Genomic DNA, 57,671 nt, shown 5'->3' on the forward strand with positions numbered 1-57,671 from the left:
TTTGTGTGAGACACATTATTATTTAGGCCCTTTAACATTCTGTCGCCGTTGGGATTTAGATTTGAGTTAGAGGTGGCAAACCCCGTATTCACTGAGAACTCACCACTAACTCGACTTGAGTCGAAAGCTTGTGCTGCAAGGGGTAGTGTCGATAGTAGCGAAATAAAAGGTAGGCTTATCTTTTTCATAACATAGCTCTCCGCATGATTAATTAAATGTGTGATTCGTTGGTTGAATTATTTGATGGAGTGGATAGTAAGTTTGTGTATGCGAGGAGGCGACGGTTTAGAGAAATTCATATATGAATTGAAACGATATGCAAAATTGAATTTCTTTAATTCCTCCTTGATTTAGTCCAGATATGGATAATGGACAGTACGTAAACAGTTATGAGAGAAGGAATATGGATCAACATTTGATTCTAAATAACCGGCGTTATCGAATCTGCGATTTGGGCGAAGGGGAGTGTACGTTAATGATCACTGCGGTTAGCTATTTAGACTCATTAACGGATTTCTATTTGCCACGCTGCAATAAGCGATTGATTGTGTTGGATATGTCGGAGTCATGGCCTTTGAATACAGATGTTGTTAATCAAATTGAAGCGGTGCAACTTATTGATGACATTTGTTTACTACTGGATATTTATTGGCTAGAAGACGTAGAAATTGTATTAGAATCGCCGATACAAGATATGGTTCCATCTATTATTAAGTCTTTGGAAGGGCGCATAACTAGGGGAATATACCAAGCCAAGTAAGTTAGTGTCGGGCGTTATGTTTGAACTGTGTTGAAGAGGCTAGATTGCTGACTGGTCATGATAAATATATTGTACTAATCATTAAGTAGCGAGCCAGCAACTCATCGTTAATGCGCTGCTGGCTATTATAGTTAGCCTTTAGATAACGACTTCTCAAATGATCTTTGAATTATTGAGCATTGAGCATTGAGCATTGAGCATTGAGCATTGAGCATTCAAAGTTTCACCCGTTGCGCCTTTTCCCTGAAATCCGAGATGAACCTTTTTTCCATAATCTAGCGTGTAAAAGTATTTGCCAGATCGATGTTGCATTGCCTCACATCACATATATTAATAAAACCCATAATGCTTACATTTATAAATGTGATTTATATCTCCATTCATTTTTTGATTACTTTCTAAGCTTAGTTGGTTTTTATCCAATTAAACAGAAGGTTATATGATAAATAGAATAATAACACTAAGTGGCGTTGCATTACTTTGTTCAGCGAGTGCACACGCGCAAATGCAAAATGGAAGTTTCGAAAACTGGGAAGGAAACGTACCATCTGGATGGAGTGTGATTGACTCCGGCATTGCAGTTTCACCCTCTAGCGTTCCTGTAAATAACGGCAGTTTCTCAGCACAAGTAACAGTGAATACAAGTACTCAAAGTAATACCGATTTTCTGCAAACGATACGTGTTGAACAAGGGAAAACTTATGATTTCTCTGTCGATGTTTACCACACGGAAGGTAACGTGAAAGCTCGCCTTTTTGTTGATGGCTATTTAGGCTACTCGAATAATGGTTTAACGAATCAGTGGCAAGCATTGACTCACTCGTACAGCGCTACTAGCACTAAAGATATCGTTGTGGGCATACGATTTTATGATGATGCAGGTTTTGATGGTTCGGAAGTGGTGTATTTAGATAACTTTCAGCCGACGGAGACTCCACCAACACAAAGCTGCAATGATACAAGTGCCGCACTCACGCTAGTGACGGATAACTATGGTTCTGAAACCAGTTGGTCTCTCAAAAACTCAGTTTCTCAAACTCTTTATTCTGGTTCAGACTATAAAAATAACACCATCAATGAAGTGGAAATGTGTTTAGCGGATGGTAGCTACATCCTAGAAGTCTCAGACTCTTATGGAGATGGAATGTGCTGCAGTGGGGGAAATGGTTCATACAGTTTGTCGGTAAACGGAACCGTTGTGGCATCTGGTGGTGATTTCCAAGCAAGTCAGAGTACAGAATTTACGATTGGTGGTTCAACTACACCACCAACTGAACCACCAGTGTTAGGTGAGTATTACAAAGACGCTGAAGGCAAAGTGGGCTTTGCGTTAAAAACGGCCTTATATCAAATTATTGATAATCATAGTAGTCAGGGTTACACCGCTATTTGGACGTTGGTGTCTGAGGCTGACCTAGACGCATACTATGACACTGATGGGTCGATTCTCGATATGTATTCGGAGAAACCTTCAGGCTCAGATTCAATCCAATTTACTAAGGTGGCCGATCAATGTGGTCAATACAGAAAAGAAGGTGATTGCTACAACCGTGAGCACTCATTCCCGAAAAGCTGGTTTGGTGGAAAAGTCGAGCCAATGAACTCTGACGGTCACCATCTATTTGCCACTGACGGCTACGTTAACTCGAAACGTAGTAATTGGCCATTTGGTGAGGTGAGTAGCGCGACATACACATCAAGCAATGGTTCTAAGTTAGGCAGTGCAGCGAACTCTCTTGGTTATGTAGGTACGGTGTTTGAGCCAATTGATGAGTTTAAAGGTGATTTCGCAAGAGCATATTTCTACATGGCAACACGCTATGAAAATGAAATCGCTAATTGGGAAGGGAACTCTACAAGCTCTGATGCCGTTCTGGATGGAACCAATACAACCGTTTTTGAACCTTGGCTACTTACTATGCTAAAGCGTTGGCATTCTGAAGATCCAGTAAGCCAAAAAGAAATTGACCGAAATAAGGCGGTATATGATTTTCAAGGGAATCGTAATCCGTTTATTGACCATCCAGAGTTTGTAAGTCAAATCTGGGGGAATTAATCGGAATATAACCACCATGACAATGGCTTCATGATTATTGAATTGAGCCCAATCCTTTGTTTGGGCTTTTTTATTGAGAGGCATTAGAGAGCATGATTTTAAATATTTGAAAAAGCATATTGTCTGAAGACCCGTATACTTGTCAGTGATCTACACCATCAAACTGGACGCTATGTTAAGCGACTTTCCATACCTTTAGTTATCTCTGAATTGTTAATTTAGGGGAAGCTGTAGCTCATTTATGCCCCAAACTGTTTAGGGTAAATAACCCTCATCTGTTGGAAGCAGTATGTTTTCCATACTTAAAGTTATCAATTAAAGTCAAATTGGCTAATTTGACCATCATGTCTGCGAATCGAACTAGGAGAATAAAAGTATTGAGCCAGTTGCACTAAATTGGATCTGACCACGTTATATTCACTTAGTAGAGAGCTTCGATCTCTGCTTGAATAACGTCGATGAGCCACTGTGAGAATGGTGTGTCCTGAAACTTCTGATTCACAAAGCAGCCAATTTTGTTGTGAACTACCCCTTCCCAATGGTTAATGTTGAGAAGAGTTAACTCTTCAAAAAGCCCTTGTCTCGTGATCTCACACACCGCCATGACAGAGTGTATTTTTCTGACGGTATCTAAACAGATATCTAACTTATCGCTCCTCAGTAAAATACGAGGCTCAAAGCCACGTTCTTGATAGTAGGAAACGATTCGGTTGTCCTTTCGCACATAGTCGGGCATACGCACGACAACGAGGGGATATTGCGCGACATCTTCGAGCGACACTTTATCTTTTTTAGCGAGTGGACTGTCTTTGTGACAACACAATCGCACCTCGGGTGCGTTGGTTTCAATTTGCGCGATATTGTGGGACACGTCGATAGGGGTGTAGTTGATGCCAATGTGAATATCACCTGCTAAGATTTGCCTCTCAGTTGTCGTCGACCAACTCTCAAGCGTGATAATGGCTTTTGGCGCTAGCTGATGCAACCTCATGAAAAGGGTTCTAATTAAGGGTCGAGCGAGTGTTCCATTCAGGTGAATTTTTATCTGTCCCCGATAGGTTTCAGGCACAAACTCATCTTTGTGGCTATACAGCTCTTGCAAGTTACGCATGACAGAGGGGAGCTTCGATAACAAGCGGGTGCACTTTTCTGTTGGCACCATACCGTGATGCGTTCGGATGAACAGCTCGTCATCGAATTGCACTCTAAGTCGCTTTAATGCTTTGCTCACAGCAGATTGACTTAAGAACAAACGATCAGCTGCCGTTTGTGTATTGAGCTCTTCGCCGAGTACTTTGAGCACCTTGATAGAATTAAAATCAAGGTTATGCATTTGATTGTCTTTCATCGGCTCGCCTCATTGATTTGTTCAACGGTCAGAGTCGGGTAAACATATTGATCATTTGGGTTGTCACAAAGAGCCATGATCTCATTGATGCTTTCTTGGGTGATTTCGATCAGCCATTGAGAATAGGCACTTTCTCTAACTCGGTTTGCCACCGTATAAGCAATAGGGTAGTGATCTACATCATCAAGATGCGCAACATCAAGCAGAGCCAGGTTTTCTTCCTGCATCAGAGGGCTAACTATCTCGCTGACCGGCATGATTCCATCGGTTGACTGCAAGATCTCTGAACACATATCCATCCTATCCGTTCGCAGCATGACATTGGCGATGTAGCCCCTTCGTCTGAGATAAGTTTCTATGTAGTTTTCATTGTTAGCGATGCCAGGCATGGTCGAGAGCACTAGGTAAGCAGCCGCAATATCTTCTAAAGTGATTGGGTGCTTATTGATAAGTGGATGTCCCTTTCGACAACACAGCTTGAAATGAGGAGAACACAGGACCTCCTGGAAGAGACCATCAGACTGGCTGATCGGGAAAAAGCTGACGCCAATATCGACCTGGTTTTGACGTAGTAGCTCTTGGGTTGATGCGGCCCAATCTTCGACAATCAAGGTCGCGTTGGGTGCGAGTACACTCAGTTTCTCAATTAAAATACTGGACAGTGGGTGATTCAGTACGGGGTTGATGTGAATACGGATGTCACCAGAATAGGCTAATGGGTTAAAGCTCAGCTCATCTTTAAAAAGCTCTTCTAGCTCTCGGAGCACACTGGGTAGTTGCCCCAATATCGCTTCACATTTAGGTGTAGGCTCTAAACGGTTTTGTTTCAGTGTGAAAAGCGGGTCGTCAAACTGCTGGCGAAGTTTTTTCAGCGTTTTGCTGATAGCTGGTTGGCCAATGTCTAGACGCTCTGCGGTTCTCTTGGTGTTTTTCTCTTCTCCGAGGACTTTGAGCGCTTTCAAACTATTGAAGTCCAACCGGAACATTAGGTCATCTTCCATTGATTTCCCCTCAGTGCTGCTTGTGTCCTTAGTATTATGAATTTGAGGAATAGTTAATTCAACTCCAATTCGATTTTTTCTGATTTAGTATTTGTATATATTTCTCCCCGTCAACTGATGTGACGAATGAACGCGAAGGAGGCGCAATAATAAAACTTTTAAAATCAGAGAATTAAACATGAACAAGCTAACTCTATCACCAATCACTTTAGCAACAACACTGGCACTTTCTTTAGGCGCAAATGTTGCAATCGCAAACGACGCAGCACCGATTAATGTCACCGTTGAGAACTTTGTCGAAGTTGAAATGGACGCTCGAATTCAGCGTTTTTTCGACGCAGGTGGCATGAACCAAGGCATTATCTTTTCTGAACCAACGCCAGTTGACGTGCAGCCTGTACCACGAATGAATCGCGACACACTATACGGTGGTATTCCAGTAGATACATCGGAGGGCTTCACGATTTCAATTCCGGAGCACCCTGAAAATCGTTACGTATCGGTTTACCTGCTGGATAACGAACACAAGACCATCGATATCCTGAAAGGCTCAAACACCGTTCATGAGTTTGAAGGACAAGCAGACACGCGCTACATCGTTGCGATTCCACGTATTCAGCTGTTCGACTCAAACGATGAGCAAGACATCCAAATTGCACGTGACATTCTAAACGGAGTAGAAGTGACTTCGGGCAGTGAAGAGCCGAAGCCTCTAGCAAACTGGGATTGGCCGGGAATGATAGAGCTGCGTGCTGAATACGAAAAAGAGATGAGAGATACCATCACTCAATACCCAAATGACTGGCAAGGTAAGCGTGGAGAAGTCGACCGATACGAAGGCCATAACATGGCGGTAGCGACTTCATGGGGACTATTCCCGAGTTCAGAAACTGTTTATATCGCACAAGCGCCACACTTAAGTACGCAGGAATGCTACACCGCGACTTATGAAGTGCCTGAGAACGATGCTTTTTGGTCTATCACTGTCTATGACAACCAAGGTTACATGTTCTCTGACCATAACAACATCAACGGTGAAGTCGCAGCGATGAATGAAGACGGCACGTTCACGATGCATTACGGCAATACAGAAGTGTGTGGTGATATTGAAAACCGTTTGGATACAACAGAAGGCTGGAACTTGTTATTACGAGTGTATGAGCCTGCACAAAACATCATTGCTGGTGACTACACAATGCCAGAGATTTCTCTGAAGCAACTTTAATGTTCATTACTGCACAAGGATGTGCCTTCTAGATTTAAATACGAATTTCTATAGGCATGACAATGATTAACAATAAATCACTCTCTTCAATCGCCCTATCAGTGGCAGTGGCTCTATCAGGTTCAGCATTGGCTGACACTCAAGACGTGCAGGACATGTCTGACCCGCTATCGGTTTATACCCAAGCAGGCTTAGGGTACACAGATAAAGGTCTAAACCTAAAAATCGGTCAGGCATACGACACCGGTGATGCAAACACCATGGCGATGAACGTCCTTGAAGTAAAAGGCTTCGCTGGCGATGCAATCGGCTGGAATGGTCGCGGCGCGGACGACAGCATCGACTCTTTAAGATACCGAAACTTCAGTGTGGATTTGACCAATGGTCGCGGCGCTCAGGTGGATGTCAATGTCGCATTTGATAGCGACCTGGGTACTCAAGGCACAGCTTCTTATAGCCTAATTCAAGCTCTGCCCAAAATGGGCCCATTAAACCTTTACCCTCTTGCTGGAGCAGGCTTAGCATTTGGTGAGAGCTTTGACCAAAACAACAAAGGCGCACTGGAAGCTCAAGACCGTTGGGACTTACATGGCTCATTCTATGTAGTGGGAATGTACGGAAAGCTAGAGTTAACCGACAACATTTGGGTCAACTACAACCCAATGTACATGGGCACAATCTCAGGCTCAGATCCGTTCCAAAATGGCAGTATGGAAGGCAGCGATAGCGTGTTTACCCATGAAGCGGCCGTCAGTTACCAGATCAATGACCGAACCAATGTTCGATATTTTGCGAATTGGACTGAAAACACCAATTACGCCAACGGTGACCACCGTATCGAAGTGAACTATCAATTCTAACTCATTCAAATTAACTCGTCGCATGTGACCAATATAAGCGACACCAGCACACGGATGTGTCTTTGATGATTACATATTTAAAGGCATACAAATGAAAAACGTAAAAACTCTTCTTTCTCTAGCGATTGCTTCAGCACTAACACTTTCAGCACCCGTTATGGCAGACGATGTCCATGATGCAGACCCTCGTAATACCGCTTGGCGTGGTGGTATCGCGACAGATAACAGCGGCGAGATTAAACTGGTTGCAGGTGGTGGATTCAACAACCTTTATGGTGGGGGCGAATACGCAACCCAAACAATCATGATTGGTGAGTATTTCACTCAATCAGAAGACGCACGCTTTCGACTAGCGAACTTTGACCAACGTTTTGGCGGCGTTTACCTTGATACTAACTTTACTGAGGCGATGGACTTATACACCGTAGGTTACATGCTGCCCCTTACCGCGACGAATGGCACCACTCAGTTTTTCCCATCGGTGAACTATTCGTATATCGATATCGACACAAATAAGATTGCGAATGGCCTAAATTCAGTGTCATTTATGAATGGTTACTCTACAGGCTCTGGTCAGTTTGCCGGTTTTACTGGTGATATGGTTAAGCAAGCACTAGGTGGCGATGATGCGCATATGGCGTCCGTGAACCTCTATGGCTTACACCCATGGAACGACACACACTATACCGTATTCCAAGCATTTGGTGGCTCAAGCTATGGTGGTGTTGACCTACAAATGGTGGATTTAGTGCTGTTACAAGGCGTGAGAACAACCGTTGGGGAAGGGGTGTTCAATATTTACCTTGAAGGTAAGTACACTCATATGGAAGTCAATGATGTTCAGGGCTTGGATAAAGACTACATCCGAGGCGATGAAGCGAAGGTTTCAGTGGGTTTTGACTGGCGTTTTTAGAGGCAATGCATGAATAATTGATTAGCAATCACGTACTGTAGTGACATCGTTAGTTTTGCTACCTTTGTGTTTGCTTAGCTCATGGTTGCGATGCCTGAGGTACTCTGAAAAGTCAGAGTGTATTTTGATTTGCAACTCGGTTTGTAGTGGCTGAGTGAATTGGTCACTACAATAGATTTTTTCTATACTTCAAGTAATCCATTGAATGCTAATTTAGCAGTGTCACTGACTCACTTTTGTCCAATTCCGTACTAGCAGGTACCAGGATATTCCGTGATTTTTAAGTTCGATGAAGGGATAAAGCCTTCAAATCAACCTAAGTATGTTTTGAAAATGTGATTAAAAAGGCTGAGTCAGTAATCTGCTCAGCCTTTAATTCATTCGCTGTTCTATACAGCCTATTCCATTAAAGGTAACGGCTTCTTAAATGGTCTTTGAAGAATTGAGCATTCAAGGTTTCACCCGTCGCGCCTTTCACCAAATCATCGGTACTCAGCAGGCTCCCTTTGCTCCAAATGTTTGACTCTAACCAAGTGAAGATCGGTGATAGATCACCGCTTTCAATTACTGAGTTCACATCAACCGTTTTCTTCATTGAAGCCATGAACTGAGCCGCGTACATCGCACCTAATGTGTAAGATGGGAAGTAGCCGAATGCGCCGTCTGTCCAGTGGATGTCTTGCATACAGCCGTTAGTGAAGTTGCCTTGAGTGCTTAAACCAAGGTAAGACTGCATCTTAGTGTTCCAAAGTTCAGGAACATCAGTGTGTTTGATTTTGCCGTTAATCAGGTCACGCTCAATCTCGTAACGTAAGATAACGTGCGCTGGGTAGGTCAGCTCATCGGCATCAACACGGATGAAGTCTTTCTTTACGCGTGTGTAGATCTTCTGGAAGTTCTCTTTCTCAAACTCTGAGCCTGAGAATTGCTGACCAGCCAAGTTTGCTAAGTGCCCGATGAACGGGTCGCTGCGGCCAACTTGCATCTCGAAGAACAAAGATTGAGATTCGTGGATACCCATAGAGCGTGCTTCGCCCGCCGGTTGGCCTGCTAGGTGTTTTGGTAAGCCTTGTTCGTAACGTGCGTGCCCTGTTTCATGCACAATGCCCATTAAGCTTTGAACGAATTCCGCTTCGTCGTAGCGCGTTGTGATACGCACGTCTGAAGGCACGCCGCCACAGAATGGGTGAACACTTTCATCCAATCGGCCGTGTTCAAAATCGAACTGAAGCAGCTTCATGACTTCTAAACCCAGTGCTTTCTGTTTCTCAGTCGAGTAGATACCAGATGGCGCGTTAAATTGCTCGCTCGATTGCTTTTCGATCACTTCGTCAATCAGGGTTGGAAGCCATGTTTTAACGTCTGCAAATAAGATATCCAGTGAAGCAGAGCTGGTGCCCGGTTCATAGATATCAAGCATCGCATCATAAGGAGTTAAGTTAGCGGCATCTGCGCGGATTTGTGCTTCTTCACGTGATAACTCAACCACTTCACGCCAGTTCTTTTCAAAACCAACCCAGTCGTTGTTACCGCGTTGGCTACGCCACGCATGTTCACATTTTGAACCCGCTAGAGATTTCGCTTCAACCAGTTTTTCTGGAAGTAGGTTTGCTTGTTGCCACTGGCGTTTAATTTCACGAAGTGACGATTGTTGCTCGGTGTTCAGCGCTTCGTTTTCAGCGTCTGCAATCCAATCGCCAAGTTGTGGCTGAGTCATTAGGCCGTGAATATGAACAGAAAGCTCGGCCATCGCTTCACTACGTGCTTGGTTACCGCCAGCTGGCATCATGGAAGCTTGGTCCCAACCACAAATAGAAGCTAGGTGTTGAAAGCGGGAACATTTTTGAGAGTGTTCGACTAGTTTTTTGAATGCGCTCATTTGACTACTCTTAATTTGGTTTCTTTAAATGATCCTTAGGGCCGCGTCAGCGTTAAGTTTCATCTCTCATGTACTTTGATTATGGCTCTGCTTTTTAATGGCGCTGACCTCCGTAGTCGAAGATATAGCGAGAAAAGCGTGAGGCGGTACGATGCCTTGAATTTACTATTTCTTAACAAATTAAACTGTACCATTGTGCACAAAATCAGTGACTTGTATAGCTGGTGGCAATTGTTGCTTGCGAATTTTTCAGATACACGGTATTGATGATAGATCGCTGAACAAGAATGACAATAATATGGATATTTTGAACTTTGAGGCATTTCTGATTGCCATCACGATTTTAACGTTAACACCAGGCTTGGATACGGCTTTGGTAATTCGCAATACCAGTCGCTCTGGCTTATCTGATGGTGTGATGACCAGCTTTGGTATCTGTAGTGGTCTTTATGTGCACGCCTTTTTCTCTGCAGTGGGTATCTCTGCGATTCTTGCTCAATCAGCTGAACTCTTTCAAGCCGTTAAAATGGTGGGTGCGGTTTACCTGATTTGGCTTGGTTTAAGCAGTTTACGCGCCTTAATGAAAAATGGTGGCGGGCTGAAGGTTGGCGAGCAAACTCATCAAGCCTACAGCGCAAAACGTTCTTTGCGTGAAGGTTTCTTATCTAATGTGCTTAACCCGAAAACAGCGGTTTTCTATTTGGCTTTTTTGCCTCAGTTCGTAAACCCTGAAGGTTCGCCGTTATTACAATCTATGTTGATGGCTTCGGTACACTTCATGATTGCTATGCTGTGGCAATGTGGCTTGGCTGGTGCACTTAACTCGGCTAAAAATTTGCTAAAGAATGCGAGCTTTATGAAGTGGATGGAAGTAGTGACTGGCATAGTGCTGGTGGGGCTGGGCATTAAGCTTCTCATGGAAAAGCCGGTTTAGGTATTTCTGGTTCGTGATGAACGTATTAAAGCCCACGCTAGGTTATTGTGACCAAATTAGCGTGGGCTTTATCGTATTACGGGGTAAGCGTTCTGTTATCGTGTATCTACACTATATTAGTCAGCTAGACGAACGTTGAACTCAGCCCCTTCAAAGCCTAGGTCGCTCAGTTCTTGAGCATCAAAGTTGGTCGTTACATCAATATTACCAAGCTGTTCAGTTATTTGGTTTTCGCCGTCAATACTGCTTTCAGAACGCAGACCACCTGCATTCAGCGGTTTAGCTTGGCCAATTTCGATTGTACCAGCGTATTGAGATTCTGCGTAAAAATCACCCGATACGTAAGAGTGGAAGGGACGTAAGCTTCCGCCTGTTGCGTATTGCATGTTAGATAAGCCTGCTTCTTTAATTGCCCAGCCCCAGTCCCACCATTTTGATTCGCCAGGAATGTAGCGGTGGTCCCACTGGTAACGAATGTCAGCAGAGTGATCGCTCGTACGACCCATAGTGAACGTATGTCCGATAGTAGGGCGGTTGTCCGGGTGCGTATGCCATGCGTTGCCACTCCAGCGAAGGAAACCATAGAATTCAACGTCGTAAGCAATATCGGCGTTAAATTGGTATGGGTACGAGATAGTTGAACGGTACAGCTCGACTTTAATAGGGATCTCAGAGTGAGCAGGAACCATCGGACGAGCTTGAAGCGTTACCGTCTCACTTGAAGAGCCGCCATTCGTTTTTGCGAAGCTTTGATTAGCTTCAAATTTGATGGTGAGCTTGGTATCACCAACTAAAGGCCATTTGAACGTATTCTCAGTAGAAACGCTTTCAGAAAAACCGTAGCTGTTTGTTTTTGACCAGTTTGTAGACTCATCTACTTTTAAGTCAACGACAACTTGCTGTGCAATATCACTATAGTTTCTAGCGGTTGCGTGAACTGTTTTTATGAGTTCGCGATCTGACTCTGTCACCTCACCGTGCGAGAAGTTGTCATCGTTAACAGTGTAGGTAAAATTATCAACGATGATTTGTGTTTTATTACCACAGTGATACCCACTACAAGAGCCGTTGTTGTTTCCTTGAATTACCCAACGATCGCCGGAACGATCTATGACCATATCTTCGCCGACATAAGGGCTGTTATTGCCGCCAACCCAAGCGTACCCGAGGAAATGAGCCAAGTAACTTAGAGGACGTATAAAGTCTTGGCGATCAGTGACTAGGCCATACTCAACATCAATTTCATCGCCTTCTGGCACCGATTTAGCTGGGTAGTTTGGAATTTCTGATTGGTAGTCATTCGGGTAGCAGAAGGTTTTATCGTTTGGCGTATCTTGTTTGATTAGCCCGTAATAACCCGGCCCCATAATTACCCAGTTGTCTTTAAGGCCAACAATATCCCAAGTGCCCATGCGCGGTAGTAGTGAGTTTTTATGCTCTTCTGCTTCAAAGCGGTCTAAAGGGCGATAACCTGCACGACAGACATCATCGCCTAAATTGTCACGCACGATTTGATCTGGGTATATTTTCGCGTTTACTCCGGTCGATAGTACAGACAACACTGCCGCTGCCAAGATACTTTTATTTTTACTGATCACTAATAATCCCCTCATTTTCTTTTTTATATTGGTAATGCTGTTTTGCCTTGCTTACACAGGACCATTTCACTTTTTCATACTGATAAAAATAACGATACTGAAAATGATTGAATAAATTTGTTCTTATAAATCAATATTTTGTAATGATTCTATTAATATTTGATGAAATTTTGATGCAACGAAGAGAGATTTTCTCGGCGCACTTCATAATGAATTTAGAAAAATGAAACTTTTTTAGGATTCGATGTACGTTAATGTGGTTTTAACGTTAAAGATGTTTCCGTGATTTACCATGGATTACCAAATAATAAGCGTCGTTGTAAATGACGGGTCGGCATGAGGGATGAGAATGAACGATGGGCGTTATTGAATCGATAATTATTCTCAAACATATCATTTGGAAATAATACTAAGTCGTTTCTATGGGTATTCAATTGGGACTAATAATGAGATCTTACTTCAATTATTTTGTGAGATCGTATTATGAAGTGACGATGTATGTCTAATCGATAAAGCTTAATATAGAGACTTTTTCAATTATGAGACGTGTTAGTTTTAAGGATGGAAAGTTAGATAAATAAGGGATAGAAGAAGAGGGGAGGATTTCGAACTGAGTCGAAATCCATTTTAATAAAATATGGTTTTGAAGAGCATTTATTACGAATTAACAGTGGAAGTCAGCGTTTAGCTAAAAGCTGGGTACGCCCTGTATTGCAACTCCGAATAATGGCAAATGCTTCATTGGCGCTCAAAATATCAATATTCAATGTCAGTGGGTCATTGTTCAACAAAAGGTAAGGCGATAACAAGTTATCATTCATTGCCTCATTTATCTTCTGTACAGACAGTAAGTCTATCGTGCCTGCAATCGCAAAACTGAATGACTTAGAGTATCCCACATTTCCTTGGAAGCGAAGAACGATAGGGTTGGGTATTTTATCGTCTTGTATGGAGACGATATGCAGAACTTTGTTATCCCTAATTTTAGTGAATCCATCGCTGCGCAACACGTTATCTTCAGCGAGTAGATCGATCATACTGTGTTGGTAACTGTGATCTTCAAGTTTGTGAGAATCAGGAATACTCCACACCCCTGCCAATAGGATTAGTGCGGAGAAGACAGCAACAAATGGCATCAAAATGACCCCCTTCCTAGGAATAGCTCAATCTCTTTACTGGCTTTGTCCAGTTGCGATGGTTCGTAAAAAATGTTCACTGATTTGCGAGTTACCTTATTGAGCATGGAGAGTTCTGAATAGCCTGGCTCATCGCTGATGTAGGCTACGCAATCGCATTGGTATTTGTAGAGAATAGCCTCGAGTTCTGGGCTCAAGGACATCTCTGTTTCTTGAAAAACTTGTACCTGCCCAACCCATTGTTCATTAAGTCGGTTAAAGGGGGCGATATCACCAAGGCTTTTATCGTGAACCTTAGCAAAAGCCAACAGTGCCGATGACAACAGCAAACAGCCCGTTATGAAGTAACACAGTCTGTTTTTGTATAAGCTGACCTGAGAATAGGCAAGTGAAGTCGATTTGGATTCAGGTGTATCGTTGCTCGCAATAGAGGCTGCAATACTACTATGACCGAGTGGAACTTTGTCACTCACAGGAGTGAGAGGAACAGTGGTTTCGCTTTGTGGTTGCGAGTCAATAAAGACGCATTCATCAATTAGGCGGTAACCGACCTTTGGCACCGTGACGATGGGTGTTTCTCTGATACCAAGCTTAACGAACCCTTGGCGAAGTAAGCTGATACACTTCGCAAGTGACGTATCCCCAATGAACTCGCTTCCCCATGCGAAGCTAATAATATCTTGTTTGTTCACAATTTCAGGTGAGTTTTTGAGTAATAACTCTAAAACGCGAGTCTCACGATATCCTATCTTAATAGAACGTTCGTCGTTATAAATACGGTTTTTAATCGGGTCGAATCTGATCATATAGCCAACGTTTTATTTTTATTATAATTCTCTCAACAATTTAGATAACTATAAACTGACTATTATATGAATTAAAGTCACATGTTTTATTCTGGTGTGTTTTTGAGTGGTCATAACAAAAGCGTTCTTTATTTGTTTATGAAAGAAACTCTGCCATTTAGTCACAATCTGTTAAATATAAGTAACATCTAATTAAGTGTTGATTTTATTAGTGAGCTTTTAATTAGAGAGTTTTGGTTCAATCTTTACCAATAAATTAATTAGAACACTGGTCTAATTAAAATCTTATTTTATTTGTGGATATACTATAGTAATAATTCAATCAGTTTAAGTATCGAAGGGATATAAAAAAGCCCGTACTTGAATGCGGGCTTTGGTTCAATCAATTATGATTATGCTTTAACAGCTTCACAATCTTTTGAAGACGTTAAAGGTTTGAAGAATAGCTTAGTTTCTTCGATAACAACATGGCGTAGCAAGATAAGGCCGATTAGGTTTGGAATTGCCATCAGGCCGTTGACGATATCTGCCAATATCCAGATCATGTCGAGCTTCAAGAATGCACCAGAAGCCACCAACGCAATGAAGATGATCTTGTAAGGTAGGACTGCTTTAGTACCCAGCAAGAAAACAACACAGCGCTCGCCGTAGTAGTTCCAGCCTAAAATCGTAGTAAACGCAAAGAAGATTAGGCCAACTGAAACCAGCATAGGGCCAAGCGTGTCTGCATTCAGACCAACAGCAAATGCATGAGTGGTCATCGCAGCACCAGAAAGGTCAGTCTGCCAAGCGCCTGTTAAGATAAGTGCCAAACCTGTCATCGTACAAATGATGATGGTGTCGAAGAAGGTACCTGTCATAGAGACCAGTCCTTGTTTCACACATGAGTCTGTTTTAGCCGCTGCTGCAGCCATTGGTGCACTACCTAGGCCAGATTCGTTCGAGAACACACCTCGAGCGATACCGGATTGGATAGCAAGCATGATGCTCGCGCCAAAGAAACCACCGGTTGCTGCTGTGTTGGTAAACGCAGAAGTAACAACAAGGGTAATGGCATTCAGTAGTTGGTCTGCATTTGAAATCAGAACGCTTAAACACGCGACGACGTACATCACCGCCATAGTAGGAACAACTTTCCCTGCTACTTTAGCGATAGATTGGATACCACCAAGGGTTACCACCGCCACCAATATCGTAAGCACGACAGCAGACATCTCACGAGAAGCGCCAAATGAGATTTCAGTTGCATCTAAGATAGCGTTAACTTGTGGGAAGGTACCAATACCGAAGCAGGCAACACCCAAAGCGAACACAGCGAACATCACCGCCAATATTCTTGAGCCAACACCGTATTGAAGATAGTACATTGGGCCGCCAACCATTTCGCCATTGCTATCGGTTCTGCGGTATTTAACAGCAAGTAGACATTCCGCGTATTTGGTTGCCATGCCAAATACAGCGGCAAGCCACATCCAGAATAGGGCTCCAGGGCCACCAATCTTGATTGCGGTCGCTACACCTACGATGTTACCTGTACCAATGGTTGCTGAAAGTGCAGTACACAAAGCGGCGAAACTCGATACGTCACCTGTACCGGATTTGTCTTTGCTGAACACCATTTTCAGTGCGGTTGGGAGGTGTCTAAACTGGAGTAAGCCTAAGCGAAAAGTAAAGTAGATACCTGTACCCACTAGCAGAATAAGCAGTGGTGGTCCCCAAACGAATTGGTTGATGGTTTGTAGTGTAGCTTGTAGGTGGTTCATAGATTCCCCTTAATAAATTAAAAAATTTAAGGAGAAGAGGGAAGGCAGTGCAGATCACAGGGATCGGTAGCACTACTTAATACATACGGATTTCTAGATAGAATTCTTTTGTTAATTAAGGCTTGTTGCTTTCCACTCCTCTGTCCTTTTGCCTGAGAGTTTCACTTAGCGAATCACTTATAGATAAGTGACGGGCACTAAGCTTGCTCCTTCGGCGACCGATCTAACGGTTCTCTCCAGAGGTTCCTCCAACGACAGTCCTCACTTTTCTGGATTTCTCCAGCATAAAGCACCTGAAAGATTTACTTCTTCGGCGGGTCAATCTAACTAAATGTTAAAGTTTAGTTAAAAACCACTCTCCTGCAGTCTTCATCGGAACAATTACCTAAATAATTAGGTAATCTGTAGGCGTATCCTAGATCATATAAAATGTGATGTCAGCTACAAAATATCTGTTTGCACAAATGTTGTTCAACTAAATGATCAAACAACGAGTCTCTGACGTAACTTGCTTATTTAAATGGTATAAAATAGAGAAACAAGGAGGAGTTATGACACGACTAATAGCGATTGTTTTTTTATTGGCTTTGGCATTTGTACTATTTCGTTACCGGACAAACGAAAAACTGCAAAAAGGGGTAGTGATAGTTATCGTTAGCAGCTTCCTTTTGTATACTGCCAGCTTGATGATTTCGGAGTTAACTCGTTAAGCCTCTCTGTGAGCAGTTGGGATGAACGTGTTGGCAAAAGCTTAAGTGCTTCTGACTTGAGCGATAGGTTTAACTGAACCTACACTATCAGTATTGGTATTAGTGCCAGTGACCGCGTAACGTTAAACATATTTTTGGGAGTACCCGCTAGTGAACCAGCAATCTGGACAAAGCGAACAAGATGAAGTGGTTGTTATTGAAGAGCGCGATAAACGCAGTCAGCTCTATATCGGCATTGCTGCGGTTATAGGTCTAGCTCTGGGTGGCTTAATCGGTTCTACAGTCACTGCTTCTAAGTGGGAGTCCACTTATCAGGTACTCGAAACTCGTTATCAAGAACTGCGTGATAGCAAAACAGAATTGATGACGTCGGTTGAAGCTAAGGTGGCAAAAGTTGATACCGAGATCGACGCCAAAGTCGAAGTCGCGCTAGCAAAACAAGCGGAAGAGCATCAAAAAGAGCTCCAAGAGTTAGCGAAACAGTCTGCGGTTTTAGAGAAGGCGAACTACTCGTTAGAACAGCAAATAAACGAACAAAAGCAAACGCTAGACAAAACAGAGCAAGATAATCAAAAGCTAAACCGTCAGGCGGATATGCAGTCGACCTTGTTTGAACGTTCTCGTGAACTGTTCCGTAAAGAATTACAAATATCTCAAGAGCTTGAAAAACTTGAGAAAGAAAGAGGCGAGCTTGAACAGAACCTTGGTTCACTTAAGAAAGCGTGTGATGTTTTCTTAGATGGTACATCATGGGATGCGAAATCTGACGCGTGTGAGAAGCAAGACAACGCAAACTCTCGCCTAAGCGATATCAGACAAATGATTGAAGTCCACACCATGGATCTCAAGCAAATCAAAACGCTAACCGAAGAGATGGGTCTATAGACTCAAACCTTTAACTCATTCGTCTTTAGCTATAGCTATTCAAACGCCCACATCATGCAAATGGTGTGGGCGTTTTTCGTTCCAAATTGCTTATTTATGCTGTTAATCTGTTCCGTAGCTTAGTGCATAACCGTTTTCACTCTATTACCAAACTATCCGTGATTAGAGCCGTAAAATGGTTTTAATATGTGATTAATTGAATATCTGGTGACTTTGCACGCATATTTATAAGGTTGAGAAACAGCATAATAGCGGTGTTCTAGGATGAACACGTGGTCTGTTGTAGTTCTGTGATTAGACCATCTCAATGGACAGGGATTAAACCATGAATGAATATCTGTGTGAGAACTGCACCGTAGCCTACTGTTTTGATGATTGTAACTCGCCATTAGCGCAACGAGATATGATTGAAGTAGAAGAGGCGGTAGATCGTAAAAAAGTAAGCCAAGCTCCTGAACGGCTTGAGCAAGAAAATTCAGATACAAAAATCCCTACGAGCTAAACAATAAGCCAGTAGGGATTTCAGATTAATTGCAGTACTGTTCTCGCTTTCTCAAGCAAAGGGTATTACAAAAATTTTTAGAACAGTGTTATTTGACGATAAGCACTGAAGAGAAGTTATTTCTCATAAGTTTTGATTTCGCCAGATTTCACGCGAGCAACAAATGATTGCAGTTCTTTCTTCACAATTGGCATCAAGAAGTACAGACCAAGAATGTTGAAGATAGACATCGCAAAGATAGCCGCATCAGAGAAGTCGATTACCGCACCAAATTGAATCGTGGCACCAATAACAACAAACACACAGAACATCACTTTGAAAATCAGCTCCGTTGTTTTGCCTTCACCAAATAGGTAAGTCCAAGCTTTAAGACCGTAGTACGACCAAGAGATCATGGTAGAAAACGCAAACATGATTACCGCGAGAGCGAGTGTGTATTTGAATACTTCTGCCGTTTCAGTAAACGATGCAGCAGTCAGCGTTACACCCGTTAAACCAGAACCATCGAATGGACCTACGTTTAAGCCAGCGATAGTGATAACCAATGCGGTCATTGTACAAATGATTACTGTATCAACGAACGGTTCTAATAGTGATACTAGACCTTCGGTGATTGGCTCTTTTGTTTTAACCGCTGAGTGAGCGATAGCTGCTGAACCTACACCTGCTTCGTTCGAGAACGTTGCACGCTTCAAGCCTTGAATTAACGCTCCAATGAATCCACCAACAACACCTTCACCAGTAAATGCACCTGTAAAGATTGCGCTGAACGCAGGACCAACTTGATCAAGGTTAGAACCGATAACAATCAGAGCCATACCGATATACAGAGCAGCCATCCAAGGAACAACTTTTTCCGTTACCGATGCGATAGAAGGCATACCACCAACAATCACAGAGAAAACTAAAGAGGCAAGTACAAGGCCAGTGATTACACCGTATTCACTTGGTACGTCAAATGCGTAAGTTAACATGGCGTGTGCTTGGTTAGCTTGGAACATGTTACCACCGCCCAATGCGCCCAAAATACACATTAATGCGAAACCAATAGCGAGCACTTTACCTAGTCCGCCTAAACCTCTTTCACCAAGACCTTGGCTTAGGTAGTACATTGGACCACCCGAAACAACACCTGAAGGTAGGACAGTTCGGTATTTCACACCTAAGGTACACTCACAGAACTTAGAAGCCATACCAAGAAGGCCACACAAGATCATCCAGAATGTCGCGCCAGGACCACCAATCGCGAGTGCAGCACCCACACCAGCAATATTACCAAGCCCAACAGTACCAGAAAGCGCCGTTGTTAACGCTTGAAAGTGAGAAACTTCTCCTTCGTGTTTAGAGTTAGGATCGGTGTACTTGCCTTTGATAATATCTATTGCCATCCCTACACGTTTAAATTGAACAAAGCCAAAGTAAACAGTAAAGATGATCGCAGCGAGCAATAGCCAGCCTACAATAATCGGGAAGCTTGCTTCACCTACCGGTACGCTTTTAAATATTAGTCCAACGAACCAACCTGTGTATTCGTTGAAAAATCCATCAACACTTTGACTTAAGTTGCTGATAGCTTGGTTAAATGATCCTTCTTCTGCAAATGCACTGGAACTAAACAATAATATAAACCCAAAAAATAATTCACGTATGTTTTTCATGGTTTTCCCTGCTTTTTATTAAATTATGTTTGTTGCTGTTGTGTTTGTTAAGTATTTCAATAGCTTATATATTTCTTTGGTAGCGACAAAAGCTCTGTTACTAAGTCAAAATGCGAAATAAATATAACTACTAATCACGTTTTATATGGAGATCCTTTCGGTACGTCCATCAATCAGACTATGATATTCGGCCTATCAAGTCTTACTGATAACCCTATACATAAAAATAATGCCATCAAAGAAATTTTTACAATAAATTTACAATTATTCGGGTTTTGTCATCATTTTGGAATAAGTCGATGATTTTCGCGCTAGGAAAAGTATATGCAGTGATAGCAATAGCGGCAGGCGAATTCTGTCAGGTGAGCGGTTTATTCTTGTATAAAACGATTCTATGGATCTTGAGATGTGATTTTCAAATAAAGCGTTCGCAACCTGTTAGCAGTGAGTGAAGCGAGCTTGAAAACTTGATATGTTTTTGGCGGCTGATAACCGTTCGACGGTTAATGTGCACCAAGCTTGGAGGCATTAAAAAGCTCTTTAGCAGAGCTTTTTAATGGTTTTCGATGAGCCAAACAGCTTAATGGCTGTTGCTATTATTGGTACTAGCGCTGCTAATAACGACACTTTTACTCGATTTGTGGTAGAGCTTAAGTGCCAGCAACGAACCCCATAGAACAACTTGTCCCCATAACAGCGTCCATTGAGGTGCTACTTCTTGCCAGGAAGCGCCCATCTGATTCAGCGCCAAGAAGCCTTGAATCGCAGGGGTACTTGGAAATAGATCCGATAGCAGTACTAACCACTGTGGCATCATTTCAACAGGCCAGATAAAACCTGAAGAAAAGATCAGTGGCATTGAACTGATTAACACCACAACCGTGACTAACTCTCTTCGTGGTACTAACTCACCAATAAAAATCCCGATCAAACAGCTGGCCAGTAAGAAGGGCAGTAATAAGGTTAAGATCTGTGTTGTTGAGGCGAGTAGGTTTATCCCATACATCGAAAAGCTTGCGCCGAAATAGTACATCGACAACAGGTAATAAATGCCGACTAAGGTACAACAACGAGCAAGAATCAGTTTCGCCGGAGAGGTTTTACTCCAGTAGCCAAACGTTGATTGAGCGTTTTGGGTTGCACCAACTAAACCAGAAGCCATGGCTAGGGTTTGTTGCAGGATCAACACAAAGACGGCTGGGACTACGTAATCGATGTATCCCATGCGACTGTTAAACGTTGGTTTTAGGTTCAAGCTGAATGCACTATAGCCTTTGGCTGCAGACTCTAAAGGCACCCCTTCGACTAACAAATGTCTGACCTTAACTTGCGCAGCTAACGTGCCACCTGCCTTGGCAAGCCCTTCAACAATGGTTCCGTAGACTAAAAAGTAAGAAGCATCGCCAGCGTAAGAAAGCGTCGGGCTCTTGCCAAGCAACAAATCTTTATAGAAGTCTTCTGGAATGACAAGGAATCCGCCAATCTCTTGGTTAAGCACGGCTTGTTTAGCATCGGCGATAGTGGAGTCTCGACGAACCAACTCGATTTGAGAGGTGGCATCCACCATTCGTTCTAATTGGTAGCTGCTTTGACTCTTATCCAAGTTCACAACCGAGGCTTTCAGTTGTTGAGGCACTTGATTAGCGTAAGGCAATGGGTACAAGAATGAATAGAAGACCACACCACCAAATACGGTCAGTAATACTACTGGGTTACGCAGAACCGCCAGGAGTTCTTGCTTCAGCAATTGAGTAAAGCTCATTGATTTACTCCTTTATGCTCTGCTTGTGTTGACTGTGCTGCTTGCGCTAAGTGCTTTTTAATCAATAAGATCACCACAAAAGCAGGAATAACATACCAAAACATAGAGGTGAGGTGCATCAGCGACTGTGCGGCGCTCGAACCATAGCTGGATTGAGCCGTTTGCACTTCAATGTAATGACTCACAGGCAATAAGCTTCTCCAGATTTGCGCTGCAGTGTTCATGTCGGTTACTGGAAAGGTAATACCCATGAATGCAAAACTTGGTGCCGTAAATGCGCCAGCGAAACTCATCGCCCTTGCAGGATCAAGTGTTAAGAAGAAAAACAAACAACCCATGATGATACAACTAATCACAGTAAGCAGTTGGGCGATGGTCAATGCCCCAAAGTTGCCGTTAAATGGCCAGTCTAAGAGCACATAGAACCAAAAGCTAAACGCGATACCAAACATCAAAAACAAGACAAGGTAGGGCGTTAATGTTGATGCGAGTGACTTCACAGGGGCGTTGGATAACCAAGCGTGAAGGCCACGAGCTCTAACGTTCGCCGTCAAAACCAATATTGTGCCCACCACAATCATGATCTGCCACAGTGCAGGGATAACCGCAGACACCAAGAATTGAGCATAACTGGTGTTTTTGTTGAACAGTGGCGTGATCTGGCTTTGCACTGTTACTGCTTGGCCTAATGCTGATTGCACCGTGGTATCGCCGTGTGACAGCTGTTTCACGACTTCAAGTTGCGCGTTAAAAGTCCCTTGAGCCTGCAGCAACGCAGAGTTCACTAGCTTACCGATTAAGATAAATTGGCTGTTATAGAACACAGACACTTGCGGATTCAAGCCGAGCAGAAGGTCTCGGTCGAAGTGTCTTGGTATCACAACATAGCCATAGATATCGCGTTCAATCATCGCTTTTGCCGCATCACTCGGAGAGTTGTATTTCTGAGAGACTTGCAGCGTTGGTGACGCATCAACAAGGCGTGTGAATTGTTGCGAGATTTGACTGTGCTCAAGGTCGACAACTGCAACGGGTAAGTCACGAGCGATTCCTTGTGAAAAAATCAGCCAGATACTGGCAGCAAGCAACAAAGGGATCCAAGTTAGGCAAGACAACAACCATTTGTCTTTGCGGACAATCGCCCACTGCCTAAGCAAGGTATTCTTCGTTCTATGATGCTCAGTTGATTGTGAGCTTATCGATCGAGAGTTAGCAGACATACGTTACCTAAAGTTCAACCACTAGGCTCATGCCCATACGCAGTGTTTCGCTCGTGTCGACAGGGTGCGCTTCTACTTCAAAAGTACGTAAGTCGAAACCTTGTGCAGCGTCTGTTGAACGCCAAGTTGCGAAATCACCCATTACAGCGATGTGTGTGACTTGGAAAGTTAATGATTTATCCAGAGCCGGTAGGTATGCCTCAAACTGACTGCCTTTCTCGAAATGCTTAAGCATATCTTCACGCACATTGAGCACGGCCCAAGCATCCTTGGTGTCGATGACAGTCACAACAGGGAATCCTTGTGGTGCGAGTTCACCGCTGCTCAATAGAACTTGAGACACTTCGCCATTAAACCAGCTGTGGATCTGTGTGTCTTTTGCGTAAGCTTCAACTTCCGCCACTGCGCCCGCCGCCATTAACGCTTTTTGAGCGGCTGCCACTTTGGTTTCGTCACGAGCACCTTCTTGCGCCAATTGATACATTTGGAACGCAGCACTTTCGGTGTACTTCGCTGCTTGCCATTGAGTTTTCGCTTCATCACGCTTCTGCTCGGCAACCACACCATCGTTGTAAAGGTTGTTTACACGTTGGTAAGTTTTGTCCATGAGATCGGCAGCTGCTTTGGCTTTTAACCATTGATCTTTAGCTGCTTGAATCTGTTGAGTACGCGCGCCATTCTCGGCTTCTTGAGCTAATGCCCCCGCAGCTTTCTGACCGGCTTTTGCTTGTTCTAGCTTCGCATCAATTTCAGGGCTAAGAAGAGAAAAGATCAATTCGCCTTTTTCAACCGAATCGCCTTTACGCACGAATATTTCATCAATTCTTCCAGGCACTTTCGATGAGATACTGTATTGCTGTGCATCAATTTGACCTTGAAGCTTAACAGGTTGAGGTTGATAAGCTTGGTAAAAACTGTATCCGACCCAGCCAATAATGCCGATACCAACTATAGATAGAAGAAGGGGCTTAATAGGTTTCATGAGTTATCCTTTTGACTGGCTAGCGGTGTCTGTTTTTGAGTCGAAATCAGACGTAACAGAAGAAGTTAAGTAACTTGAGTAAGCATTCATTTCGCTGGTAAGCGCCAAAAGCTTGTTGAGAGAGATAAGATATTTGAATCGAGCAGCAGATTGCTGTGTCTTAATGCTCGCAAGATATAGCTCGGCATCAACCACTTCTAATGAGTTAGAGAGACCTTGTGTGAAGGCTTTTTTACGAAGCAATAGGTTTTCCTGAGCCAAAGACAAGCTTGAGTTTAGGCCTTGAACCTCTTCAATCGCTTGGTTTGCTTCAAGGTAGGTCTTTTGTACCAATACGGTTAAGTCTTGTTTGGCTTGCGACTTAAGGAATTGAACCTGCGATACGGCACTGTGAGCCGCAGCGACTTTGTCGGAACGGCCTGAAGTGTCAATCAACGGCACATTTACACCAATACCAACTAACCAATCGGGTTTCATTTCACTGGCTAGAGAGTCATCTTCATACAGGCTGTAGTCACCGTAAAGGTATACCTCTGGGTAGTACTTACCTTTCTCGGCTTTAATTAAGCTGCTTGCTTGTTTCTCTTTTGCATCAAGAATTTTAAGGCCGGGGTAGGTCATGAGAGTTTGGTCAATGAACACGTCCATATGAGGCAGGTTCTTATTGATAAACAGTTGCTCTGAGGGTTCTACACTTTCATTTTGACCAAGGATCTGAGTCAGTGCTAGTTGAGCAATCTTGAGATCGTTCTGAGCTTTCGTGCGCTCTACAATCGCTTTATCTAAAGAAGCATCGGCTTGTAGGCGTTCTACTCGTGCGATTTGCCCTTGCTGTTCAAGCTTGATTGCGAAATCACGGTGCTGAGTTAAGCCTGTTTCGACGGCTTGACGCGTTCTCACGACGTCTTCCGCTAAGATCACAGAGAAGTAATATTTACTCAAGTCTTCGTAGCGAGCTTGCTTCTCCATCAATAACTGGCTCTGCGCTTCTTCGCTTTTACCTTCTGCAGCATTTTGCGCAGCGGTAATTCGTCCGCCAGTAAAGATAGGCCACACCGCACGAATGGATGAGCTGAAGATATCTTGCTCGGTAATCGTGGAAGTAATCCCACCAAGCGCACTGATAATTTGAGGCGGCACGGGAAGACCAATTGAAGGTACGCCACTTAGGCTATCTGCGAACTGTTCGCCATTGATAGTCACATCACTATCAAGGTGAGTGTAGTTCGCGCCAAGCGTTACAGAAGGCAGGTTAAGACTTCCGGTTGCATTTTGAAGGTGTTGATAACGCTCAACGTTAGCTTGTTGAGCTGCAAGAGAGTTATTGTTCTCTTGGAGTATTTGCCACGCCTCAGAAAAAGTGAGCGGAGCAGCATAGCTTGGCGAGCTGATAGCACCGATAAGAATACTGGCAATCGCAAGGCGTCGGAATGTCGGTTTGGTCATCTGCATTAAATACCAAATTAGAGTATTAGCTCTAATGTTAACAGGGGGATAATCATTTGTCTTGAACAGATTACCTCATATGAACAATTAGCATAGCCGCTCGTTAATATAATGTGAATGCTATTAAGGGTTTAATTGTTGTCGACATAGAAACAAAAAGAGCACGATAACGCGTGCTCTTTAAGTTCAGTATAGAAGTGTTTTACAAAATGAAGCGGCTTATTTAAAGCTAGGACAATGGTGATCGGCGCGCCATACCAATTGTCTTGAACCTTGCATTGTTTGTAATAAATCTCTACCTGACATTTGCGGGAATGCTAACAACACCTTGAGATCGAGAGGGGAGGTGCCATCTTTCTCATAGGCTCTTACGTGAGTAAAAGTCGATTGTAAGTGTTTGAACAGCATAGTCTTAGTAAGACAAATTCCAAAGTTATCGCGTTTCATTGCCTGGTTTCCTTTTCAACAATGTTTATACGTTATGTTTTTTATCCTGTTTCTATTGGACGTTGCCACTGATCGATACTTCCTGCTCATCAATGCTTTGTTATTGGGTGCTGCTTTTATCAGTCACCTCATCGTTGTTTGGCTAGCCGAGTGTGAAATAGCGATGGATGAATAGGGGAGAATACTTAATCCGTTTGTCCATCACTCGTAACGGCGAGCGAGTAACTTTTACTTATCGATACGTCCAGTGAGTGAAGAGTTGTTGCCTTTCTGTTAACCGAAATTCCGGCTTAAAGCGCGGTCTTAAAATTGCAACGTATAGCTTGGCAACAATAAACTCCTTCATATGCAACCATTATAATTGTATTTATTTTAAACAACCTAAAAAACACCTAAAAGCTTAGTGATCTAGCTCAATATTTATTCGTTTATTTTGGTTTTTAAGCTAATCCGTTCTAAAAATGAACGATTAATCGAAATGAACAACGTAAAGGATTATCAATTAACAATCTGCTCAATTATTTAGTTGAGTAGCAGTCACAAATTCACGTCCCTAGAAAGGTCATGCGATTAACTTGGTGTTAACATTGATCGTCTAACACTAGGGACGGTGGAATATGAAATGGAGCAGTATCAGTTTCCGTAAAAGGTTACTGATTATCATGACGGTCACTGGCCTCGTTGAACTTTTGATTCTTGCAGCGGCTGGTTTTTATTACATCAAACAATCTCAAGAGCAAGAGATGGGTTTGAAAGCGTTAGGTGTTGCTGAATTTCTATCTGAATCGCCGCTTGTCACCAGCATTATTCAAGAAAATGGAACGTTGGATCCTAATGGCGTTCGCTACGTTCTGTCTGAAGAAACCCAAGTTAAGTTTCGTAACCTTACTCAGCTTATTGGCGCAGCGTTTATCGTTGTGGGAGATGATAAAGGTATCCGCCTGATTCACCCTTATGATGACAGGCTCGGTAAACCCATGCGTGGTGGCGATAACCAAAAAGCGTTGGTATTGGGTGAGTCTTATGTGTCGACAGCCAAAGGGTCGCTTGGTTTTTCAGTTCGTGGTAAATCCGCGGTAAAAGACACCCAAGGTACCGTTATTGGTGTGGTGTCAGTTGGTTACTTATTGGATTCTTTGCAAGATCGAATCGAACCTTACTTAGCCTTTTTGATTGTGATGGCGTTGCTGGTGGTTGCGGTCAATGCTTTGATTTCGAGCTATGTATCTCGTCGTTTTCAGCGCGCTATTTTAGGCTTTGAGCCTGAAGAGATAGGCCGACTGTATGTTGAGTTAGATGTAACCATGAGTACCGTGAAAGAGGGTATTCTGAGTATCGATAAGCACGGCATTTTACGGTCAATTAATAAGAGTGCCTGCGATATTTTATCGATAGACAGAGATAAAGCACTCAATCAACAGCGCCTTTCTGACGTATTGCCCGGTAGTGATTTAGAGCAACTGCTATCAACAGGCGATACCGACCACGACGTTGAGTTGTACTTAAACAATAAGCGAATCATTGCTAACCGAAGCCCGATTATAGTGGCTGGTGAGGTGGTCGGGGCGGTGTCCAGTTTCCGATTGCGAGACGAGATCAACGATTTAACAGACCAACTCTCACAAACTAAAGAGTATGCAGATCTACTCCGTTCACAAACCCATGAACATCAAAACAAGCTTAACACCATCAGTGGCTTGATCCAGATGGGCGAGTTGGACTCGGTACAACAACTGATTGGCCAAGAAACAGAACATTATCAAAGCCTTATCGAGTTCTTGCGTGAAACTGTTAAAGACCCGCTCATTGCAGGTATGCTCCTTGGTAAAACGGAGCGTGCGAGAGAAATTGGTTTAGAGCTCAAGGTCGAAGAAGGCTCAAGACTTGAAGCGCTGCCTAGCTGGCTGAATGCGGATGACGTTGTCACCATTCTTGGCAACCTGATCGATAACGCCTTTGACGCCACTATGACGGCTATTAAGCAAGAAGGGCAAATTGCTCCAGCTCGTCGGGTGATTGAAGTTTCAATCAGTGATTTTGGTAATGAAATTATCGTAGAAGTAGAAGATAAAGGGTGTGGTTTACCGAAAGACTTGGCCACCAAAGCACTCACCGAAAAAGGCGTATCGAGCAAAGCGAAGCAAAATCGCGGTGTAGGTTTGTATCTGATAAAGCAACTGGCAGACCGATACCAAGGGCAGCTGGAAATGGTCGGCAACCACGATTTTGGTACACGAATGACGGTTTATTTACCAAAAGAAGAACAATAATAATTAAGCACGAAGTGATCTTGCGAAGATCATCGTGACGGAAAAAGCATGGTTAAAGGAAGAACATAAATGAACGCAATCACGAGAGTCATGGTCATTGAAGATGATATTGCGATTGCAGAGCTGCACCATCGTTATTTAGAACAGATGGGTGGCTTTGACGTGGTCGGCATTGCCACCACACAGTCTGAAGCGCTTATGCAATTAGACATCTTAAAGCCTGATTTGGTTTTGTTGGATGTATATCTGCCGGACGGGTGCGGGCTCGATATTCTCAATCACGTTCGCGGCAGCAATCAAGGCTGTGATGTTATCTTGATTACCGCGGCACGCGACGTCGACACTTTGCAGCAAGCAATGCGTGGCGGAGTGGTCGACTATCTACTAAAACCTGTAATGTTTCCTCGCTTGGAAGCGGCGCTGAAAAAGTACCAATCACAGCAGCAAGAATTTGAAAGTGTGTCGGATTTGAACCAAGGTTTGGTTGATAAAATGCTGCAAGCCAATGCGAAAGCAGACTCGGCTAAAGTATCGACGTTACCTAAAGGAATCGATGGTGTAACGCTCGATAAGATTCGTGCGATATTTCAACAAGCTGACGCGACGAATATTACGGCTGATGAAGCGGGTGAGCGCATTGGTGCAAGCCGAACCACAGCCAGACGTTACCTAGAATTCTTGATCACGACGGGTGAGTTAGTCGCGGACTTGAATTACGGTACTGTAGGTCGCCCGGAACGCTGCTACAACAAAGCGCAAAGATAAACACGACACCATCAAAATAAATATAAAGCCAGTTGAATAAGCTGGTTTTTCCTTTCTCTCCCTTTCCCATTGCCCACTCCGCCGACCAGATACCGTTCTTTCTTGACTACAATGTTTGAGAATGCCGATTTGCTTCTCCCTCGGTCCTAATGAACTGAGCTATCGATTAGAATTTGTTCGAAATAAGTCAATATTTAATCGATTGCTTTCACAGTGGTTGATGTAAATCAAATAGTCATAGACAATACTGTCCCGAATAGAGGTGATAGCTTTCACCCTCGTTTACCAAACGCATTCTCAAATTTAATAGGCGCTTACTATTGATGTAATAGTTAAGACCTATTATCTATTTTCGTATGTCGCTGATACCTTTGGCGAATACTAAAAACCTTGTTTTTATAGGAAAGATGATGGTAATACCTGAAAACAGCAGCATCGTTATTTTTGGTGCGTCGGGAGATCTAACTTACCGTAAGTTAATTCCTGCTTTGTACCACCTGTATGCTAGCAATCAACTACCAGAATCCTTTGCGATTCTTGGAGTGAGCCGTACTGAGTACAGCGATGAGTCTTACCGTGAGAAGCTGAAGAAGTCTCTTCAGGAAATGGAAAAAACTGAGCCAGAGACGCTGAATGCATTTATTGAACATCTGCATTACCAAGCGATCAACACTTCAGATGTAGACGACTACGCTCGTTTAGCACAACGTCTAGATAAGCTTGAGCAAGACTACCAATTTGAAAACCATAACACACTGTTCTACTTGGCAACCCCGCCAAGCCTATACGGTGTTATTCCAGCAAACCTAGCTGCGCATGGCCTGAACGATGAAACGAACGGCTGGCGTCGTCTGATCATCGAGAAGCCATTTGGTTACGACTTAGCTTCTGCTCAAGCGTTAGATGAAGAGATCCATCATCACTTCCAAGAACACCAGATCTACCGTATTGACCACTACCTTGGTAAAGAAACGGTACAAAACCTTCTAGTACTTCGTTTCTCAAACGCGATGTTTGAACCACTGTGGAACCGTAACTTTATTGAATACGTTGAAATCACAGGTGCTGAGTTCCTTGGCGTTGAAGAGCGTGGCGGATACTACGACGGTTCTGGCGCTGTTCGTGACATGTTCCAAAACCACCTGCTACAAGTGCTAGCAATGGTGGGCATGGAGCCGCCTGCACAAATTAACGCTGATTCTATTCGTGATGAAGTGGTTAAAGTGCTTCAGTGTCTTAAGCCTCTTGAGGAAGAAGACCTGCGTAAAGATCTAGTCTTAGGTCAATACACAGCGTCTGATGTTCGCGGCCAGCATTTGCTTGGTTACCGTGAAGAGCACGGTGTAGCGGATGATTCTCGTACCGAGACTTACATCGGCTTGAAAGCTCACATCAATAACTGGCGTTGGAATGGTGTTCCTTTCTACGTACGTACAGGTAAACGCTTACCAACACGTGTGACTGAAATCGTGATTCACTTTAAGAACACGCCACACCCAGTATTTGGTCAAGATGCACCAGAGAACAAACTGATTATCCGTATCCAACCGGATGAAGGAATTCAGATGAGCTTTGGTTTGAAAGAGCCGGGCGCAGGCTTCAAAGCAAAAGAAGTGAAAATGAACTTCTCTTACTCTGACTTGCCTGAAACTCAAATGCTAACGGCTTACGAGCGTCTTCTTCTTGATGCACTAAACGGCGATGCAACTCTGTTTGCTCGTACCGATGCAGTAGAAGCTTGTTGGAAGTACGTTCAACCAATCTTAGACTTCAAGCAAGATCCTCAAGCGCTGTTTGGCTATGCTTGTGGTACTTGGGGCCCACAGGAAGCGGATGAACTTCTGCAACGTGATGGCCGCGCATGGCGTTTCCCATGCAAAAACTTAACAGACACGGATTACTGCGAACTATGATCAATCACAAGATCTTTGCAACGCCAGAATTGGTCGTTGAAAACCTAGCAAACGAAATGAAAGCGTACAGCGAGCAGGGTAAACCTGTTCACATTTCATTGTCTGGTGGCAGCACGCCAAAAATGCTTTTCAAGCTTTTAGCTCAAGCACCATACTCAGAAGGTATTCAATGGAATAACCTTCACTTTTGGTGGGGCGACGAACGTTGCGTTGCACCAGACGACGCTGAAAGCAACTTCGGTGAAGCGAATACGTTACTTTTCTCAAACGTGAACCTTCCAGCTGAGAACATCCACCGCATCCGTGGTGAAGATGAGCCTAAAGCAGAAGCAGAGCGTTTCGCAAAAGAGATGGCAGACGTAATCCCAACAGAAAACGGCACGCCAGTTTTCGATTGGATTCTGCTAGGTGTTGGCGCAGACGGCCACACAGCTTCACTATTCCCGGGTGCAACCAATTACCAAGATGAGAACCTGTCTGTACTGGCTTCTCATCCGGAGTCTGGTCAAATCCGTGTTTCTAAAACAGCGAAAGTTTTAGAAGCAGCAAAACGAATCAGCTACCTAGTACTAGGTGCAGGTAAAGTTGAGATCGTTAAAGAAATTCATACAACTCCTGCTTCAGAGCTGCCTTACCCGGCAGCGAAAATCCAGTCTAAAACTGGCGAAACAGAGTGGTTCCTAGATTCAAATGCAGCAAGTGCTATCGCATAAGTGCGACTAGCCGCAAGGAGATATAAATAATGAAAGGTGATATCGGTGTAATTGGCCTAGCAGTAATGGGTCAGAACCTTATCCTAAACATGAACGACCACGGCTTCAAAGTTGTGGCTCATAACCGTACTGCTGCTAAAGTAGACGAGTTCCTAGAAGGCCCAGCTAAAGGTACTAACATCGTTGGTGCTTACTCTCTAGAAGAGTTAGTTGAGAAGCTAGAAGCACCACGTAAAGTGATGCTTATGGTTCGTGCTGGTGACGTTGTAGACACGTTCATCGAAAACCTAATCCCACTTCTAGACGAAGGCGACATCATCATTGATGGTGGTAACACTAACTACCCAGACACTAACCGTCGTGTAGCGCATTGTCGTGAGAAAGGCATCCACTTCATCGGTACTGGTGTATCTGGTGGCGAAGAAGGTGCTCGTTTCGGTCCTTCAATCATGCCAGGTGGCGCGGCTGAAGCTTGGGAAGCGGTTAAGCCAATCTTCCAAGGTATCTCTGCAAAAACTGACGCTGGTGAGCCTTGTTGTGACTGGGTTGGTAACGACGGTGCTGGTCACTTCGTTAAGATGGTACACAACGGCATCGAATACGGTGACATGCAGCTTATCACTGAAGCATACCAGTTCATGAAAGATGGCCTAGGTATGTCTGCTGACGAGATGCAAGCAGTATTCGCTGACTGGAACAAGACTGAACTAGACAGCTACCTAGTTGAAATCACTGCTGACATCCTTGGCTACAAAGATGAAGACGGTGAAGCGCTAGTTGAGAAGATCCTAGACACTGCAGGCCAAAAAGGTACTGGTAAGTGGACTGGTATTAACGCACTAGACCTAGGTATCCCACTAACTCTAATCTCTGAGTCTGTATTCTCTCGTTGCCTGTCTGCTCTTAAAGACCAACGTGTTGAAGCTGAAGCTTTGTTTGAGAAAACAATCACTCCAGTTGAAGGTGATAAGCAAGAGTGGGTTGATGCACTACGTCAAGCTCTACTGGCTTCTAAGATCATTTCTTACGCTCAAGGTTTCATGCTAATGCGTGAAGCGTCGAACGAAAACGGCTGGGACCTAAACTACGGTAACGTAGCACTAATGTGGCGTGGTGGTTGTATCATCCGTTCTGCATTCCTAGGCAACATCCGTGATGCGTACGAAGCAAACCCAGACATCGCGTTCCTAGGTTCTGACGAGTACTTCAAAAACATCCTACAAGGCAGCCTAGTAGCATGGCGTAAAGTAGCAGCGAAATCTCTAGAGTCTGGTATCCCAATGCCATGCACGATTTCTGCGCTATCTTTCCTAGACGGTTACACAACGGCACGTCTACCAGCGAACCTGCTTCAAGCTCAACGTGACTACTTCGGTGCTCACACTTACGAGCGTACAGACCGTCCACGTGGTGAATTCTTCCACACAAACTGGACTGGTACTGGCGGCGACACTGCTTCTACAACTTACGACGTATAATCGTTAGTTAGAATCAGTTAAGAACGTGTTTGTTCTTTAAGCTGTAAATAGAAAAAAGGATGCCAATGGGCATCCTTTTTTATTGGTTTGCGCTCTATTCGATCTAGATAACAAAGAATTTATATCTCAAGCCATCATGGCCTGGGGTTTTACATCGTCGTTGTATTGCTCCCGAATTGCGATAAAGCCGTCTAGGTTCTGTTTAAGCGCCTCAACACATTCAGGGTCGAACATCGAACCGTTGTGCGCTTCAATGTATTCCATGACTTCATCCAGTGACCATGCGTGTTTGTAAGCTCTTTTGCTCATCAGCGCATCAAACACATCCGCGAGCGTTACAATTCGTGCTTCAAGTGGAATCGCAGTATGACTCAGACCATCAGGTAACCCAGAGCCATCAAATCGCTCGTGGTGATGGCGCACAATATTCTTAATGAACTGAATTTCATCAGAACACATAGAGCAATGATGGGAGAGGGACACCACATCGTTAATCATCTCTTCACCATATAAGGTGTGATTATTCATGATGGCTCTTTCTTCTGCTGAGAAACGACCGGAGCTGAATAACACGTTATCTGGGATTCGATATTTTCCTATGTCGTGGAAGGGTGCGTATAAACGAATACGATGAATGAACTGATGTGTGATTTCATTATTACTCTCGGACATCGTTCTGGCGATCTGTTCACTGTATTTTCCCATACGAATCAGATGTTCTTTGGTTTCAGGGTCGCGAGCGTGTCCCATGTTTAGCGCGATGGCTAATGACGACTGAAAGTGACGTTGCCTTTCAAACAGTTGAACAAACAAACTCGAGATAAGCTGAGAGATGTAGGCAATATCACACTGGATATATTCCTTAGCAAAAAAGCCCGTTGACGATGCATTGATAAACACGAATCCAAGATTACTTTCTTGATAGTGAATAGGCGTTGTATAGCTGCTTTGGTGTCCAAGCTGAAGTAAGTGTGAAATTTGCTTGGTCGGTTTGATTGAGGCGAGATCGTGGATGATTCGAGTGTCGAGAGATTCAGCCATTCGAGACAAAGCTGATTCTGGTTTAAGTTCTTGTTCTACGTATCGATGTTCTGCTTCTTGGCACAGCGTGTCTGAAACGAAGTAATTCGATGCTCTGTTTTCGCTGCATAGTACAACGGAAAGCCGAGATAATATGGGGTAATATTCACGAGCTAGCCGGAAAAGGTCATCAACAATGGCGATAATGTCCTTATCTTGAGCGGCTACTCTGTTGAGCTGGGAGTAGTCAAACATGTTATAAGCCAACCTTTATTTATAGTTATATCATTGTTTATTCGGGATTATTTTTTGTTTTTAGTATCGTTATTAAAAATAGCATTGCGTTCTGATAAAATGCAATATCATTATGAGATAAATGGTTATTTCATTGCATTACCTTCATTTTTGTTAACTGGTACTTTTGTAGGTTCCGGAATCAGAGGAAAGGGAAAGAGCTTGATGATAATTCAGGCGTTAAGTGACCATTTTGAAATTAAATGAAAAGATAAATAGGATAACGTACATGCTTTATGCCATCATAAAGGCATAAATAAGGGCAATGGATGTAATGCCTAAGTGATTGAGCTAGAAGCGGTCAGTGATGACGGTGCTCTAGAGTATATTCAAGGCCGTGAGCTGCCTTGAAAAAGGTAATGTTATGACTGAAGAAGAAAGAATCGAACTGCAACAAAATAACCCTCTACACGGCTTAAAGCTTGAGACCATGATCACTGAGTTAGTGGATCATTATGGTTGGGAAATTTTGGACGCAGCAATGCGTATGAACTGCTTTAACACAAAGCCAACTGTAGCAAGCGCTGTTAAATATCTGAAGAAGACGGAATGGGCTCGTGAGAAGGTTGAAAACTTCTACCTTTACCGTTTTAAGCGTATGCCTAAAGCATCAGACATCGAATACCAGATGCCTCCGCGTTCACGTACATTCCGTCATGGTTTAGAACCTCGTGAGCCAATGGAATTAACGGTTGAGTCTATCCAGGCTTCTCAAGCTAAAGCGGCTTCTGCATTTAAAGCTCGTCGTGGCGGTAACGGTCGTAACTTCCGTCGTTAATAAGAAGCCGTCGTTAGAAAGAACCGTCGTTAAGAACAAGGCCTCGCTTATAAAGAGGCGTCATTAATAACGCCGTCTAATCAGCTAAAGCGATAAGCATAAAAGACAAAAGGAGCCTAAGTGCTCCTTTTTTAACGTGTGTACTTTATTCAAGCGTGTAAAGCCTGCTGTATTTGAGTCTTAAGCTTCGCGGTTCTTTCTTTGATTCTTCCAAAGATCGGTGACATAAACGATGGCACTGATAAGTAAGAATAGCGCTGACACAGAAAACAGAGCGGGCATTTTGAGAATCCACGCGAATGTGGCAGCAAGAAAAGCGACAAAGCAAATGAGTCGACTCGATGACATGACATGACCGAGTTTAATGTTCATAACGCCTCCTAATGAAGTATCACTTTCGACAGGAGAATTATCCCACCTTTGGCAAAATAAAGGCTAAAAAACAGTCTAAATTATTATCAAATTTACTAATTAAAGGACTCGTCTCACATATATAGCCATGGCTATTTTATAAGCAATAAAATAGTGAGATAGGAAATTTGAGAGTCAGTTTTTCCGCTATGTTTCCCAGTTAGAATAAAGCTCAATCTCGGGTTTAATTAACGCAAACCGGGTTGGTATAAAACCGACTTAGCATCAAACCTAGTTAGTATAGAAAAAGTAAGCGGTGATTAAGAAACTCGCGATGATCACTGTGTTACGAACATAATGTTGTGGGATGCGGCGAGAGATTTTTGCTGAGTAATAGCCACCAACCAAAGTCCCCATTAAAACGGCCATGCCTGATGGCCAATCAATCGAGCCATTTACGATAAAAAACACGATTGCCGCAAGTGATGCACAAGCGGATACAAGCAGTTTGATGCCATTCATCACGTTGATATTGGTGTAACCAGCCAAAGCCAGGTAACTCAATGTGACGATTCCTAGTCCGGCATTAAAGTATCCACCATAGATACATACAATCAAAAGCAATAAAGCGGAAAAGAAGACGCCAGCGCTGGTGGCGTGTTTGTGTTTTGCTGTTGCTTGTTTCAGCCATTTATTGAGCGTGCCACCAAAGGTGAAAAGCAATGCCGCAAAAAGCAGTAACCAAGGTACGGATTGAGTAAACAATGCTTCTGGTGTGTGCAGCAGTAAGAAAGCACCTATGCCACCGCCAATCACACATAGAGCAATGGTCAGTTTAAGCTGTTTGGTACCAGATTGAATTTCGTGGCGCAGCGCATAAGCACCACTGATGTAGCCGGCACACGATGCAAAGGTATTGGTCGCGTTGGCTGCTATTGGTGGAACACCAGCAAACAATAGAGCAGGGAAAGTGATGAAGCTGCCTCCACCAGCAATAGAGTTAAGCACACCACCAATCACGCCTGACAAGAAGAGAACCAACCAATCCATAGTTTTAGAATCCAATACGTTAACTGATGAGTTACCTTACTTGAATTTGTTATGAATATCAGAGCTGTGCGTCTTGAAAGTGCGAGTTTGTGAGTTTGCTACCATCTTTAACTGTTGGTTTGAATTGACTAGCTAAATCAAAAAAGGAGCCAATGGCTCCTTTCGTTTAGGTTCAGTTGATTTGGTCGAGCTTTACACTTCTACTGGTTTTGCTCTAAAGCTCTTGAACAGCTTAACCAGAATCGGGCTAGACAGAACCAATACCGCCAGAATAGTGAAGGTCATGGTGATTGGGCGTTCCCATAGGAAGCTGAGCTCTCCGTCGCTGATCATCAGTGCGCGTCTTAAGTTCTCTTCCATCAAGCCACCTAAGATAAAGCCAAGCAATAATGGAGCGAGTGGGAAGTTGGCAAGCCTTAATGCTATTGCTGCCATCGCCACTAGTAACATCACAAATACGTCCATGGTGTTGAAAGATACTAGGTACACGCCTGTGATTGAAAAGAAGATAATCATTGGCAGTAGAACCGTTCTTGGTACCGCTAATAGCTTAGAAATGTAAGGGATCAAAGGCAGGTTCAAGATAACCAGTACGATGTTGCCAAAGTACATAGAGATGATTACCGACCAGAATACATCAGGGTGCTCAACGAACAGACGAGGACCCGGTTGGATGCCATAAGCGATTAATGCACCTAGCATGATAGCTGTTGTACCAGAGCCCGGGATACCCAGCGTCAGTAGCGGAACGAATGAACCACTTGATGCTGCGTTATTTGCCGATTCTGGAGCAACAAGACCGCGAATACTGCCTTTACCAAACTCTTTCTGTTTGTCTTTCGGTGCAAGACTACGCTCCATGCCGTAACTTAAGAAAGCAGCGATAGTTGCGCCAGCACCTGGAAGTACGCCGGTAAAGAAGCCAAGAATCGAAGAACGAATCGAAACCGGTGCGACTTCTTTGATCTCTTCTTTGGTCACTTTCATGCTGCCGATATCAGACATCTTTTGGCTTTCTTCAGCGCTGGTGTCTTTTTCTGGCTTTAGAATACCCATTAAGGTTTCGCCCAGTGCAAACGTTGCCATCGCTAACAATAAGAAGCTGAAGCCATCCATTAAGTCCGTTAGGCCGAATGTGAAACGTTCAACACCAACACCTTTGTCGATACCGACCGTTGACAGCATCAAACCTAAAATAGTCATCATCCACGCTTTGATAACCTGACCAGGGCCTGCAAACGCAGCTACAGCCGATAGACCTAATAGCATCAATGCAAAGTAGTCAGAAGACTGGAAGCTCAATGACACGCTTGCTAGAGCCGGAGCAGCAATTAAAAGCATGATCGCTGAAAGTGTACCGCCAGTGAAAGAAGAGTAAGCCGCGAGTGCAAGTGCTTTACCTGCTTGCCCTTTTTGAGCCATCGGGTAGCCATCAAACGCGGTTACTACCGTTGAAGAACAACCCGGAGCGTTGATTAATATTGATGACGTCGAGCCACCAAATACCGCGCCGTAGTACACACCAGCCATCAAGATTAAGCCAGAAGAAGGGTCTAGGCCGTAAGTGATAGGGATCATCAGAGCAATGGCTGAGATTGGACCTAGGCCCGGGAGCATCCCGATGAAGGTACCTACGAAACAGCCCACGATTACCATCATGATGTTCATTGGCATCACAGCGGTAGAAAGTCCTTGTAAAATTCCGTCTAACATAATGTTATCCCTACCAAAGAGTGAAGATTAAACCAGGCTCTAGGTAGATATCTAAGCCTTGAGTTAATAAAAGAAAGAACGCGATAACGAAAGGAAACGACGCGCCAAATAAAACAGCTTTACGACGCTCACCCAATAGGTAAAAGCCTGCAAGTAAGAAGAAGCTGGTTGCTAAAACAAAGCCAAGATAAGTCAGCCCAACACCGTATAGTGCCATTAACACCAAGAATCCAATCAGCAGTTTCCAGTTCAACGGCGTTGTGTCACATGTGACTTTCTTATCCGGTTGTCCTGTGATAAGCAGGATCAACGAAAGGCCAATGCCGATAAACGTCAACAGGGTAGGTAATGTTCTTGCTGTGAAGGGTTCGTACTCGTCACCGGGAAACAAAGGAATTAGCGTGGTTTGGTAGCCATAGCACAAGCACGCCAGCATAAAGATCATGGCTCCGATGCGATCCTTTGAAAGCAAAGATTCCTTACTCAGAAATTTGGTTGGTAAGTCCGACATATCCAACTCCATTTGGGGTGGTATAAATAGTAAAAAAGCCGTACATGAGCGAGTTAATGAAGAATGTCTGGGATCACTAACCATAGGTAAGCGAATTACGGTACTGGTTTATCAGCCACTTGCGTTTACAACGAATCGGCAAGCGTTAGTAATACGTCTACGAATAAACAAAGGAGTTTGAAGTTAACTCATGTACGGCGAAACAAGGAAAGAGTAAGAGGGCACATAAGCCCTCTATGGCTGTTGGTTATTTCAAGAAACCAAGCTCACGCATTAGGTCGCCCATCTGTTTTTCTTGATCTTCTAGGAAGGCGTAAAAATCTTTGTCAGCTTTGTAGTTGTCGATCCAACCGTTACGGTCACGAACCACTTGCCACTCATCGGTTTTGTACATTTTGCCAAGCGCTACATTCCATTCGTCGATCTTCGCTTGGCTTGTGCCTGGTGCTGCAAAGAAACCACGCCAGTTAGCGAATACGGTTTCGTTGCCGTACTCAGTCAGTGTTGGGATATTAGGTGCAGCGTCAAGACGCTTTGGCGCCGTCACAGCAAGCACTTTTACTTGGCCAGATTTAGACATCTCTAGCACTTCACCAAGGCCAGTAGAAAGCAGCTGTGTTTCGCCAGAAAGCAGTGCCGCCATCGCTTTACCGCCAGCATCGTAGGCAATGTAGCGAACTTTTTTCGCATCAAAACCTTCGCCCTTGAACGCCGCAGCAACTACAAGGTGGTCCATGCTGCCACGAGCTGAACCGCCAGCAATTTTTACTTTACGAGGGTTTGCTTCGAATTCTTTTACTACGTCTTCCCACGTGTTGTATTTAGAATCTGCAGAAGCCACGATTGCGCCGTAATCGGCAATGGTTGCAGCAACAGGTGTTAGGTCACGGAAAGACTGTGGGAAAATACCCGTTAGAGAGCGCACAACGATAGGTGTTGAGTTCACCATCAGCGTGTCTTCTTGGCGTTGAGCCGTTTCAATTAGGTGTGCAATGGCTTTACCGCCGCCGCCACCAGATAAGTTTTGGAAAGAGACATTTTCTACGATGTCTGATTTGACCAATACATCACCCGTACCACGAGCTGTCATATCCCAACCGCCACCAGCGCCGCCAGGGATTAGGAAGTGGATTTTTTCTACGTCAGCAGCAAAAGTGTTGAAAGAAAAGGTTGCTGCGATGATAGAAGCCGCAAGAGTAGGTTTCAGTGCCTTGAACATGGTTCACGTTCCTTATGTAGGGTATCTCTTCAATGGAGAGAAACTTATGTTTTATTTCCAGCTACTAAACAGATGAGTAGAACATTGCTTAGCAGATGCAACTAAAGTTAACGGTGTGTTAACGAAATGTCTGTAATGCGGCGATATTGAGAATAAAGAACATTGGAATAATATTGTTCATAAAGTTCACAGTGGCGTGGCTATAGGATTCTGCCAGCCATAATAATTAGGTTTTCCTTGAGTTTATGTGAGCAATTTTTTGACTGTTGGTCGCTTTATACAGCTATGTATCATCAAAGAGGGAACTTATTGTGACGCAAAGAGTGATATGGAGAGACGATCTTGGATATATGGAATAATGTGTTGCTAGGTTGGTTATGCTACTGTAATAATATAAATATTGCTGGCATGTTACATTTCTGGGCTAGTGGTTATTCAAGGATCGAATAATGACAGACAAAAAAATTTCTTTACGATTTACTGTTGGAGGAATGTTTTTACTCGCGACTTTTCTTACCGCTGTTGTTGCGGTTTCACTGCAATATTACTTCAGTAAAAAAATGGCGACTGAGAATACCTTATCCAAGTTGACGATGGTGTCCCAAGAGTTGAGTAACTATATCGGCGCGGTTGATTCTGACGCAGCCAACACCGCGCGTTTACTTGCTTCAGTGAAACGGTCTATCAGTAACAAAATATCAAAAGAAGAGTCGCGTAGTATTCTTTCTGAAGCCATTAAAGATAACCCTCTCTTTTATAGTATTTACATTGGCTCATCCAATGAAAACTTCTTCCAAATTATTAATCTAGAGTCTGCCCCTGTCGTTAGAGAGAAAATCGGTGCACAACAAACGGACCGTTGGGTTGTGGTTGAGATTCATAATAGAGGGGAGGAGCGCGTCCGTACGACGAAATATTTTGACCAAGAGTTTACGCTAAGAGACTCAACTACGGAGCAGAGCAACTACTTTCCAACAACCAGGCCTTGGTATGTTTCTGCCAATGTTCAGTCGGTCGAAAAAACTCAGCCATATCTTTTTCAGCATTTACAAATTACCGGGCAAACTTATTCTTTAGCGTTTGATGCGAAAATCGAATCTGAAGTTCAACATGTGATTGGTATTGATATTGTGTTGTCTTCTTTGGCTAGCAAACTCTCAGGTACGGCGCTTGGTTTAGCAGAAGACAGTAAGGTTGAGTCTTTCTTATATTCGAAATCGGGTAATATTATTGCGTCTAACCTCAAGGTTAACAATCAGGAATTGGAGTTTGATGTATCCACATTGATGCTATCGTCTGAACAACAAACCTTGGTTAACGATACCCCTCCGCTGTTAGTGTCTAATCAAAATGATTGGGGGCCGATGGACTTTTCAGTGGCGGGAAAGCCAAACGGCTATGCGATAGACCTTCTTAACATGATTGGTGAGATGACAGGGATCAGGTTTGAATTTGTCAATGGTTTCTCTTGGGGCGAGCTTGTCAGTAAGTTTCAAGAAGGAAGTATTGATGGCCTGCAATCGGTTCAAAATTATAAAAATAATGGCATAGATGGCCTATACACGACTCCAATTTATGAATTGCCATTTTCTGTCGTGACAAGGGTCGGTGCGAAGGTTGTCACTAATTATGCCGAGCTTGAGGGTAAAAAAGTTGCCATTTTATCTGGGTGGTCAATTATTCCTAAGTTAAGAGAGGACTTTCCGAACATTGATTTAGTTGAATTTGAAAACCTAGAGTCTGCATTTAATTCAATTGAAAGCGAAGAGAACTTTGCTTTCTTAGAAGCTGAACCCGTACTCTCGTTTGCATTAGATAGGTTTTTCCAGCCAGGCCTTGTTGTCAATGGGACTCTAGAAGATCTAAAACAGAACTACTCAAATCAATTCCATTTGGTGCTGCAGAGCAAGCATAAACAATTGCTTCCAATTATTGATCAAGCTATCAGCAAGTTAAGTGGTGAACAACTTGATGCCTTAGCAAAAAAGTGGCTGCATGATACCGGCTTTAATACGAATACGACGGTTCCTTATACTGAACTTTATGATTTGACTAAGGAAGCAACGGTTGAAGGTAGTATGGTAAGGGTCGAGTTGAATGGTGAGATTAAGCATCTCTATTTAAAGAAAATAGACACGGGCGAACACTACTCTGAGTATTTTGCGGTATTGATTCCCGAATCTGAAGTCTTCAGTACAGTCAATAAGCGTCTAGCAACCTCTGTTGGTGTAACGATTTTACTGATGAGTTTAACCTTGCCTGTGGCTTGGGTCTTTGGTGCACCTATAGTACGTCCTATTCGCCAATTAGAGAAAGAGACTCACAAGGTTAAGTTGCGTGACTATGACAACGTAGCTGTGCTTAATACTCGTATTAAAGAAGTGTGGGAGTTATCTGTTGCTGTAAAAGAAATGGCAATGGAGCTTAAACGACATGAACAGAGGCAAGAGGCGTTTGTAGAGTCGTTTATCAAGCTTATCGCCCAAGCTATCGATGACAAGTCCCCTTATACGGCTGGGCACTGTAACCGTGTACCAGAGCTAGGTTTGATGCTAGCTGACGTGGCTGAGAAATCACAATCTGATCATTTTAAAAATTTTGAGTTTAAAAATGATGATGAGCGCCGTGAGTTTAGAATTGCGGCTTGGTTGCATGACTGCGGAAAAATAACAACGCCGGAACACATCGTCGATAAAGGTACGAAGCTTGAGGCCAACTACAACCGAATTCACGAGGTGAGAACTCGATTTGAGGTATTGTGGCGTGATGCTGAAATAATAGCATTAACGAAACAGCTTGAAGGCAAGCTAGCGAACAAACAAATCCAAACAGAGTTGGCTGAAGCGCAACAGAAGCTACAAGATGATTTTGAGTTTATCGCGACGTCTAATGTTGGTGGTGAATTCATGAGTGATGACAAAGTTGCTCGTATTCGCTTGATAGCTGAAACGACTTGGACGCGTAACTTTGATGATCAACTTGGTCTATCACCGATAGAGGCGTTGAATCGAGCACCGAGTTCAGGCTTGCCAGCGACAGAGCCACTGTTAAGTGATAAACCAGAGCATATAGTGAAAAGAGATAGGCCGTTAGAATTTGACCCGAAACATCAAATTAAAATGGATGTGCCTGAGTATTTATACAACCTAGGCGAAGTCTACAATCTGAGTATTGCACGCGGCACATTGACTGCTGAAGACAGATTTAAGATAAACGAGCACATGCTTGCTACGATTAAGATGCTTGAGAACTTACCATTCCCGAAAGAGTTAAGCCGCGTGCCTCGTTATGCGTCGACTCACCATGAAACCCTTAAAGGTACAGGCTATCCAAGGAAGTTGACTGGTGACGACCTTTCAATCCCAGAACGCATTCTGGTGATATCAGATATCTTTGAGGCGTTAACCGCTGCCGATCGACCTTACAAGAAAGCGAAGCCAATTAGTGTCGCTGTCGACATCATGCACAAGATGGCTCTGGATGAACATATTGACATAGAACTGTTTAGGCTGTTCCTAACGAGTGAGACCCACATTCGATACGCTGAAACGTATTTGAAGCCAGAGCAAATAGACAGCGTCGACTTGTCGAAATATCTCCAGAAAAGTGCTGCAGCTTAATACACCTAAATTAGAAGGTGCTTCGCTACTCGATGCAAATTAGGTAAATACGCGGTTTACCTTTAACTTGGCAGGACTTAAAAGCGCACCCAATTGGTGCGCTTTTTCTATGCAATATCACTATGTGTCAATAAGTTCGCAGAAAAACAAGATGAAAAAAAATCTCATTTTTTGAAGTAACAATTTATTGATTGGTAACCCATATTAATAAGGAGTTTACTTGGTAATTTCATCAATAAAAAACTAAAAAATTTCTAAATTACACACCTTTTAGCCATCACATCACCTTCCAAATTGTTGAATTTAAGTACTTTTCATCTTTCACGGTGAATCACGCGGTAATTCACGCTTTCTTGATTAAGATTCTGAAAAATTTTTGAAGAATCCATTTTGTCATGTTTAAGCCACGAACCATTAATGCTGTGTTCTTACTGCCATGTAGTTTGGCTGTGAGCCTAGCATGTTATGCAAACCCATTAGAGGGCGACCAATTAAAACCCCTAGAGGTAGCTTCAACCGTACAAGCTAACAATGCGCAAGTTAGCAATGAGCAAGCGACGGTGAAAAATACCTTTGTCACGTTTTCAGCTTATCAAGTCGATGAAGCGCTGCTAAATGTCATTACTAGCATGAGCACCTATTGTCGTGAGGTTGAACTAGGGAAGGACGAGCTTCAGTGTGGTCCATACAGTGATGCGGAGTGGAAAACGGTAGAGCCACTTATTGCTGAATTGACCGATCACCAATATCAGACCCGCAAGGGGTTAGATAGTACTTCGTTGCCAAACCTGGCTTTGGACGAGGGTAAGCTTAACGAAGCTAACCCTTATGTTGCTCCAATGACTTCTGAACTCGTGACCATTGCTCAACAGCAGTCTGAGCAGGGCAACATTCGCGCCTACCAAGAGCAAGTACCATCTCGTTTAGTGGCTGCTGGTGTGAGTGAAACAGAAGACTGGTTATCTGAAGTTTTTGGTGGCGCACAGTTTGATTTAGGCGTCTCTTTAGCGAAAGGCAGCAAATGGCAAGTTGATCAGGTTGAAAGCCTGTTCCCTTTTTGGCAAGCCGACAATAAATCTTTGTGGTTTATTCAAGCGGGTGCGGTGTTTAACCAAGACGACTTCCATGGCCGAGACTTTTCGCACATTGGTACGGGTTATCGTCAACTCGCTGAAGATGATTACTACGGGGTAAACACCTTTATAGATTATGACCATCAGCGCTATCACCGAAGAATGAGCTTAGGTGTTGAGTACGGGGTGGGTTACGGAAACATGAGCTCCAACTTCTACTTTCCTCTATCGAATTGGAAAGATTCGCCGGACGAGTATGAAGGGATGAACAGCCTTGTTGAAAAGCCTGCGAAGGGTTGGGATCTCACGCTAGAAAGCTATCTGCCGATGGATACACGCTGGAAGTTGAGTGGTACAGCGGGTCAATACCTTGGTCGATACGTAGAACATCGCGATGGCAGTAACCCGACCAAAAACCCGTTGCGTTTCGAGTTAAACACCGAGTTTAAACCGACCAAAGAGCTGGCGTTCTCGTTGGGATACCAAAACGAGGAAGGGGCAAGTGAACAGTGGATAGCTGGTGTTAACTCTACCTTGTCTCTTGGCGGTTTTTACGAGCCTGAGCGCCGTGAAGTTTTCCAAAGCTCATTACCAAAACAAGACCGTTTAACGGACTTTGTTGAACGTGACCATAACATTGTTTTGGAATACAAACAGAAATACGCAGAGATCAGTATTCGTCTGCCTGAATCTGTGGTGGTTGCAGAAAACTCTCAGCAGTCATTAGCGGAGTGGATGGAGGTGAAAGGGGGACCTGACATCGTCTCTTACACCTGGTTAGGTACTGCTAATCCGTATCTGAACAGTCAGAGTGCTTCGGTACCTTTATTTACCGCGCCAAGCTACCGCTATGACGGCAACAATACACTGTCGCTTAAGGTGAGATACAAACTCAAAAGCGGCCAAGTGAAAGAGTCTAACACCATGTCGATTACCGTCACTGACAGTAAGTTTCTTGAGTCAATTTCGTTTGAACCAGAAACCGCGACCGCGGGTGAAAGCATCGTTGCGAGTGCCTTATTGAGCAAAGCCGTTGCCGATATCCCGGTGACCTATCAAATCACCGCTGAAGACTTAACATCTTTGACGTTGAATGGGGAGACGTTAGAGCTGGAACCGAACCAAGCGAACTTCGTTTACCAAACCGTCACCAATGAAGAAGGCATCGCTGAGCTGGTTTTACTCAGTCATGTGGCGCAATCCGTCACGGTAATAGCAATTTACGATCAGAACGAACAAGACGCAAAGCAAGGCAATATCGAGTGGTTAAAGGGCAGTGTCTATCGTGTTGACCTGTTTCATGAAGGGCATCGTCTAGATGAAGACCTATTCACGACGGAAGCCATCACGGCTTATGTGTTCGAAGATGAAGCGGCGGTATTAGACCTTTCTCAATACTCGTTCCAATGGTTCCGAAGAGAGCATGATACTCAAAACGAATTTACCAAGGTGGCGAACGCCAATCAGCAAAAGTACGTGTTGAAAGGCGAAGACCAAGGGTTCCAATTCAAAGTCCAAGTGACAAAGAAAAAACCGTCGGATTCAAAGTCGGCGACAAACAACAAGTAATTCATAACTAACAATAAAACATGAACGTTTTCGTTCAGAAAGGAAAGACAATGAAAAAATCAATGATCACTATCGGCCTACTTATGGGTGGTTTTACAGCAACAGCAGCTTGGGCTATCGACAGCGTTGCCACTGCACCTGTACAAGGCCACAAACCAACAGTAACGGCTCCTGCGGTGACGACAACTGATATTTTATGGACACCTGCGGATATTGAAGTCGAATTCGATGCACCGACTCTTGAAGACCAAGACGATGATGCCATCACCAAGGTGACGTACTGGTTAGAAGACTCGAGTGGTACCGAATACGCAAAAGTAGTTGAAGCGGATATCAGCGAATTGGACGACGGTGTCATTACATTTTCAAACTTCAATGAGCTAAAAAACAAACAATTAAACCTAGTGTGGCAAGTTCATACTCAATACGGCTACCCGTCAACAACGCTTGTCTCTGATAAAGTAGAATCGAATGACTTCAACGTTGCTGCAGCAATGGCCCTAACCATCAGCGGTACAGCTGAAGTGGGTCAAACTCTGACGGTACACGCGGATGACGGTGCGGTTATTGACCTAGCTAAAGCAGATGTGACGTTCACACTGACAGAAAATGAAACAGACACAGCTGGCCTTTACCAGAAAGGCGATGCTGAAGCTGCGCTTCAAGCGGCGCTGGTTGACGCCGGTAATGACCTAACATTTGTATTACCGAAAGAGGTACAAGGTTACACGATCACTGCGTCTATGAATGAGGTACAAATTACTCGTGCTTCACTACGTTAATCCTTTGAGATTGCTTTAACCATTAACCAAGCGGGCTGTTTTCAGCCCGCTTTCTCTCGATAGGGGTACAACCATGATACGTCAATCCATCATCACTATTTTGGCTTTAAGCTGTTCTTGGTCAGCAATGGCAGAATGCCCTGAAAACCAAGTTTGCTCAAATCATACGCCAGTCATTTCAGGCCACGGTTACCCAACGGATATGCCCGAATGGAATGTCGCACCGAATGAGAACAACACCATAGGCACAGGCCCTATTTCCGTTCGTCCTATTCAAGATCTCGATCCCGATGGCGATGAAGTCATTGCCGATTCAAAGACCTACCAGTGGTGTAATGATCAGGGAGAGTGTTTTGCGAGTTCGCCAACCCTGACCATCAACCCATCAGACATTGATAAGGTGTTTGATAAAGGCGTGGGCTTTAAACCTCTGACCGTGAAATACAGCGGCAAGGTTGACAAGGGCTACCCAGAAGCAACGCGCACTTTTGAAAGTGAACCGTTACCTGTGGCACTCGAGTACCCACCAGATGGCACCAAAGGGATCTGTTACGAAGCACAAACTGTCGATTTTATGAACCTTGCGTACGACAATATTGATTTAAATCTATCCGGAAGCAGGCAATATCGGTTGAGCTTTCCGACGCTGGCGTTTGATTTTTTGCCAGGGGTGGTAGAAATGACAGAATTGACAAGCCTGTCACCAGTGCACTTCAGCCCATCGACCCCAAAATTTCAAGACAAAAAGCTACCCGAAACGCTGGTTGTTAACTTCTCGTACGATGGTCATAACTCGATACCGATTACGCTTACCAAGCAACCGATCCCCCCTAGCTTTGGGCTAGTGATATATCAAACGACAGACAGCAACTTGGCTTTGCCTTATCCCGAGGCAAACCCCGAAATAACCATCAGTAACCTTCAATTCCAATTTACGATGGCGGGCAGTGACCAAGACAGAAGAAAGAGTATGGTCAATTGCCAGCAGTTTGACCGCTAACCATCTCGATATGACTCATTCAGTTAGTCATGCATTTAAGGTTGCGAGCACTGAGGGCAAATAGCTGGTTGCCTTCAGTGACTGCTAATCAACCGTTTTGATGCAATTAGCTGTAGATATCAATCTAGTGTGGGATGGCAGGCTTGTTTTCGCCGTTATATTCCATTTACGCAGTTTGTATTCGTTCACTGTGCAGTGCACCCGTTTCTTCAGCCTCTAGAACAGGCCGACTTGTGCCTTTTAGCCATTTTACCTTTTTATTTAATCACCAAGAGACCAACAACCATGAAATTTTCTCCTATTTACGCGGCATTGCTCACCAGCTTAGCCAGCATTTCAGCAGCGCATGGCGCTCAACACACTCAGAACATTGCGGAAGGCTATGGCGCAGACAATATTGACCCTCACCGTCAGTGTTTAGATTTAAACCCTGCTGGTGCCAGTAAATACTGTGTGGCTAATTTTAAACCGGAAGGGCTTACTCTAGAGCCTAAGCAAAAGGTATTGATCACCACGCCAGTTTCGTTCCCGCAGGGGGAGTGGTACCAAGATCAAGCCCCATCTAAGGTGGTGATTCGTGGCTCTGATAATCACAATTCCACTTGTTCAAGCTTAGGCAACAGCCAGTGGTCTTGTTTGCTTCCTGAGTCTGGTTACCACAGCACTGGTGTTCAGATAGAAATGTGGGTGGCCGATGGCGTGCGCAGAATGTGGGGCGGTGAACTGACCGTCGATGACTTGGTGGAGCCGGTACCGATGGAGGCGTGTATTGATCGTGCAATTGCCTCGATTGAATTATGGAAACATCAGGGGTTTGATAGCTACCGCTATACCGCAGAAAAGCTGCACTTAGCGCTGGAAGGGCTACCGACTATCCCTTACCAAGACACCATCGATGAAAATGCTCTGATTCTGGACATTTTACACACCTGCGCCCTGCAAAGTGACGAGGTACCAGCGCTTCTTAAGCCATAACACTGGCGATTCTTTCACTGAATGAGCCCTGGGCTTGATAAGCTAACTCATTGAATTAACGAGCTCTAAAAAAAGCTCATAAAACCTAAACTAACGGTAATTCACTGTATTTCACGCCGAATCAAGCACAAGCTTGGCGGGTCTTTAAACGTCGCTTCCTGTTGGCTGTGATGTCCAATAACGGCCATTTGGCTGATCACGTTCAATGGCATTCGTTGCTAACGAATTCGCAGCGGTTGTGGCTTTGAAGGCCTTTATCTCCATTTTTTAATACTGTTACTTTCAATCAAAGAGACTGAAATCTTAATGAAATTTTCTCCTATTTATGCGGCGCTGCTAACCAGCTTAGCCAGCATTTCAGTAGCCCATGCTGCTCAACACTCTCAGAACATTGCTAACGAATATGGCGCGGACAATATTGACCCTCACCTGAAGTGTTTAGATTTCAACCCACATGGTGCCAGTCCATATTGTGTGGCTAATTTTAAACCGGAAGGGCTTACTCTAGAGGCAAATCAAAAGGTCTTGCTCACCACGCCGGTATCGTTCCCGCAGGGTGAGTGGTACCAAGAGCAAGCCCCATCTAAGGTGGTGATTCATGGTTCTGATAATCACAATTCTACTTGTTCGAGCTTAGGCAACAACCAGTGGTCTTGTTTGCTTCCTGAGTCTGGTTACCACAGTACTGGTGTTCAGATAGAACTGTGGGTGGCCGATGGCGTGCGCAGAATGTGGGGTGGCGACCTCATCATGGACGATTTGATCCCTGATGCGCCTGAGATTGAAAACGCATCGGCTACATTTGTACCGGCAAAAGGTGAAAACCTGACCCGAGACGGCAAAATGTGGCTAGCGACCCAAACGCCAATCAATGTCACGTTAGACTTTGATTTAGTTAACGGCAGTACAAACAGTTTTGCTAACCAACCGATTCGAGTGCTACTGGAAAAAACGGTCGGTACTGGCGAAGACAACACCACAACAGAGTGGGTAACGCTATCAGGCCAAAGTCAAAGCATCAACAGTGGCCACAACACCATCACGGGTCAGGTTATTCCTTCGCAAGGTTGGGATTCAGCGGCGTTCTACACTGTATCGCTGGCTTATAAGCTGAACGACAATGACACACCGGTTTCTTTTGTCGATCCGCAAGGCCGCACCACAATGACAGGTCAAGGCGCTTACTTGAGTGCGTCGCCTATGCGTATTGTTGATTCTAACAACTCAGGCAGTACCTGTGTGTTGACACAAAACACCCCACAGTCGTGTGACTTTATTGCAAACGGTAGTGGTGTAAAACTGACGGGCCTTAATGTATGGCAAGATGATGACAGCCGACAAAGCATCCAAGCGGGCACCCAAACTAAAACGTTACAAGGTGGTCACGTAACAAACGACGTCGCGTTCGATCTTCAAACCACAGGCAAACAGACGTTTACTTGGAACAACGTTTCTACGGTTGTTACGTACAACACTGATGCCAACCAGATTGTGCTTGCCGATGCAGATGCAACGAACGATGTGATTTACGATAACGCATACATCAATGGTGCTGTTACTAAGGTGACAAACAAAGGTAACCGAAATGGCAGCCGTGAAGCGCGTAATACTGGTATTCAAGTTTCACTTGATACACTGGATCACAGTGCCATTTCAGGTTTGGAAAGTGTTACTTGGTCGGTAGAGTATCCATTAGTTGAGCTTGTAAAGGTGTATGCGCCAGAACTACCGAGCTTAGCTGAAGACGTATTGAAGCTGGCAGAACAGACAATCAACAGTACTATTTTAGCGAATGCTTCTGAGTTCTCTGAAGAGGGGCAATTCTACCTTGATGTCGCAACTCTAAATGATTCTATCGCAGATGCTGCTGCTAATTTAGGTGGTGAGTACGCAAAATATCTTCCTCGCTTTGCTAACGTTGTATTGCCACTGGATCTTGTAGCGAATTACCGTGTTCATGGCGTTGATAAGGTGAAGTCAAAACGCTTCAATATCGCGATTGGTGACCGAGGTAAGCGTATTGTTAACTTCGAAAGCAATGGTAACGTGCAGTGTTTAACTAATGTTGGCGGCAAGTTTGCATTCCAAGACTGTGACACATCACAAGCGGTAAATGAAAATACCGACCCTAATGTGCTGTTTAAATTTGTACCAGCGGCGCCTGGCACTGTCACACACCCGACGAACGTATTCCAAGTTCGCCCTGCGAGCGATGATACACAGTGTTTAACGGTGAACGGTTACAGTAGTTACAATGTGGTAAGTCAAGAATGTAATGTGGACGCTGGTGTGTCTCAATTGTTCTCTTTTAAAGCGCAATCTGATAACCACCTAGAAGAATCTATTGTTGCTTCAGGCAATACTGCAGAGATGACGATTTCTTCATTGTGGAATGGCCGTATCTTTGACCGCAGTGGCGGTGGTGCTGGTGGTAGTCAATGGGGTGATTTGATTGTTTACCCGAAAAATGGTGACAAGGGTTCAATGAACCAACATATGTTTGTTTCTCGTTTCGGTATTCAAAACGAAGCGAACCGACCACAAACTGTGCCTGTAGATTTAACTATGAGATGTCAAACGGGTGGTTCATTCCTGAATTACTGGAGCCGTATCCAGCTGACGGCGACCAACAACTCAGATTACGACGCGTATGTTCGTGTTAACTGGAATGAGCGTTGGGAACTGGTTCGCGCGGGTACAACCAGAATGGTCGATAACCGCTTAATGAATATGCCGGTCGCTTTCGATCAAGTGTATCGTTTCTTCCCAGAGTTTAACCCACACAATACATTCTTCTCTTTGCCAGCGAATGAAACGGGGTGTGAAACGGGCTGGGGTCGACCAGATCTGGATTTCACTGAGACGAAGAAAGGCTATAACGCTTGGACAGTCGCTCCTGAATAATAGTTTGTAATTATATGGAGCAAGGTGATTAACCTTGCTCCTTTTTTGATTTTTACAAATAACACTGATTCTCTCTTTTATGAGTAAAACGATGAAAAATACATTATCAATTTCGATTGCAAGCGCCATTCTAGCGTTAAGCAACCAAGCCATTGCAGCACCAAGCGTGGATCTTGAAGGGGCGACACTACAAGGCCTAGCGCATTCGCCGGTGGGCTACTCATCACAAGTTGATGCGTTTATGGGCGTAAAATATGCTTCAGCAGAACGCTTTCAGGCACCCAAGCTTAATTACTTTGAAGCTGGCGTTCATTATGATGTGACTTCTGCAGGGGATATCTGCCCGCAAATACCTCACACAATGGAAGCGAACGGTGTAGTACAAGAAGCACAAAGCGAAGACTGTTTAAACGCGAACGTTTGGCGCCCTTCAGGTGTTGAGCTAGGTGAAAAGCTGCCCGTTTATGTGTTCATTCATGGCGGTGCATTTGAGCTTGGCTCTAGTACAGTTAAGCAGTTTGATGGCGCGAAGCTTGTTGCTAAAAATGCAGATGAGGGTACCCCGTTTATTCTGGTTAGCATGAATTACCGATTGGGTATTTTTGGTAGCTACTACAGTGAACAACACTCTGGTAACTACGGTATCCAAGACCAGAAGGCAGCGTTGCAGTGGATTCATGCCAATATCGATAGTTTTGGTGGCGATGCCGACAACATTACTCTGTTTGGCGAAAGTGCAGGTGCGATGTCGATTGGCATCCAATTAATGGATGAGCAACAAAACGCTCACCTGTACCAACGTGCCATCATGGAAAGTAACCCATATGGCGTTAAGTACAAAGATGCCGAGTCAGCGAAATGGGTAGCAGGTGTTGTTCAAGATAAGCTAGGAAAGGACAAAGACATTACTAGCGTGCCTTTTGAAGAGATCGTGGATGTTCAAGTTCAAATGAAAGCTGCAGCAACGCAGCTGAATAGCTTGACCAGTATTACCCCTAAAACAGCGGGTCTGTTATCTTGGGCACCCTATGTCGATGGAGAGACTGTCACGTATCAGCCGAGTGAACTAAAATCGGTAAATGGTGTTGATGTGATACTGGGTTTCAACCAAGATGAGTCGAATATCTTTGTTGCGCCGTTTGATGCGCTTCTTGATTTACCAGGCAGCTATAATTCACTGATCGATCTGTTTTTCGGTGCAGATAAGGGTTCTAAGCTACGTGAGATTCCAGAGTTCAAATTAAGCTTCTGGAATAGTACCGCAGCAAAGCGTAAAGCTAATGCCCGCAAACTAATGAATCAAGTGCTGTTTGCGTGTTCATCTCAACAGGTTGCGCAAAACTTGGCTGCAGGTGGTTCGAATGCGGCGCTATACCAGTTCAACTATCAACCTGATTTTAGCCTTTGGCCTGACTACTACGTAGAGAGCTTTGCAAAAACGTGTAAGCCATCTGAGAGCTCATGTCATGGTGCAGAGCTTTCTTTTATTTTCGGTAATGAGGTGAATGCAGTATCTGGACCTGCTGAATTTTCTAATAAGGATAAGTCTGTTAAAGATGATCTTATGTCACAGTGGTTACAGACTTCTACGTTCACACCATACGCTTTAGAAAAAGACAATGTGACGGTCTTTAACACTAACGGTGAGTTTGTTACGGAAAATGATTGGGACAACACGCTTAATGCCAGTTTATGTGAACAAGTAAACCAAGTGATGGCTTTGTAGCCTTTATTACAGAAGCATGAGCCGAAAGCCTGACTACTATTAGTCTTAATCATTTGTTAGATAAATGGTTAGGTGTAAATTGAAGAGCCACTGTTTATGTATAAAACGGTGGCTCTTTTATTTTCTTAATAAACCAAAGAAATATTAGGTGAAATAGTAAACTTTTTTCCTCTATTTTTGCGTAGTGATATGGGGTAATTAAATCCTTTCTAGGATTCATTTCAATTCTGATTGGACGAGTGTGTCTATCAAGTTGCTTACTGGGTATAATTGATTTGTTGTTACAATCAATGTGATCTTATGAATCTTAATGCTTTAATGGGGCTTTTCTATCAATGAATGTAGAATTTGATAGTGGGAAAAATAAAATAACTTATCGAGAAAAGGAATTACTGCTCAATAATAACGAGTTTAAATTAGCTATTCTTCTATTGGGGAAGCAAGGAGAAATGGTCGAAAAGTCGACCATATTAGATACAGTTTGGAAGAACAAGGTGGTGACTGAGGGGTCGATAAAGCGAAGTATTTCGCTTTTGAGAAAGGCCTTTTATGATCTAGAAGCGAACGTTGAAATTACGGCATTCCGCGGTGTTGGCTACAGCATAAACACGAAACTGAATGTATTTATCGATAACACACTGATAAGCCTGGACTCTGAAGAGCCAGAACATGAAAAGAAAGAGCCCATATATCAGGAGATTACAAGCAAGATATCCAGTAAGGCCAAACCTATATTAACGTTCTTTATTAGTTTAAATTTTGCTGTTGGTGGTTACTTTTTGTACCAGGATTTTGCTTACTCAGGTTTGTCCCAAATCTCCCCATATATGAAAGATTCTTTTATATCATCTGATTACCATTTACAGGTCTTGGAGAGTCGTACAGGTAATAATATCAACCTGATCACTTTAAGGGATCATACTGCACCGAAGTCATTATTGAATCTTATTAATCAATTGAATACTAATATGACGCTATTTTATCAAGTTGATGGTAAGAAGGTTTACTTCGCATATGCGTTAGAAGAAACTTCGCAAAACTCTTATGCCAATAACTATATAATCTCAGTTCACTCTCAAAATGAAAAAATTAAAAATATCCTTGAAAAATTTTAATAAGTATCACTTTTTCTTTCTGTTAAGTTTAGTTTTTATGCTTTTTTCTTTTATTAGGCATTATACGCATCAGAATCGTCACAACTTAAGCTTTGTCTACAACTATAAACAGTACGTTGAAAGAAAGAACGGGCTCAAACTCAAGACATTAAGCTCGACTAATTTTACTGATGAGCACTTTTCAATCATGTCTTACTCTTTTTCGAATAATGGCGATGGGGTGTTGTTTACTTCTGAAGCGCAAGTGGTTGAGAGACACAAAAATGTTTTCGAGTACTGTCTATATGATTCTGAGGTAGAGGACTTTACTGAACATAAAACCGATCCTCACTTTGAAGAGTTGTTTTTCACGGCATCTGACATCGTAATGAAAACACGAACCCGAGATGTGAGTAGTAGTGCCGTGAATTACTTTAGCCAACACATCGTACTTATCAAAGGGGGAATATTTGAGTTCCCAACGTTGGTATCGCGTTCTCGCAGTTCACAATAAGTCCCAATAACCTGATTAAAGCGAGTAGACCGTTAATTTCAGTAGTCGAAAAGCGTGTAAAACGGTAAGTGTCTATACGTACTGTTTAGCCCAATATACTCTCACTTGATTCGGGGCGCTGGTAATACACCATCAGGTTCTGCTAACGATAATTCACCAATCTAAGCTCATCTTGCACTGCCTTTTTTAATTATACCTTAGTCTAAATTGTCGACAATTAGCTTGATTGTCGACAATTTAATCGTGTATTTTATGTTCATGTTATGGAATTGTTGACAATTAAGGTTCGGCAATCAGAAGTGAGCAGCATGAATATGAATACTGCGATAAAAGATCTCAGCTTAAGTGCAAACACGAAAACTCGTGTTGGCGACAAAGAAAACACCAAGTCGGAAAGCCTGACTGAATACCTAGTCGAGGCGATTGTTAGCGGTGAATTAGCTCCGGGCAGTAAGATCTCGGAACCTGAACTGGCTAAACGCTTTGAAGTAAGCCGAGGTCCATTACGTGAAGCGATAATGCGTGTGGAAGGGCTAGGGCTTATTGAGCGAATTCCTCATGTCGGCGCTCGAGTTATTACTTTTTCGGCAGACAAACTGCTAGAGCTTTACGCCGTGCGAGAGGCATTGGAAGGCATGGCTGCTCGATTAGCGGCGAGACACATCACACAAGAAGAGTTGATCGGGCTTGAAGGGTTATTGTCGACACATTCTAAACATATCGATGAAGTCGAAGGTTCTTCTTATTTTCATCAACATGGGGATTTTGATTTCCATTACCGCATTATCAAAGCGAGTCGTAACAGCAAACTCATTTCGCTGTTGTGTGATGAGCTTTATCACCTATTACGCATGTACCGCTACCAATCGCCTAGAGCACAGTCTCGACCAAAAGAGGCGCTTGATGAACATAAATACATTTTACAAGCGATTCGCAACCGTGATGAAGAGCTAGCAGAAATGCTAATGCGAAGACACATCTCGGGTAGCCGATTGCTTATTGAGCAACAAATTCAATCCAAAGATCTTGATTAACTGGCGACTGGTATTTGCTAGCGGTTCTTCGCTGGCGAGAGCTAAACATCATTAGTCATAAAGATTAGAAATAAACAATTAACAGGGAGCGTCATTATGAAGTTATCAGCAGGAGCAAAGTTCCGACAAGCTGTGAAAGACAACGACCCATTGCAGATCGTCGGCACGGTGAATCCGTATTGCGCGATGATGGCAAAGAACTTGGGTCATCAGGCGATTTATTTGTCTGGTGGAGGCATCGCCAATGCGTCTTACGGTTTGCCTGATTTAGGCATTACGACATTGAACGATGTATTGGTCGATGTTGAACGTATTACCAATGCGTGTGATTTGCCCTTGCTGGTGGATATCGACACGGGTTTTGGTGGCGCATTCAATATTGCACGAACCATTCGAGCGATGGAAAAAGCGGGTGCTGCTGCCATTCATATGGAAGACCAAGTGGCTCAGAAACGCTGTGGTCATCGACCAAATAAAGCGATTGTAAGCCAGCAAGAGATGGTTGATCGAGTCAAAGCGGCAACAGATGCTAGAACCGATGACAGCTTCGTGATTATGGCGCGTACCGATGCATTGGCAGTTGAAGGCATTGATAGTGCGATTGAACGAGCGATTGCGTGTGTTGATGCGGGTGCGGACATGATCTTCCCTGAAGCGATGAATCAACTCGATCAATACGTGAAGTTCTCAGCGGCGCTGAAATCAGCAACGGGTAAACACGTGCCTATCTTGGCCAACATCACTGAGTTCGGCCAAACACCACTCTACAACTGTAGCGAGTTAGCCCAATCAAGTGTCGACATGGTGCTTTACCCATTGAGTGCGTTCCGTGCGATGAACAAAGCCGCGGAGAATGTTTACAAACACTTGTTAGTTGAAGGCAATCAAGAAGCTCTGCTGGATTCAATGCAAACCCGTAAAGAGCTCTACGAACACCTGAATTACCACGATTACGAGAACAAGCTTGACAAGTTGTTTTCGAGTGAAGAATAAATCCAACTTCAATTAATAAAAATCAACTTAATCCAATAACGTGAAATGGTTAGTCGCCACATCCAGTTCCGATTGTAAAAGCGTCGGACATATAAATAGTTAGCACCAAAGAGTGCAGGCGGCTAACAAAGAAAAGGAGTTCAACATGTCTGTATCTTTGAGTGATAAAGCAACTGTCGACAATGCGTCAATGGCGAACAATAACGTAGACAAGAATGAAAGCGCGAAACCAACTGGTACTCCCGCGATTGGTGGTGCAGGGCTACGTGGCCAAAGTGCTGGAACCACCGCTCTATGTACCGTAGGCCAGTCAGGAACGGGTTTAACTTATCGTGGCTATGATATTACTGACCTTGCTAATCATGCTCAGTTCGAAGAAGTGGCGCATCTGCTACTCAGAGGTCATTTACCCACTGAAAAA

46 protein-coding genes and 1 riboswitch (2 of these 47 cut by a window edge) are annotated in these 57,671 nt (G+C 43.7%); of the genes, 26 read left to right on the top strand and 20 right to left on the bottom strand.

All coding sequences use genetic code 11. The features are described 5' to 3' along the window. On the bottom strand, positions 1 to 188 hold the start of the coding sequence (locus BCV39_RS05915) for a DUF2860 family protein (RefSeq protein ID WP_102433351.1). Its footprint begins 769 nt before the window's first position; 188 of the gene's 957 nt are visible here — the first part of the coding sequence; it begins with the start codon at positions 186 to 188; the stop codon falls past the left edge of the window. 215 nt (positions 189 to 403) lie between these two features. On the opposite strand from BCV39_RS05915, the gene BCV39_RS05920 reads away from it, so the two are divergent. Both BCV39_RS05920 and BCV39_RS05925 read left to right on the top strand, forming a co-directional pair. Next, positions 404 to 760 carry a hypothetical protein gene (locus tag BCV39_RS05920; RefSeq protein ID WP_102433350.1) on the top strand — a complete coding sequence of 119 codons (357 nt, stop codon included), beginning with the start codon at positions 404 to 406 and terminating at the stop codon, positions 758 to 760. A gap of 439 nt (positions 761 to 1,199) precedes the next feature. Further along, the gene (locus BCV39_RS05925; protein WP_102433349.1) at positions 1,200 to 2,816 is read left to right on the top strand and encodes an endonuclease; all 1,617 of its coding nucleotides are present in this window, start codon (positions 1,200 to 1,202) and stop codon (positions 2,814 to 2,816) included. Positions 2,817 to 3,237: 421 nt separating this feature from the next. On the opposite strand, the gene BCV39_RS05930 is transcribed toward BCV39_RS05925, so the two are convergent. Both BCV39_RS05930 and BCV39_RS05935 read right to left on the bottom strand, forming a co-directional pair. Next, positions 3,238 to 4,164, bottom strand: a complete 927-nt coding sequence (locus BCV39_RS05930; RefSeq protein WP_102433348.1) for a LysR family transcriptional regulator — start codon at positions 4,162 to 4,164, stop codon at positions 3,238 to 3,240. Next, a complete protein-coding gene (locus BCV39_RS05935) occupies positions 4,161 to 5,165 on the bottom strand; it encodes a LysR family transcriptional regulator (RefSeq protein ID WP_102433347.1) in 1,005 nt (334 codons plus the stop codon). Before BCV39_RS05935 ends, BCV39_RS05930 begins: the two co-directional genes overlap by 4 nt. Positions 5,166 to 5,343: 178 nt before the next feature. On the opposite strand from BCV39_RS05935, the gene BCV39_RS05940 reads away from it, so the two are divergent. The 3 genes from BCV39_RS05940 (at position 5,344) to BCV39_RS05950 (ending at position 8,163) form a co-directional block, all read left to right on the top strand. Beyond that, entirely contained in the window at positions 5,344 to 6,390 is a 1,047-nt protein-coding gene (locus BCV39_RS05940; protein ID WP_102433346.1) for a DUF1214 domain-containing protein, read from the top strand. A gap of 62 nt (positions 6,391 to 6,452) precedes the next feature. Continuing rightward, positions 6,453 to 7,250 carry a hypothetical protein gene (locus BCV39_RS05945; protein WP_102433345.1) on the top strand — a complete coding sequence of 266 codons (798 nt, stop codon included), beginning with the start codon at positions 6,453 to 6,455 and terminating at the stop codon, positions 7,248 to 7,250. Between the two features lie 91 nt (positions 7,251 to 7,341). Beyond that, a complete protein-coding gene (locus tag BCV39_RS05950) occupies positions 7,342 to 8,163 on the top strand; it encodes a hypothetical protein (RefSeq protein ID WP_102433344.1) in 822 nt (273 codons plus the stop codon). A 406-nt stretch (positions 8,164 to 8,569) separates the two neighbouring features. Here BCV39_RS05950 and BCV39_RS05955 read toward each other — a convergent pair whose 3' ends face one another. Beyond that, positions 8,570 to 10,042 (bottom strand): carboxypeptidase M32, encoded by a 1,473-nt coding sequence (locus BCV39_RS05955; RefSeq protein WP_102433343.1) that lies wholly within the window; start codon positions 10,040 to 10,042, stop codon positions 8,570 to 8,572. Between the two features lie 298 nt (positions 10,043 to 10,340). On the opposite strand from BCV39_RS05955, the gene BCV39_RS05960 reads away from it, so the two are divergent. Beyond that, positions 10,341 to 10,976 (top strand): LysE family translocator, encoded by a 636-nt coding sequence (locus tag BCV39_RS05960; protein WP_102433342.1) that lies wholly within the window; start codon positions 10,341 to 10,343, stop codon positions 10,974 to 10,976. A 116-nt stretch (positions 10,977 to 11,092) separates the two neighbouring features. On the opposite strand, the gene BCV39_RS05965 is transcribed toward BCV39_RS05960, so the two are convergent. The 4 genes from BCV39_RS05965 to BCV39_RS05980 all read right to left on the bottom strand — a co-directional run bounded on the left by BCV39_RS05965 (position 11,093) and on the right by BCV39_RS05980 (position 16,279). Beyond that, the gene (locus BCV39_RS05965; RefSeq protein ID WP_102433341.1) at positions 11,093 to 12,574 is read right to left on the bottom strand and encodes an aerolysin family beta-barrel pore-forming toxin; all 1,482 of its coding nucleotides are present in this window, start codon (positions 12,572 to 12,574) and stop codon (positions 11,093 to 11,095) included. Positions 12,575 to 13,251: 677 nt separating this feature from the next. Beyond that, positions 13,252 to 13,713 carry a hypothetical protein gene (locus BCV39_RS05970; protein WP_102431703.1) on the bottom strand — a complete coding sequence of 154 codons (462 nt, stop codon included), beginning with the start codon at positions 13,711 to 13,713 and terminating at the stop codon, positions 13,252 to 13,254. Then, positions 13,710 to 14,516, bottom strand: a complete 807-nt coding sequence (locus BCV39_RS05975; RefSeq protein ID WP_102431702.1) for a winged helix-turn-helix domain-containing protein — start codon at positions 14,514 to 14,516, stop codon at positions 13,710 to 13,712. Before BCV39_RS05975 ends, BCV39_RS05970 begins: the two co-directional genes overlap by 4 nt. Before the next feature lie 392 nt (positions 14,517 to 14,908). After that, complete coding sequence (locus BCV39_RS05980) at positions 14,909 to 16,279, bottom strand: sodium:alanine symporter family protein (RefSeq protein WP_048659467.1); 1,371 nt, start codon at positions 16,277 to 16,279, stop codon at positions 14,909 to 14,911. A 130-nt stretch (positions 16,280 to 16,409) separates the two neighbouring features. Further along, positions 16,410 to 16,529, bottom strand: a riboswitch (glycine riboswitch). A 610-nt stretch (positions 16,530 to 17,139) separates the two neighbouring features. On the opposite strand from BCV39_RS05980, the gene BCV39_RS05990 reads away from it, so the two are divergent. Beyond that, positions 17,140 to 17,874: a chromosome partitioning protein ParA gene (locus tag BCV39_RS05990; RefSeq protein ID WP_102431175.1), complete on the top strand. Its 735-nt coding sequence runs from the start codon at positions 17,140 to 17,142 to the stop codon at positions 17,872 to 17,874. A 325-nt stretch (positions 17,875 to 18,199) separates the two neighbouring features. After that, complete coding sequence (locus BCV39_RS23125; RefSeq protein WP_165886700.1) at positions 18,200 to 18,376, top strand: hypothetical protein; 177 nt, start codon at positions 18,200 to 18,202, stop codon at positions 18,374 to 18,376. A gap of 116 nt (positions 18,377 to 18,492) precedes the next feature. On the opposite strand, the gene BCV39_RS05995 is transcribed toward BCV39_RS23125, so the two are convergent. The 6 genes from BCV39_RS05995 to BCV39_RS06020 form a co-directional block, all read right to left on the bottom strand. Further along, positions 18,493 to 20,034 (bottom strand): alanine/glycine:cation symporter family protein, encoded by a 1,542-nt coding sequence (locus tag BCV39_RS05995; protein WP_055318313.1) that lies wholly within the window; start codon positions 20,032 to 20,034, stop codon positions 18,493 to 18,495. Positions 20,035 to 20,614: 580 nt separating this feature from the next. Beyond that, entirely contained in the window at positions 20,615 to 21,796 is a 1,182-nt protein-coding gene (locus tag BCV39_RS06000; protein ID WP_102431176.1) for an ABC transporter permease, read from the bottom strand. Next, the gene (locus tag BCV39_RS06005; RefSeq protein ID WP_102431177.1) at positions 21,793 to 23,016 is read right to left on the bottom strand and encodes an ABC transporter permease; all 1,224 of its coding nucleotides are present in this window, start codon (positions 23,014 to 23,016) and stop codon (positions 21,793 to 21,795) included. The genes BCV39_RS06000 and BCV39_RS06005 overlap by 4 nt, the downstream gene beginning before the upstream one ends. Positions 23,017 to 23,023: 7 nt before the next feature. Next, positions 23,024 to 23,998, bottom strand: coding sequence for an efflux RND transporter periplasmic adaptor subunit (locus tag BCV39_RS06010; RefSeq protein WP_048659461.1), 975 nt, complete (start codon positions 23,996 to 23,998; stop codon positions 23,024 to 23,026). 3 nt (positions 23,999 to 24,001) lie between these two features. Next, the gene (locus BCV39_RS06015) at positions 24,002 to 25,450 is read right to left on the bottom strand and encodes a TolC family protein (protein ID WP_102431178.1); all 1,449 of its coding nucleotides are present in this window, start codon (positions 25,448 to 25,450) and stop codon (positions 24,002 to 24,004) included. A gap of 213 nt (positions 25,451 to 25,663) precedes the next feature. Then, on the bottom strand, positions 25,664 to 25,891 hold the full coding sequence (locus tag BCV39_RS06020; RefSeq protein ID WP_009846577.1) for a hypothetical protein: 228 nt from the start codon (positions 25,889 to 25,891) through the stop codon (positions 25,664 to 25,666). 617 nt (positions 25,892 to 26,508) lie between these two features. Between BCV39_RS06020 and BCV39_RS06025 the strand changes: the two genes are divergently transcribed. The 5 genes from BCV39_RS06025 (at position 26,509) to gnd (ending at position 33,030) form a co-directional block, all read left to right on the top strand. Further along, the gene (locus BCV39_RS06025) at positions 26,509 to 28,161 is read left to right on the top strand and encodes a sensor histidine kinase (RefSeq protein WP_102431179.1); all 1,653 of its coding nucleotides are present in this window, start codon (positions 26,509 to 26,511) and stop codon (positions 28,159 to 28,161) included. 69 nt (positions 28,162 to 28,230) lie between these two features. Next, positions 28,231 to 28,926, top strand: a complete 696-nt coding sequence (locus BCV39_RS06030; RefSeq protein ID WP_019820707.1) for a response regulator — start codon at positions 28,231 to 28,233, stop codon at positions 28,924 to 28,926. A 410-nt stretch (positions 28,927 to 29,336) separates the two neighbouring features. Further along, on the top strand, positions 29,337 to 30,839 hold the full coding sequence (zwf, locus tag BCV39_RS06035; RefSeq protein ID WP_029405316.1) for a glucose-6-phosphate dehydrogenase: 1,503 nt from the start codon (positions 29,337 to 29,339) through the stop codon (positions 30,837 to 30,839). Further along, positions 30,836 to 31,552, top strand: coding sequence for a 6-phosphogluconolactonase (gene pgl, locus BCV39_RS06040; RefSeq protein WP_102431180.1), 717 nt, complete (start codon positions 30,836 to 30,838; stop codon positions 31,550 to 31,552). Before zwf ends, pgl begins: the two co-directional genes overlap by 4 nt. 29 nt (positions 31,553 to 31,581) lie before the next feature. Further along, on the top strand, positions 31,582 to 33,030 hold the full coding sequence (gnd, locus tag BCV39_RS06045) for a decarboxylating NADP(+)-dependent phosphogluconate dehydrogenase (RefSeq protein ID WP_017059712.1): 1,449 nt from the start codon (positions 31,582 to 31,584) through the stop codon (positions 33,028 to 33,030). Positions 33,031 to 33,156: 126 nt separating this feature from the next. On the opposite strand, the gene BCV39_RS06050 is transcribed toward gnd, so the two are convergent. Further along, positions 33,157 to 34,317 carry an HD domain-containing phosphohydrolase gene (locus BCV39_RS06050; protein WP_102431181.1) on the bottom strand — a complete coding sequence of 387 codons (1,161 nt, stop codon included), beginning with the start codon at positions 34,315 to 34,317 and terminating at the stop codon, positions 33,157 to 33,159. A gap of 391 nt (positions 34,318 to 34,708) precedes the next feature. Between BCV39_RS06050 and BCV39_RS06055 the strand changes: the two genes are divergently transcribed. Continuing rightward, positions 34,709 to 35,122: a VF530 family DNA-binding protein gene (locus BCV39_RS06055; protein WP_102431182.1), complete on the top strand. Its 414-nt coding sequence runs from the start codon at positions 34,709 to 34,711 to the stop codon at positions 35,120 to 35,122. Positions 35,123 to 35,302: 180 nt separating this feature from the next. Here BCV39_RS06055 and BCV39_RS06060 read toward each other — a convergent pair whose 3' ends face one another. The 5 genes from BCV39_RS06060 to BCV39_RS06080 form a co-directional block, all read right to left on the bottom strand. Continuing rightward, entirely contained in the window at positions 35,303 to 35,494 is a 192-nt protein-coding gene (locus BCV39_RS06060; RefSeq protein WP_017066914.1) for a hypothetical protein, read from the bottom strand. 270 nt (positions 35,495 to 35,764) lie between these two features. Further along, positions 35,765 to 36,523 (bottom strand): sulfite exporter TauE/SafE family protein, encoded by a 759-nt coding sequence (locus BCV39_RS06065; RefSeq protein ID WP_102431183.1) that lies wholly within the window; start codon positions 36,521 to 36,523, stop codon positions 35,765 to 35,767. A gap of 192 nt (positions 36,524 to 36,715) precedes the next feature. Then, positions 36,716 to 38,236, bottom strand: a complete 1,521-nt coding sequence (locus BCV39_RS06070) for a tripartite tricarboxylate transporter permease (RefSeq protein ID WP_102431184.1) — start codon at positions 38,234 to 38,236, stop codon at positions 36,716 to 36,718. Between the two features lie 10 nt (positions 38,237 to 38,246). Beyond that, positions 38,247 to 38,747 carry a tripartite tricarboxylate transporter TctB family protein gene (locus BCV39_RS06075; protein ID WP_041472791.1) on the bottom strand — a complete coding sequence of 167 codons (501 nt, stop codon included), beginning with the start codon at positions 38,745 to 38,747 and terminating at the stop codon, positions 38,247 to 38,249. Positions 38,748 to 38,994: 247 nt separating this feature from the next. Continuing rightward, a complete protein-coding gene (locus BCV39_RS06080; protein ID WP_054547685.1) occupies positions 38,995 to 39,966 on the bottom strand; it encodes a tripartite tricarboxylate transporter substrate binding protein in 972 nt (323 codons plus the stop codon). A 449-nt stretch (positions 39,967 to 40,415) separates the two neighbouring features. On the opposite strand from BCV39_RS06080, the gene BCV39_RS06085 reads away from it, so the two are divergent. The 12 genes from BCV39_RS06085 to prpC all read left to right on the top strand — a co-directional run. Beyond that, entirely contained in the window at positions 40,416 to 43,586 is a 3,171-nt protein-coding gene (locus BCV39_RS06085) for an HD domain-containing phosphohydrolase (RefSeq protein ID WP_102431185.1), read from the top strand. Positions 43,587 to 43,981: 395 nt separating this feature from the next. Then, complete coding sequence (locus tag BCV39_RS06090; RefSeq protein WP_102431186.1) at positions 43,982 to 46,228, top strand: inverse autotransporter beta domain-containing protein; 2,247 nt, start codon at positions 43,982 to 43,984, stop codon at positions 46,226 to 46,228. Positions 46,229 to 46,278: 50 nt separating this feature from the next. Beyond that, positions 46,279 to 47,010: a hypothetical protein gene (locus BCV39_RS06095; RefSeq protein ID WP_102431187.1), complete on the top strand. Its 732-nt coding sequence runs from the start codon at positions 46,279 to 46,281 to the stop codon at positions 47,008 to 47,010. Positions 47,011 to 47,083: 73 nt separating this feature from the next. Next, complete coding sequence (locus tag BCV39_RS06100; RefSeq protein ID WP_102431188.1) at positions 47,084 to 48,010, top strand: hypothetical protein; 927 nt, start codon at positions 47,084 to 47,086, stop codon at positions 48,008 to 48,010. A gap of 285 nt (positions 48,011 to 48,295) precedes the next feature. Then, a complete protein-coding gene (locus tag BCV39_RS06105) occupies positions 48,296 to 48,985 on the top strand; it encodes a hypothetical protein (RefSeq protein WP_241902261.1) in 690 nt (229 codons plus the stop codon). A 306-nt stretch (positions 48,986 to 49,291) separates the two neighbouring features. Then, positions 49,292 to 51,889 (top strand): hypothetical protein, encoded by a 2,598-nt coding sequence (locus BCV39_RS06110; protein WP_102431189.1) that lies wholly within the window; start codon positions 49,292 to 49,294, stop codon positions 51,887 to 51,889. A 91-nt stretch (positions 51,890 to 51,980) separates the two neighbouring features. Continuing rightward, positions 51,981 to 53,615: a carboxylesterase family protein gene (locus BCV39_RS06115; RefSeq protein WP_102431190.1), complete on the top strand. Its 1,635-nt coding sequence runs from the start codon at positions 51,981 to 51,983 to the stop codon at positions 53,613 to 53,615. A gap of 335 nt (positions 53,616 to 53,950) precedes the next feature. Next, positions 53,951 to 54,730 carry a winged helix-turn-helix domain-containing protein gene (locus BCV39_RS06120; RefSeq protein WP_017107116.1) on the top strand — a complete coding sequence of 260 codons (780 nt, stop codon included), beginning with the start codon at positions 53,951 to 53,953 and terminating at the stop codon, positions 54,728 to 54,730. Between the two features lie 187 nt (positions 54,731 to 54,917). Beyond that, the gene (locus tag BCV39_RS06125; protein ID WP_241902263.1) at positions 54,918 to 55,223 is read left to right on the top strand and encodes a hypothetical protein; all 306 of its coding nucleotides are present in this window, start codon (positions 54,918 to 54,920) and stop codon (positions 55,221 to 55,223) included. Positions 55,224 to 55,537: 314 nt separating this feature from the next. Then, a complete protein-coding gene (locus BCV39_RS06130; RefSeq protein ID WP_102431203.1) occupies positions 55,538 to 56,257 on the top strand; it encodes a GntR family transcriptional regulator in 720 nt (239 codons plus the stop codon). A gap of 96 nt (positions 56,258 to 56,353) precedes the next feature. After that, entirely contained in the window at positions 56,354 to 57,250 is an 897-nt protein-coding gene (gene prpB / locus BCV39_RS06135) for a methylisocitrate lyase (protein WP_102431192.1), read from the top strand. 145 nt (positions 57,251 to 57,395) lie between these two features. Next, positions 57,396 to 57,671 carry the beginning of a 2-methylcitrate synthase gene (gene prpC, locus BCV39_RS06140; RefSeq protein WP_102431193.1) on the top strand. The gene runs 939 nt beyond the window's last position, so 276 of the gene's 1,215 nt are visible here — the first part of the coding sequence; the start codon lies at positions 57,396 to 57,398; its stop codon lies off the right edge, out of view.

The sequence above is a fragment of the Vibrio sp. 10N.286.55.E10 genome (assembly GCF_002872555.1).
GTDB lineage: Bacteria > Pseudomonadota > Gammaproteobacteria > Enterobacterales > Vibrionaceae > Vibrio > Vibrio crassostreae.

What these genes read in the sequence shown, in the direction of transcription:
- BCV39_RS06125 (WP_241902263.1), top strand. Translation starts at nt 54,918, where the DNA reads ATGTCTTACTCTTTTTCGAATAATGGCGATGGGGTGTTGTTTACTTCT.
- BCV39_RS06075 (WP_041472791.1), bottom strand. Translation starts at nt 38,747, where the DNA reads ATGTCGGACTTACCAACCAAATTTCTGAGTAAGGAATCTTTGCTTTCA.
- BCV39_RS06060 (WP_017066914.1), bottom strand. Translation starts at nt 35,494, where the DNA reads ATGAACATTAAACTCGGTCATGTCATGTCATCGAGTCGACTCATTTGC.
- BCV39_RS06090 (WP_102431186.1), top strand. Translation starts at nt 43,982, where the DNA reads ATGTTTAAGCCACGAACCATTAATGCTGTGTTCTTACTGCCATGTAGT.
- BCV39_RS06080 (WP_054547685.1), bottom strand. Translation starts at nt 39,966, where the DNA reads ATGTTCAAGGCACTGAAACCTACTCTTGCGGCTTCTATCATCGCAGCA.
- BCV39_RS05930 (WP_102433348.1), bottom strand. Translation starts at nt 4,164, where the DNA reads ATGAAAGACAATCAAATGCATAACCTTGATTTTAATTCTATCAAGGTG.
- zwf (WP_029405316.1), top strand. Translation starts at nt 29,337, where the DNA reads ATGGTAATACCTGAAAACAGCAGCATCGTTATTTTTGGTGCGTCGGGA.
- BCV39_RS06025 (WP_102431179.1), top strand. Translation starts at nt 26,509, where the DNA reads ATGAAATGGAGCAGTATCAGTTTCCGTAAAAGGTTACTGATTATCATG.
- BCV39_RS05995 (WP_055318313.1), bottom strand. Translation starts at nt 20,034, where the DNA reads ATGAAAAACATACGTGAATTATTTTTTGGGTTTATATTATTGTTTAGT.
- BCV39_RS06020 (WP_009846577.1), bottom strand. Translation starts at nt 25,891, where the DNA reads ATGAAACGCGATAACTTTGGAATTTGTCTTACTAAGACTATGCTGTTC.
- BCV39_RS05980 (WP_048659467.1), bottom strand. Translation starts at nt 16,279, where the DNA reads ATGAACCACCTACAAGCTACACTACAAACCATCAACCAATTCGTTTGG.
- BCV39_RS05950 (WP_102433344.1), top strand. Translation starts at nt 7,342, where the DNA reads ATGAAAAACGTAAAAACTCTTCTTTCTCTAGCGATTGCTTCAGCACTA.
- BCV39_RS06030 (WP_019820707.1), top strand. Translation starts at nt 28,231, where the DNA reads ATGAACGCAATCACGAGAGTCATGGTCATTGAAGATGATATTGCGATT.
- pgl (WP_102431180.1), top strand. Translation starts at nt 30,836, where the DNA reads ATGATCAATCACAAGATCTTTGCAACGCCAGAATTGGTCGTTGAAAAC.
- BCV39_RS05925 (WP_102433349.1), top strand. Translation starts at nt 1,200, where the DNA reads ATGATAAATAGAATAATAACACTAAGTGGCGTTGCATTACTTTGTTCA.
- BCV39_RS06000 (WP_102431176.1), bottom strand. Translation starts at nt 21,796, where the DNA reads ATGAGCTTTACTCAATTGCTGAAGCAAGAACTCCTGGCGGTTCTGCGT.
- BCV39_RS06105 (WP_241902261.1), top strand. Translation starts at nt 48,296, where the DNA reads ATGAAATTTTCTCCTATTTACGCGGCATTGCTCACCAGCTTAGCCAGC.
- BCV39_RS06005 (WP_102431177.1), bottom strand. Translation starts at nt 23,016, where the DNA reads ATGTCTGCTAACTCTCGATCGATAAGCTCACAATCAACTGAGCATCAT.
- BCV39_RS06085 (WP_102431185.1), top strand. Translation starts at nt 40,416, where the DNA reads ATGACAGACAAAAAAATTTCTTTACGATTTACTGTTGGAGGAATGTTT.
- BCV39_RS05960 (WP_102433342.1), top strand. Translation starts at nt 10,341, where the DNA reads ATGGATATTTTGAACTTTGAGGCATTTCTGATTGCCATCACGATTTTA.
- BCV39_RS05940 (WP_102433346.1), top strand. Translation starts at nt 5,344, where the DNA reads ATGAACAAGCTAACTCTATCACCAATCACTTTAGCAACAACACTGGCA.
- BCV39_RS05955 (WP_102433343.1), bottom strand. Translation starts at nt 10,042, where the DNA reads ATGAGCGCATTCAAAAAACTAGTCGAACACTCTCAAAAATGTTCCCGC.
- prpB (WP_102431192.1), top strand. Translation starts at nt 56,354, where the DNA reads ATGAAGTTATCAGCAGGAGCAAAGTTCCGACAAGCTGTGAAAGACAAC.
- BCV39_RS23125 (WP_165886700.1), top strand. Translation starts at nt 18,200, where the DNA reads ATGAATGAATATCTGTGTGAGAACTGCACCGTAGCCTACTGTTTTGAT.
- BCV39_RS06110 (WP_102431189.1), top strand. Translation starts at nt 49,292, where the DNA reads ATGAAATTTTCTCCTATTTATGCGGCGCTGCTAACCAGCTTAGCCAGC.
- BCV39_RS05920 (WP_102433350.1), top strand. Translation starts at nt 404, where the DNA reads ATGGATCAACATTTGATTCTAAATAACCGGCGTTATCGAATCTGCGAT.
- gnd (WP_017059712.1), top strand. Translation starts at nt 31,582, where the DNA reads ATGAAAGGTGATATCGGTGTAATTGGCCTAGCAGTAATGGGTCAGAAC.
- BCV39_RS06095 (WP_102431187.1), top strand. Translation starts at nt 46,279, where the DNA reads ATGAAAAAATCAATGATCACTATCGGCCTACTTATGGGTGGTTTTACA.
- BCV39_RS06010 (WP_048659461.1), bottom strand. Translation starts at nt 23,998, where the DNA reads ATGAAACCTATTAAGCCCCTTCTTCTATCTATAGTTGGTATCGGCATT.
- BCV39_RS06070 (WP_102431184.1), bottom strand. Translation starts at nt 38,236, where the DNA reads ATGTTAGACGGAATTTTACAAGGACTTTCTACCGCTGTGATGCCAATG.
- BCV39_RS05975 (WP_102431702.1), bottom strand. Translation starts at nt 14,516, where the DNA reads ATGATCAGATTCGACCCGATTAAAAACCGTATTTATAACGACGAACGT.
- BCV39_RS05945 (WP_102433345.1), top strand. Translation starts at nt 6,453, where the DNA reads ATGATTAACAATAAATCACTCTCTTCAATCGCCCTATCAGTGGCAGTG.
- BCV39_RS05935 (WP_102433347.1), bottom strand. Translation starts at nt 5,165, where the DNA reads ATGGAAGATGACCTAATGTTCCGGTTGGACTTCAATAGTTTGAAAGCG.
- BCV39_RS06015 (WP_102431178.1), bottom strand. Translation starts at nt 25,450, where the DNA reads ATGCAGATGACCAAACCGACATTCCGACGCCTTGCGATTGCCAGTATT.
- BCV39_RS06065 (WP_102431183.1), bottom strand. Translation starts at nt 36,523, where the DNA reads ATGGATTGGTTGGTTCTCTTCTTGTCAGGCGTGATTGGTGGTGTGCTT.
- BCV39_RS06100 (WP_102431188.1), top strand. Translation starts at nt 47,084, where the DNA reads ATGATACGTCAATCCATCATCACTATTTTGGCTTTAAGCTGTTCTTGG.
- BCV39_RS06115 (WP_102431190.1), top strand. Translation starts at nt 51,981, where the DNA reads ATGAAAAATACATTATCAATTTCGATTGCAAGCGCCATTCTAGCGTTA.
- BCV39_RS06120 (WP_017107116.1), top strand. Translation starts at nt 53,951, where the DNA reads ATGAATGTAGAATTTGATAGTGGGAAAAATAAAATAACTTATCGAGAA.
- BCV39_RS06055 (WP_102431182.1), top strand. Translation starts at nt 34,709, where the DNA reads ATGACTGAAGAAGAAAGAATCGAACTGCAACAAAATAACCCTCTACAC.
- BCV39_RS06130 (WP_102431203.1), top strand. Translation starts at nt 55,538, where the DNA reads ATGAATACTGCGATAAAAGATCTCAGCTTAAGTGCAAACACGAAAACT.